Source organism: Streptomyces sp. TRM70350 (assembly GCF_019219825.1).
In the GTDB taxonomy this organism is placed as follows: domain Bacteria; phylum Actinomycetota; class Actinomycetes; order Streptomycetales; family Streptomycetaceae; genus Streptomyces.
Window position 1 is genome coordinate 170,506 of record NZ_JAHUXH010000011.1, and the last position, 51,683, is coordinate 222,188.

General features: G+C 71.2%; 51 protein-coding genes, 3 tRNA genes and 2 pseudogenes (1 of these 56 running past the window's edge). 29 read left to right on the forward strand and 27 right to left on the reverse strand.

From position 1 onward, the window contains the following. Positions 1 to 1,457, reverse strand: the 5' portion of a protein-coding gene (locus KWI83_RS38780; protein ID WP_308122110.1) for a hypothetical protein. Its footprint begins 268 nt before the window's first position; 1,457 of the gene's 1,725 nt are visible here — the first part of the coding sequence; its start codon is at positions 1,455 to 1,457; the stop codon falls past the left edge of the window. A 120-nt stretch (positions 1,458 to 1,577) separates the two neighbouring features. Here KWI83_RS38780 and KWI83_RS19350 point away from each other — a divergent pair, with 120 nt between their 5' ends. Then, on the forward strand, positions 1,578 to 2,786 hold the full coding sequence (locus KWI83_RS19350) for an ROK family protein (protein WP_218515607.1): 1,209 nt from the start codon (positions 1,578 to 1,580) through the stop codon (positions 2,784 to 2,786). 416 nt (positions 2,787 to 3,202) lie between these two features. Continuing rightward, entirely contained in the window at positions 3,203 to 5,950 is a 2,748-nt protein-coding gene (gene ppdK / locus KWI83_RS19355; RefSeq protein WP_218515608.1) for a pyruvate, phosphate dikinase, read from the forward strand. Between the two features lie 120 nt (positions 5,951 to 6,070). Here the strand turns inward: ppdK and KWI83_RS19360 are convergent, their stop codons facing one another. The 4 genes from KWI83_RS19360 to KWI83_RS19375 form a co-directional block, all read right to left on the reverse strand. Then, positions 6,071 to 6,973 carry a UTP--glucose-1-phosphate uridylyltransferase gene (locus tag KWI83_RS19360; RefSeq protein WP_218515609.1) on the reverse strand — a complete coding sequence of 301 codons (903 nt, stop codon included), beginning with the start codon at positions 6,971 to 6,973 and terminating at the stop codon, positions 6,071 to 6,073. Positions 6,974 to 7,571: 598 nt separating this feature from the next. Beyond that, a complete protein-coding gene (locus tag KWI83_RS19365) occupies positions 7,572 to 7,970 on the reverse strand; it encodes a hypothetical protein (protein ID WP_218515610.1) in 399 nt (132 codons plus the stop codon). Between the two features lie 78 nt (positions 7,971 to 8,048). Then, positions 8,049 to 8,576 carry a DUF6415 family natural product biosynthesis protein gene (locus KWI83_RS19370; protein WP_218515611.1) on the reverse strand — a complete coding sequence of 176 codons (528 nt, stop codon included), beginning with the start codon at positions 8,574 to 8,576 and terminating at the stop codon, positions 8,049 to 8,051. After that, complete coding sequence (locus KWI83_RS19375) at positions 8,573 to 8,797, reverse strand: hypothetical protein (RefSeq protein WP_218515612.1); 225 nt, start codon at positions 8,795 to 8,797, stop codon at positions 8,573 to 8,575. Before KWI83_RS19375 ends, KWI83_RS19370 begins: the two co-directional genes overlap by 4 nt. A gap of 656 nt (positions 8,798 to 9,453) precedes the next feature. Here KWI83_RS19375 and KWI83_RS19380 point away from each other — a divergent pair. The 5 genes and pseudogenes from KWI83_RS19380 to KWI83_RS19400 all read left to right on the forward strand — a co-directional run bounded on the left by KWI83_RS19380 (position 9,454) and on the right by KWI83_RS19400 (position 13,686). Continuing rightward, the gene (locus KWI83_RS19380; RefSeq protein ID WP_256362502.1) at positions 9,454 to 10,782 is read left to right on the forward strand and encodes a hypothetical protein; all 1,329 of its coding nucleotides are present in this window, start codon (positions 9,454 to 9,456) and stop codon (positions 10,780 to 10,782) included. A gap of 23 nt (positions 10,783 to 10,805) precedes the next feature. Beyond that, the gene (locus KWI83_RS19385) at positions 10,806 to 11,360 is read left to right on the forward strand and encodes a GNAT family N-acetyltransferase (protein ID WP_218515613.1); all 555 of its coding nucleotides are present in this window, start codon (positions 10,806 to 10,808) and stop codon (positions 11,358 to 11,360) included. A 133-nt stretch (positions 11,361 to 11,493) separates the two neighbouring features. Next, positions 11,494 to 12,104 (forward strand): annotated as a pseudogene (locus KWI83_RS19390) (alkaline phosphatase PhoX); the annotation flags it as partial. A gap of 176 nt (positions 12,105 to 12,280) precedes the next feature. Beyond that, positions 12,281 to 13,225, forward strand: coding sequence for an SMP-30/gluconolactonase/LRE family protein (locus KWI83_RS19395; RefSeq protein ID WP_218515614.1), 945 nt, complete (start codon positions 12,281 to 12,283; stop codon positions 13,223 to 13,225). Between the two features lie 44 nt (positions 13,226 to 13,269). Then, positions 13,270 to 13,686: a TIGR03668 family PPOX class F420-dependent oxidoreductase gene (locus tag KWI83_RS19400; protein WP_218515615.1), complete on the forward strand. Its 417-nt coding sequence runs from the start codon at positions 13,270 to 13,272 to the stop codon at positions 13,684 to 13,686. A gap of 23 nt (positions 13,687 to 13,709) precedes the next feature. On the opposite strand, the gene KWI83_RS19405 is transcribed toward KWI83_RS19400, so the two are convergent. Beyond that, entirely contained in the window at positions 13,710 to 14,633 is a 924-nt protein-coding gene (locus KWI83_RS19405; RefSeq protein ID WP_218515616.1) for a hypothetical protein, read from the reverse strand. A 171-nt stretch (positions 14,634 to 14,804) separates the two neighbouring features. Between KWI83_RS19405 and KWI83_RS19410 the strand changes: the two genes are divergently transcribed. Both KWI83_RS19410 and KWI83_RS19415 read left to right on the forward strand, forming a co-directional pair. Next, complete coding sequence (locus KWI83_RS19410; RefSeq protein WP_218515617.1) at positions 14,805 to 15,272, forward strand: excalibur calcium-binding domain-containing protein; 468 nt, start codon at positions 14,805 to 14,807, stop codon at positions 15,270 to 15,272. Between the two features lie 77 nt (positions 15,273 to 15,349). Then, positions 15,350 to 15,550, forward strand: coding sequence for a DUF1737 domain-containing protein (locus KWI83_RS19415; RefSeq protein WP_218515618.1), 201 nt, complete (start codon positions 15,350 to 15,352; stop codon positions 15,548 to 15,550). A gap of 38 nt (positions 15,551 to 15,588) precedes the next feature. Here the strand turns inward: KWI83_RS19415 and nirD are convergent, their stop codons facing one another. The 4 genes from nirD to KWI83_RS19435 all read right to left on the reverse strand — a co-directional run bounded on the left by nirD (position 15,589) and on the right by KWI83_RS19435 (position 20,834). Next, positions 15,589 to 15,939 carry a nitrite reductase small subunit NirD gene (gene nirD / locus KWI83_RS19420; protein ID WP_218515619.1) on the reverse strand — a complete coding sequence of 117 codons (351 nt, stop codon included), beginning with the start codon at positions 15,937 to 15,939 and terminating at the stop codon, positions 15,589 to 15,591. Further along, positions 15,936 to 18,542: a nitrite reductase large subunit NirB gene (gene nirB / locus KWI83_RS19425; protein ID WP_218515620.1), complete on the reverse strand. Its 2,607-nt coding sequence runs from the start codon at positions 18,540 to 18,542 to the stop codon at positions 15,936 to 15,938. Before nirB ends, nirD begins: the two co-directional genes overlap by 4 nt. Continuing rightward, positions 18,543 to 19,763, reverse strand: a complete 1,221-nt coding sequence (locus tag KWI83_RS19430) for an NAD(P)/FAD-dependent oxidoreductase (protein WP_218515621.1) — start codon at positions 19,761 to 19,763, stop codon at positions 18,543 to 18,545. A 171-nt stretch (positions 19,764 to 19,934) separates the two neighbouring features. Beyond that, a complete protein-coding gene (locus KWI83_RS19435; protein WP_218515622.1) occupies positions 19,935 to 20,834 on the reverse strand; it encodes an NAD(P)-dependent oxidoreductase in 900 nt (299 codons plus the stop codon). A 107-nt stretch (positions 20,835 to 20,941) separates the two neighbouring features. Between KWI83_RS19435 and KWI83_RS19440 the strand changes: the two genes are divergently transcribed. After that, complete coding sequence (locus KWI83_RS19440; protein ID WP_218515623.1) at positions 20,942 to 21,325, forward strand: helix-turn-helix domain-containing protein; 384 nt, start codon at positions 20,942 to 20,944, stop codon at positions 21,323 to 21,325. 1 nt (position 21,326) lies between these two features. Here KWI83_RS19440 and KWI83_RS19445 read toward each other — a convergent pair whose 3' ends face one another. The 3 genes from KWI83_RS19445 to KWI83_RS19455 all read right to left on the reverse strand — a co-directional run bounded on the left by KWI83_RS19445 (position 21,327) and on the right by KWI83_RS19455 (position 24,809). Continuing rightward, positions 21,327 to 21,956, reverse strand: a complete 630-nt coding sequence (locus KWI83_RS19445) for a class F sortase (protein WP_218515624.1) — start codon at positions 21,954 to 21,956, stop codon at positions 21,327 to 21,329. A 115-nt stretch (positions 21,957 to 22,071) separates the two neighbouring features. Next, complete coding sequence (locus tag KWI83_RS19450; protein WP_218515625.1) at positions 22,072 to 22,593, reverse strand: hypothetical protein; 522 nt, start codon at positions 22,591 to 22,593, stop codon at positions 22,072 to 22,074. A 575-nt stretch (positions 22,594 to 23,168) separates the two neighbouring features. Then, positions 23,169 to 24,809 carry a M4 family metallopeptidase gene (locus KWI83_RS19455; protein ID WP_218515626.1) on the reverse strand — a complete coding sequence of 547 codons (1,641 nt, stop codon included), beginning with the start codon at positions 24,807 to 24,809 and terminating at the stop codon, positions 23,169 to 23,171. A 123-nt stretch (positions 24,810 to 24,932) separates the two neighbouring features. On the opposite strand from KWI83_RS19455, the gene KWI83_RS19460 reads away from it, so the two are divergent. Next, positions 24,933 to 25,346: a gamma-glutamylcyclotransferase family protein gene (locus tag KWI83_RS19460; RefSeq protein ID WP_218515627.1), complete on the forward strand. Its 414-nt coding sequence runs from the start codon at positions 24,933 to 24,935 to the stop codon at positions 25,344 to 25,346. Positions 25,347 to 25,358: 12 nt separating this feature from the next. On the opposite strand, the gene KWI83_RS19465 is transcribed toward KWI83_RS19460, so the two are convergent. Beyond that, the gene (locus KWI83_RS19465) at positions 25,359 to 27,965 is read right to left on the reverse strand and encodes a molybdopterin oxidoreductase family protein (RefSeq protein WP_218515628.1); all 2,607 of its coding nucleotides are present in this window, start codon (positions 27,963 to 27,965) and stop codon (positions 25,359 to 25,361) included. A 128-nt stretch (positions 27,966 to 28,093) separates the two neighbouring features. Then, positions 28,094 to 28,777, reverse strand: coding sequence for a vancomycin high temperature exclusion protein (locus KWI83_RS19470; protein ID WP_218515629.1), 684 nt, complete (start codon positions 28,775 to 28,777; stop codon positions 28,094 to 28,096). A 223-nt stretch (positions 28,778 to 29,000) separates the two neighbouring features. On the opposite strand from KWI83_RS19470, the gene KWI83_RS19475 reads away from it, so the two are divergent. From KWI83_RS19475 to dnaG, 4 genes are all read left to right on the forward strand, one after another. After that, positions 29,001 to 29,783, forward strand: coding sequence for a sirohydrochlorin chelatase (locus KWI83_RS19475; protein WP_218515630.1), 783 nt, complete (start codon positions 29,001 to 29,003; stop codon positions 29,781 to 29,783). Positions 29,784 to 29,897: 114 nt separating this feature from the next. Then, on the forward strand, positions 29,898 to 31,193 hold the full coding sequence (locus tag KWI83_RS19480) for a deoxyguanosinetriphosphate triphosphohydrolase (RefSeq protein ID WP_218515631.1): 1,296 nt from the start codon (positions 29,898 to 29,900) through the stop codon (positions 31,191 to 31,193). Between the two features lie 157 nt (positions 31,194 to 31,350). Further along, a complete protein-coding gene (locus tag KWI83_RS19485; protein WP_218515632.1) occupies positions 31,351 to 32,616 on the forward strand; it encodes an NAD(P)/FAD-dependent oxidoreductase in 1,266 nt (421 codons plus the stop codon). Positions 32,617 to 32,654: 38 nt separating this feature from the next. Next, a complete protein-coding gene (gene dnaG / locus KWI83_RS19490) occupies positions 32,655 to 34,559 on the forward strand; it encodes a DNA primase (RefSeq protein ID WP_218515633.1) in 1,905 nt (634 codons plus the stop codon). Between the two features lie 19 nt (positions 34,560 to 34,578). On the opposite strand, the gene KWI83_RS19495 is transcribed toward dnaG, so the two are convergent. After that, complete coding sequence (locus KWI83_RS19495) at positions 34,579 to 34,920, reverse strand: hypothetical protein (protein ID WP_218515634.1); 342 nt, start codon at positions 34,918 to 34,920, stop codon at positions 34,579 to 34,581. 157 nt (positions 34,921 to 35,077) lie between these two features. Here KWI83_RS19495 and KWI83_RS19500 point away from each other — a divergent pair, with 157 nt between their 5' ends. Beyond that, a complete protein-coding gene (locus KWI83_RS19500; RefSeq protein ID WP_218515635.1) occupies positions 35,078 to 36,379 on the forward strand; it encodes an RNA polymerase sigma factor in 1,302 nt (433 codons plus the stop codon). Between the two features lie 33 nt (positions 36,380 to 36,412). Here KWI83_RS19500 and KWI83_RS19505 read toward each other — a convergent pair whose 3' ends face one another. The 4 genes from KWI83_RS19505 to KWI83_RS19520 all read right to left on the reverse strand — a co-directional run bounded on the left by KWI83_RS19505 (position 36,413) and on the right by KWI83_RS19520 (position 41,997). Further along, a complete protein-coding gene (locus KWI83_RS19505) occupies positions 36,413 to 38,341 on the reverse strand; it encodes an ABC transporter ATP-binding protein (protein ID WP_218515636.1) in 1,929 nt (642 codons plus the stop codon). Next, complete coding sequence (locus KWI83_RS19510; protein WP_218515637.1) at positions 38,341 to 40,074, reverse strand: ABC transporter ATP-binding protein; 1,734 nt, start codon at positions 40,072 to 40,074, stop codon at positions 38,341 to 38,343. Before KWI83_RS19510 ends, KWI83_RS19505 begins: the two co-directional genes overlap by 1 nt. Positions 40,075 to 40,176: 102 nt before the next feature. Beyond that, complete coding sequence (locus KWI83_RS19515) at positions 40,177 to 41,631, reverse strand: FGGY family carbohydrate kinase (RefSeq protein WP_218515638.1); 1,455 nt, start codon at positions 41,629 to 41,631, stop codon at positions 40,177 to 40,179. Between the two features lie 60 nt (positions 41,632 to 41,691). Then, the gene (locus KWI83_RS19520) at positions 41,692 to 41,997 is read right to left on the reverse strand and encodes a YtxH domain-containing protein (protein ID WP_218515639.1); all 306 of its coding nucleotides are present in this window, start codon (positions 41,995 to 41,997) and stop codon (positions 41,692 to 41,694) included. Between the two features lie 158 nt (positions 41,998 to 42,155). Here KWI83_RS19520 and KWI83_RS19525 point away from each other — a divergent pair. The 5 genes from KWI83_RS19525 (at position 42,156) to KWI83_RS19545 (ending at position 43,370) form a co-directional block, all read left to right on the forward strand. Continuing rightward, a tRNA-Asn gene (locus KWI83_RS19525) sits at positions 42,156 to 42,228 on the forward strand. A 5-nt stretch (positions 42,229 to 42,233) separates the two neighbouring features. After that, positions 42,234 to 42,306 (forward strand) — tRNA-Asn (locus KWI83_RS19530). 201 nt (positions 42,307 to 42,507) lie between these two features. Continuing rightward, positions 42,508 to 42,584, forward strand: a tRNA-Ile gene (locus KWI83_RS19535). A gap of 208 nt (positions 42,585 to 42,792) precedes the next feature. Beyond that, positions 42,793 to 42,984, forward strand: a complete 192-nt coding sequence (locus tag KWI83_RS19540; protein WP_256362504.1) for a hypothetical protein — start codon at positions 42,793 to 42,795, stop codon at positions 42,982 to 42,984. Further along, positions 42,972 to 43,370 (forward strand): PIN domain-containing protein, encoded by a 399-nt coding sequence (locus KWI83_RS19545; RefSeq protein ID WP_218515640.1) that lies wholly within the window; start codon positions 42,972 to 42,974, stop codon positions 43,368 to 43,370. The genes KWI83_RS19540 and KWI83_RS19545 overlap by 13 nt, the downstream gene beginning before the upstream one ends. 118 nt (positions 43,371 to 43,488) lie before the next feature. Here the strand turns inward: KWI83_RS19545 and KWI83_RS19550 are convergent, their stop codons facing one another. Further along, positions 43,489 to 43,959, reverse strand: coding sequence for a type II toxin-antitoxin system VapC family toxin (locus KWI83_RS19550; protein WP_218515641.1), 471 nt, complete (start codon positions 43,957 to 43,959; stop codon positions 43,489 to 43,491). Then, complete coding sequence (locus KWI83_RS19555) at positions 43,949 to 44,218, reverse strand: type II toxin-antitoxin system Phd/YefM family antitoxin (RefSeq protein ID WP_218515642.1); 270 nt, start codon at positions 44,216 to 44,218, stop codon at positions 43,949 to 43,951. Before KWI83_RS19555 ends, KWI83_RS19550 begins: the two co-directional genes overlap by 11 nt. Positions 44,219 to 44,822: 604 nt before the next feature. Between KWI83_RS19555 and crcB (KWI83_RS19560) the strand changes: the two genes are divergently transcribed. The 3 genes from crcB (KWI83_RS19560) to crcB (KWI83_RS19570) are packed head-to-tail and all read left to right on the forward strand — an operon-like array spanning position 44,823 to position 46,029. Further along, complete coding sequence (crcB, locus tag KWI83_RS19560; RefSeq protein WP_218515643.1) at positions 44,823 to 45,311, forward strand: fluoride efflux transporter CrcB; 489 nt, start codon at positions 44,823 to 44,825, stop codon at positions 45,309 to 45,311. Then, positions 45,311 to 45,658 (forward strand): DUF190 domain-containing protein, encoded by a 348-nt coding sequence (locus tag KWI83_RS19565; protein WP_218515644.1) that lies wholly within the window; start codon positions 45,311 to 45,313, stop codon positions 45,656 to 45,658. The genes crcB (KWI83_RS19560) and KWI83_RS19565 overlap by 1 nt, the downstream gene beginning before the upstream one ends. Further along, positions 45,655 to 46,029, forward strand: a complete 375-nt coding sequence (gene crcB / locus KWI83_RS19570) for a fluoride efflux transporter CrcB (protein WP_218515645.1) — start codon at positions 45,655 to 45,657, stop codon at positions 46,027 to 46,029. Before KWI83_RS19565 ends, crcB (KWI83_RS19570) begins: the two co-directional genes overlap by 4 nt. A gap of 102 nt (positions 46,030 to 46,131) precedes the next feature. Here crcB (KWI83_RS19570) and KWI83_RS19575 read toward each other — a convergent pair whose 3' ends face one another. Then, the gene (locus KWI83_RS19575) at positions 46,132 to 46,833 is read right to left on the reverse strand and encodes a low molecular weight phosphatase family protein (protein WP_218515646.1); all 702 of its coding nucleotides are present in this window, start codon (positions 46,831 to 46,833) and stop codon (positions 46,132 to 46,134) included. 99 nt (positions 46,834 to 46,932) lie between these two features. Between KWI83_RS19575 and KWI83_RS19580 the strand changes: the two genes are divergently transcribed. Next, entirely contained in the window at positions 46,933 to 47,325 is a 393-nt protein-coding gene (locus KWI83_RS19580) for a helix-turn-helix transcriptional regulator (RefSeq protein ID WP_218515647.1), read from the forward strand. 16 nt (positions 47,326 to 47,341) lie between these two features. Here the strand turns inward: KWI83_RS19580 and KWI83_RS38785 are convergent, their stop codons facing one another. The 4 genes and pseudogenes from KWI83_RS38785 to KWI83_RS19595 form a co-directional block, all read right to left on the reverse strand. Continuing rightward, complete coding sequence (locus KWI83_RS38785) at positions 47,342 to 47,746, reverse strand: hypothetical protein (protein WP_308122111.1); 405 nt, start codon at positions 47,744 to 47,746, stop codon at positions 47,342 to 47,344. Beyond that, complete coding sequence (locus tag KWI83_RS38790) at positions 47,743 to 48,123, reverse strand: FAD-dependent oxidoreductase (protein WP_308122113.1); 381 nt, start codon at positions 48,121 to 48,123, stop codon at positions 47,743 to 47,745. Before KWI83_RS38790 ends, KWI83_RS38785 begins: the two co-directional genes overlap by 4 nt. Before the next feature lie 49 nt (positions 48,124 to 48,172). Next, a pseudogene (locus KWI83_RS19590) lies at positions 48,173 to 48,561 on the reverse strand (NAD(P)/FAD-dependent oxidoreductase); the annotation flags it as partial. After that, positions 48,558 to 48,971, reverse strand: a complete 414-nt coding sequence (locus KWI83_RS19595; protein ID WP_218515648.1) for an arsenate reductase ArsC — start codon at positions 48,969 to 48,971, stop codon at positions 48,558 to 48,560. The gene KWI83_RS19595 and the pseudogene KWI83_RS19590, both read right to left, overlap by 4 nt. A 114-nt stretch (positions 48,972 to 49,085) precedes the next feature. Here KWI83_RS19595 and KWI83_RS19600 point away from each other — a divergent pair, with 114 nt between their 5' ends. From KWI83_RS19600 to KWI83_RS19615, 4 genes are all read left to right on the forward strand, one after another. Then, the gene (locus KWI83_RS19600; protein WP_218515649.1) at positions 49,086 to 49,394 is read left to right on the forward strand and encodes a helix-turn-helix transcriptional regulator; all 309 of its coding nucleotides are present in this window, start codon (positions 49,086 to 49,088) and stop codon (positions 49,392 to 49,394) included. After that, positions 49,391 to 50,500: an ACR3 family arsenite efflux transporter gene (arsB, locus tag KWI83_RS19605; protein ID WP_218515650.1), complete on the forward strand. Its 1,110-nt coding sequence runs from the start codon at positions 49,391 to 49,393 to the stop codon at positions 50,498 to 50,500. The genes KWI83_RS19600 and arsB overlap by 4 nt, the downstream gene beginning before the upstream one ends. After that, entirely contained in the window at positions 50,500 to 50,637 is a 138-nt protein-coding gene (locus KWI83_RS19610; protein WP_218515651.1) for a hypothetical protein, read from the forward strand. Before arsB ends, KWI83_RS19610 begins: the two co-directional genes overlap by 1 nt. Next, on the forward strand, positions 50,637 to 51,683 hold a 1,047-nt coding region (locus KWI83_RS19615), incomplete at its 3' end, for an ArsO family NAD(P)H-dependent flavin-containing monooxygenase (protein WP_218515652.1). The genes KWI83_RS19610 and KWI83_RS19615, both read left to right, overlap by 1 nt.

The following is a 51,683-nucleotide window of genomic DNA, read 5'->3' on the forward strand; positions in this document are numbered from 1 at the left end:
TCGAAGGCCTCACCGAGCAGGTCGTAACTGGGCACGAGACGAGCCCCGAAGTGCGGCCCGTCAAGCGTGCGCACGAGGGCGGCGGCGATGTCGCGGGGGAGGGTGGGGAGGAGGAGCGGGACGAGGCCGGAGACGCTGCGTTCGGGGATGAGGGGCGCGGCCGGTGAGCGGTGCTCTGTTGGGTGAGCGGTGCTCCGGAGGCCGCCTGGGGCTGTGGCGTGAGCACTGCTTGGTGGGCGGTGCTCTGCGGGGTGAGCGGTGCTTTCGGGGCGGTGCTCACTGGCGCGAGCGATGCTTTGCGGGGAGCGGTGCTCTGCGGTGCGAGCGCTGCTCGCGGTGCGTCGCTCCTCATCAGGGGCGCTGCTGGCGGAGCGTCGCTCCACATCAGGAGCGCTGCTCGCGGAGCCACGCTGCACCCCAGGAGCGCTGCTCGCGGGGCGCCGCTCCCCATCGAGAACGCCGCTCTCGCCTCGCCCACCCCCCACGTCCCGGCAGAAGAACATCCCCGCCCCCGCATCCCACAACCGCTCGATCAGCACCCCCGTCAGCCGCTCCGCCCGCGCGTGCCGGGCCGTGCCCGTTGCGCCCAGTTCCCTCGCGATCCGGGCCAGCGCGTGCTCCGAGGCGATCAGCAGCGCGTTGAACGCCGGGTCCTCCACGGCGAAGTCGCTCACTCCGGCGCCCCGTCCCCCACCCGGCCCATCCCGGTACCCCCGCTCCCGGTAGTCCGTCGCCAGCCGCACATACCGCCCGTAGTCCAGGTCCGTCGGCCGGTCCTCGGGTGCGCCGTGGGCGAGGTCGGCGCGGCGGAAGGAGCGGGCCGGGGCCGGGGTGACGCGGGCGAGCGGGGCGTCCCAGCAGGGGCTGTTGTCCATGCCCTGCTCCCAGGGGTGCACCACCGAGGCGAGCCCCGCGCCGCCCAGGTCGCGCTGGTGCAGCAGGTAGCGGTGCCAGGCCGCCAGCCGCGGGTACACCCCGGCGAGAAAGCCGCGCGCCCGCGACAGCCCCGGATCGGCGCAGTGCACCAGCCACGCCGCCAGCGCGTGCACCGGTGGCTGCACGATGCCGGAGGTCTGTACGGTGCGCGGGGCGCCCGCAGCGCGCCCCGCGGTCGAGGAGCGCCAGAAGTCGGGGCTCGGGAAGTACGCGTCCAGCGGCACGGAGGGGTTGAAGACGATGTGCGGGATCCGCCCGTCGCCCCACTGCGCGGCCAGCAGCGTCTCCAGCTCCGTCTGCGCCCGTAACGGCGACACGTGCCGCAGCCCGATCGCGATGAACCCCGAGTCCCAGGACCACTGGTGCGGATACAGCCCGCGCGAAGGCACGGTCGACGTTCCGGTCCAGTTGTCCGCCAGCACCCGCTCGGCCCTGAGGTGCGGTGACTGCGCCTCAGTGCCGGGATCGTATGCGATCGAGCGCTGTGCCGGGCGGTCGGTGACGCGGGCGGTGCGATCCACTCGGGGCTCCCCGAAAGACGCCGGTTGGGCCGGTTCGGCCTCGGCTACCGTAGAGTTACGTCTATTTAACACGCAAAACCCACTATGTAATGCAGGGTTGGGAAACACAAGGGGGTGCGCATGTCCGGACGCCACACGACCCAGGCCAGCGCCGGCGAGCTGCTCGAACTCGTGCGCAGCGGCCGCGCCACCACCCGTGGCGCACTCCAGCAGGTCACCGGCCTGTCCCGGGCCACCGTCGGCCAGCGCCTGGACCGCCTCTTCCGCGCGGGCTGGCTGCGCGAGGGCGCCGGCGGCCCGGTGGACTCCCCGCTCGGCGGCCGCCCTGCCATCACCCTGGAGTTCGACGACGAGCACGCGGTCGTCCTCGCCGCCGACCTCGACACCCGCCACGCCCGCGTGGCCGTCCTCTCCCTGACCGGCGAGATCCTCGCCGAACACGGCGGCACGCTGGTCATCGAGGACGGCCCGGAGCAGGTACTCGGCGAACTCGGCCGCTGGTTCGCGGAGTTGCTGCAGAAGTCCGGCCACGGCGCCGAAGAGGTCTGCGGCATCGGCCTCGCGGTCCCCGGCCCGGTCGACACCGACACCGGCCGGGTGGTGCAGCCGCCGATCATGCCGGGCTGGGACGGCTACGACATACGCGGCCGCCTGGCCAGGTCGTTCACCGACCACACGGGTGCCGCGCCGGTCCCCGTCCTGGTCGACAACGACGCGAACCTCATGGCGTACGGCGAACAGCGCACCGGCCACCCCGACTGCTCGGCGTTCGTCCTCGTCAAGGTCTCCACCGGCATCGGCGCGGGCGTCGTCGTCGACGGCTCGGTCTACCGGGGCATCGACGGCGGCGCCGGGGACATCGGCCACATCCGGGTGCCGGAGGGCGCCGACGCGCTGTGCCGGTGTGGTTCGTACGGCTGTCTGGCCGCCGTCGCCAGCGGGGGTGCCGTGGCCCGGCGGCTGGCCGAGGCCGGGGTGCCGGCGGCGTCCGGCTCGGACGTGCGGGAGCTGCTGGCGGCCGGGCATCCGGAGGCCGTGGGCCTGGCACGGGAGGCCGGGCGCCGGGTCGGGGACGTACTGGCGACGGTCGTCACCCTGCTGAACCCCGGTGTCCTGATGATCGCGGGGGATTTGGCCGGAACCCCCTTCCTGACCGGCGTGCGGGAACTGCTGTACCAGCGGGCACTGCCGCGCTCCACGGCCCGGCTGGACGTCGTGACCTCGCGGCTGGGGGACCGGGCGGGGCTGGTGGGGGCGGGTGCGCTGGTCGTGGAGCACCTGTACGCGCCGGAGCGGGTGGAGGAGCGGCTGCGGGCGCTGGGGGTGTGACGGGCGCGTTTCCGTCTCCCTGCGACGTCCGCATGACGTCCGCATGGTGAAATCCCGCTGGCTGTGGCAGCGTGATTCTCGCCACCCTTGATAAGGGTTGCGCTCAGATGAGCGGATCTTGGGCGACTGCACTTCTCCAAGGGGTGGCACTCAGTGCCACCTTATGATCGTTCATCGATCGAAATCAGACGTGCTGGATACCGCTCATACGAGCACAATGCCTGGCCTGTCGGCGAGGCTGCGTTCAAGAAGTGAAAACATCGGCCCGTCACCGCTTACCAAGCTTTGACTTTCAATCCGGTGGCGGACAACTGGTTACAGGCTCATGTCGCACAAGTAGACGTACCCAGGCGCCTTCGATCTGGGTATGTTCCTCGCCGTCAGGGCAGCCACCGCGTCCTCGAGGAGTCGAGACCGTGTCGGAAAACAAAGATCCCCAGGTAGCCGAATCCGGCAAGAGTGTTGAGGGCGTGAAGTTCGTTTACGACTTCACCGAGGGCAACAAGGACCTCAAGGACCTCCTCGGCGGCAAGGGCGCGAACCTCGCCGAGATGACCAACCTGGGCCTTCCCGTCCCTCCGGGCTTCACCATCACCACCGAGGCCTGCAAGGTCTACCTCGACAGTGGCGAGGAGCCCGCGGCACTGCGTGACGAGGTGAGTGCGCACCTCGACGCGCTGGAGCAGAAGATGGGCAAGAAGCTCGGTCAGGCCGACAACCCCCTCCTCGTGTCGGTCCGCTCGGGTGCCAAGTTCTCCATGCCCGGCATGATGGACACCGTCCTCAACATCGGTCTCTCCGACAAGTCCGTGCAGGGCCTGGCCAAGCAGGCCGGCGACGAGCGGTTCGCCTGGGACTCGTACCGCCGCCTCATCCAGATGTTCGGCAAGACCGTCCTCGGCGTCGACGGCGACCTCTTCGAGGAGGCGCTGGAGAAGGCCAAGGAGGCCAAGAAGGTCGCGGTCGACACCGAGCTGGAGGCCGCGGACCTGAAGAAGCTCGTCACCGCCTTCAAGAAGATCGTCAAGAAGGAGGCGGGCCGCGACTTCCCGCAGGACCCGCGCGAGCAGATGGACCTCGCCATCAAGGCGGTCTTCGACTCCTGGAACGGCGACCGGGCCAAGCTCTACCGCCGCCAGGAGCGCATCCCGCACGACCTCGGCACGGCCGTCAACGTCTGCTCGATGGTCTTCGGCAACCTGGGCCCGGACTCCGGGACTGGTGTGGCGTTCACCAGGGACCCCGCCAGCGGCCACCAGGGCGTCTACGGCGACTACCTGCAGAACGCCCAGGGCGAGGACGTCGTGGCGGGCATCCGCAACACGGTCCCGCTCGCGGAGCTGGAACGGATCGACAAGAAGTCGTACGACCAGCTGATGCAGATCATGGAGACGCTGGAGAACCACTACAAGGACCTGTGCGACATCGAGTTCACGATCGAGCGCGGTCAGCTGTGGATGCTCCAGACCCGCGTGGGCAAGCGCACCGCGGGTGCCGCCTTCCGCATCGCCACGCAGCTGGTGGACCAGGGCCTGATCGACGAGGCCGAGGCCCTGCAGCGCGTCACCGGCGCCCAGCTCGCCCAGCTGATGTTCCCCCGTTTCGACGAGAGCGCCAAGGTCGAGCAGGTCGGCCGGGGCATCGCGGCGTCGCCGGGCGCGGCGGTCGGCAAGGCGGTCTTCGACTCGTACACCGCGGTGAAGTGGTCCCGTTCGGGCGAGAAGGTCATCCTGATCCGCCGCGAGACGAACCCCGACGACCTGGACGGCATGATCGCGGCGGAGGGCATCCTCACCTCGCGCGGCGGCAAGACCTCCCACGCGGCCGTCGTGGCCCGCGGCATGGGCAAGACCTGCGTCTGCGGCGCGGAGGAGCTGGAGGTCGACACCAAGCGCCGCCGGATGACGGTGCCGGGCGGGCACGTCGTCGAGGAGGGCGACCTCATCTCCATCGACGGCTCGACGGGCAAGGTCTACCTGGGCGAGGTCCCGGTGGTCCCCTCCCCGGTCGTCGAGTACTTCGAGGGCCGGATGCACGCGGGCGCCGACGACGCCGACGAGCTGGTCGAGGCCGTCCACCGCATCATGGCGTTCGCGGACCGCAAGCGCAGGCTGCGCGTGCGCGCCAACGCGGACAACGCCGAGGACGCGCTGCGGGCCCGCCGCTTCGGCGCGCAGGGCATCGGCCTGTGCCGCACGGAGCACATGTTCCTCGGCGACCGCCGCGAGCTGGTGGAGCGGCTCATCCTCGCGGACACGGAGGCGGAGCGCGAGGAGTCCCTGAAGGAGCTCCTCCCGCTGCAGAAGCAGGACTTCGTCGAACTCTTCGAGGCGATGGACGGCCTCCCGGTCACCGTCCGTCTCCTGGACCCCCCGCTGCACGAGTTCCTCCCCGACATCACGGAGCTGTCGGTCCGCGTGGCGCTGGCGGAGTCCCGCCAGGAGCCGCACGAGAACGAACTGCGCCTGCTCCAGGCGGTCCACCGCCTGCACGAGCAGAACCCGATGCTGGGCCTGCGGGGCGTCCGGCTGGGCCTGGTCATCCCCGGTCTGTTCACGATGCAGGTACGGGCCATCGCCGAGGCCGCGGCCGAGCGCAAGGCGGCGAAGGGCGACCCGCGCGCCGAGATCATGATCCCGCTGGTCGGCACGGTGCAGGAGCTGGAGATCGTCCGCGAGGAGGCCGACCAGGTCGTCGCCGAGGTCGAGGCGGCGACGGGCACCGAGCTGAAGCTGGCGATCGGCACGATGATCGAACTCCCGCGCGCCGCGCTGACCGCCGGTCAGATCGCGGAGGCGGCGGAGTTCTTCAGCTTCGGCACGAACGACCTCACGCAGACGGTGTGGGGCTTCAGCCGGGACGACGTGGAGGCCTCGTTCTTCACGGCGTACCTGGAGAAGGGCATCTTCGGCGTCTCCCCGTTCGAGACGATCGACAAGGACGGCGTGGGCTCGCTGGTCGCCGCGGCGGCGAAGGCGGGCCGGGAGACCCGCCCCGACCTGAAGCTCGGTGTCTGCGGCGAGCACGGCGGAGACCCGGAGTCCGTCCACTTCTTCCACGAGGTGGGGCTGGACTACGTCTCCTGCTCGCCGTTCCGGATCCCGGTGGCGCGACTGGAGGCGGGCCGGGCGGCGTCGCAGTCGGCGGGGAGCGACCACCGCTGACCTGACCACAGGGTCCAAGGACCCCGGAACCGCCGTTGATCCCCGACCTTCACGATCCGGCGGCGGTTCCGGATCACGAGGAGAGGGCGGCACTCTGTGCGGGGTGCCGCCCTCTTCGTCCTACTCGGCGGGCTGATCGAGTTCCGAGGCGAGCCGGCGCAGATGCGGGCCGTACTCCGGGTCGGCCAGGGCGGCGGCGAACTGGGCGGTGAGGTAGGCGAGCGGGTTGCCGGTGTCGTACCAACGTCCCTGGATGACCTGCCCGTACACGGCCCGGCTGCCGGCGTAGGCGTTGATCGCGTCGGTCAGGTAGATCTCGCCGGTCTGGTGCTCGTACCAGCGCTTGGTCTGCTCGCGCAGCTCGTCGACGATGCCCGGGGTGATGACGTACCCGCCGATGGCCGCGTAGGCGGAGGGCGCGTCCTGCGGCTTGGGCTTCTCCACCAGGCCGGTGATGCGCAGCAGGCCGTCGCCGAGGTCCTCCTTGACGACGGGTACGCCGTACCGCTGGGAGTCGGCCGGGTCCATCGGCATCAGCGCGAGGACCGGGCAGCTGGTGGCCTCGTAGGCCCGGATCAGCTGCTGGGCGCGCGGCACCTCGGCGACGAACACGTCGTCCGGCCACAGTACGAGCATCGGCTCGTCACCGAAGTTGCGGGCGGCGTTGAGGACGGGGGTGCCGTTGCCGTACGGGCCGTGCTGGTCGAGGTAGGTGATGTGCCCGAGCCGGGACAGCTCGCCGACCTCCTCCACGGCGTCCGCGTACGCCGCCTTGCCGTCGGCGCGCAGCTGCGCGACGAGCGCGGGGTTGGGCCGGAAGTGGTCCTGGATGAGGCCCTTCCCGCCCGAGACGACGATGGTGATGTCGGTGATGCCGGAGGCCACGAGCTCCCGGACGGTGTGCTCGACGACGGGTTTGTCACCGACGGGCAGCATCTCCTTCGGCGTGGCCTTGGTCAGCGGAAGAAGCCTGGAACCGAGGCCGGCGGCGGGAATGACTGCCCTGCGGATGGTCGTGGCCATGGAGCCCCCCTGAGGTGAGGTCGGTGTCGCGGACGTGGATGTCGACGTGGTGGCGGTGAGTGTGCCATCCGGACGTGTACCGGCGAGGGACTGACCATGCCGGTGGTGTGGAGGAGCGGGGTCCTTCGCGCGGCCATTGATTCACCCGACCCACTACCCGCAAGCCGCCGTGCCGACGCGGCGTGCCTGCGAGGCGCGGGCGCGCCGCTCACCACAGGCCCACCGGCCAACGAGCCCCGGCGCATCCCACGTAGGGCCCCGCTCCTCTCCGTCCTCGCGGCCTGCCGGAGAAGGCCCCGCCCCTCCGCCACGGGGGATGCGGACGAGCGGAGCCGGTCAGAGGTGGTTACTGCGCGGGCTGGCCGCTACCGGGGCACATCTCCCGTCATCCCGGCGCCTGGTGTGGGGCGCTCACCCCGGGTTTGCGCTGCCGTAGGTGCCGCGGACGGGGCACGAGGCCGAGCACCGGCTCGGGTCGAAGCGGCCGCCGGGGTTGTGCGTGCATCCCATATCGAGCTCCTCACATCGTCGTGGTGGTGCTGACTGGTGGTGCTGTGCTGCTCCCTGCGCGGCCGGGGCCCCGGCTGGCGGGGAGGGTTCAGAGCTTCCGCACGTACGCCTTGGCGCCGTTGTGGAAGTACACGGTCAGACCTTGGCGGCTGTCGCCGTCGCGGACCGACCAGCGGTCGATGCGGGCGACCTCCGGGGACTCGGCCTTGCCGATGGCGGCGGCGAGCCAACCCTCGGGGTTGTCGCCGGGCACTGCCTCCGTCCACGCCGCGGGTGCGCCTTCCACGGGCTGCTCCCCGTGGTCGTGGCGTTCGCTGTCGGCGAGCTGGCCCACGATCTGCCAGCGGGCCTCGCCCTCGGCCGTGGTGACCGCGATTCCGTACGGGTGCTTGGTGTCCCCTGCGTCCGCCAGGGTCTGCACCTGGACCGTTCCCTGGGTGTTCTTGAGGGTGTCGAGGGCGAAGGCCTGGAACCGTTCTGGACGCATGTGGGTCATTCCTCCCTTGGCGGGCCGCGCCAGTCCAGGAGCGCCGCGTGCGCGACATGCCGGTGGCCTTTGGGCCCTTTACGCGGGGGCAGGCGTCCCGGCAGCAGTGGGGTTTCGGCGAAGGTGGTTCCAGTGGTCGCCGAGCCGTCGGCCGCGCTCGCAGTGGCTGTCGTCGGTCCGGCAGACCCGGCATCGCGTCCCGTGGATGGCCCAGCGGCGGAAGGCCAGCTGGGCGGGGCTCCAGTGGTCGCCCGTCACCGGTCCGCTGTTGAAGGCCTCGTAGTGGCGGCACAGGGCGTGGACCGAGCGGGCGAGCCCCTGGGCGTGCGCGATTCCGGCGGGCAGGCTGCGGCCGGGCTCGACGCCCAGGAGGTGCCGCGCCTCACCGATGCAGGCGGACGCCGCGACCCGGATCCCGGCGTCCGCCGGGGCGGCCAGCGTGGCGGTCTCGACCTCGGGGACGGCGAGCATGAGGTGCCCGCGCAGCTGGAGCGTGAGCGCCTCCAGCTCCTCGTGGCTGGGCGGTTCGGCGTCGTCCGCGAGCAGCCGGTGCGCGGTGGCGCGCATGGTCTGGATGTCGATCGGGAGGGAGGGGTTCACGGTCATGGCAGTTCACCCCTGGACCGGGCGTTGGCGGCCGCGACGGCAGCGCTGAGACCGTCAGAGACGGTGACCGGCTTCAGGGTCTCCGGCTTGGCATCCCACTCCACGCCACCGCCGAGGGGCCGCAGTTGTACGTACGGGCCCTCGAAGCCCATCACCCTGCCGACCTTCCTGGTGGCGGTGTCCTCGACGGTCTCGTGCAGCTTGGGCTTGTACGCCGTCATCGCCACTGCGCCTCCCCGGCCGGTGCCGCGAGCGCCGGCACGCATTCCTCTGGGGCCAGTACGTAGACGCGCACCAGGGCGCCTGCCTCCGGCTCCAGGGCGGCGGGCGCGGCGGCCGGCCACAGGTGCGGGGCCCTGCGTCGGCGCGCCCCGGCAAGGATCGCAGCCCACATCTCCGGCGACGGGCGACCCGTCGAGTCCGGCATGACCGTGGGAACGGCGGTAGTGCGGGCGTGCCTGCCGGGCGTACGCCGCCCGAGTAGGCGACCTCTCAGCCGTGCGAGGGCACGTGGTACACATGGCATTGTCGACGCTCCTCAGTAGCGTTGGCCGCGCCCTGGGGCCGTCGCGAGCGGTCGCCAGGGTCCGATCTGTTCACGGCCATCTCTGTCTCATCCTGTGCGTGCCCGACTGGGCACTCTCCGTGAATGCCCTATGAGAGTGGCAACGCGCCCAGTCACACCTCCACCCCCACATCCGCCTCGGGTTTCCATTGGGCCGTGGTGATGAGCAGCGGCCTTCCACCGCGTTTCCACCGGACTTGTACCGACTGCGCCAACTACTGCTTGTATGGAGCAGGTTGGGGCCGCGGCGTTCTATCGTCGTGACGCAGTGACAAAGTGCGGACCCGGGGCAGAGGGGGCGCCATGACCACGTTGTTCCGTCACCTGGTCGACCAGCGGGAATGGAAAGACCCCAGGGCGTTCCTCCCTCGCTTCCGGGAGGCCGCACAGCGGCTGGCCGACACCGACCAGGACCCCGACCTGGCCACCTGCACACCAGCATCCAGCACCTTCGAGGCCTGGTACTACAACCAGCGCAAGCCGAACCGCGATGCCAGGCGCGTCCTCGTCGCCATGTTCGGCCACAGCTTCGAACGGCTCTGGGGGCCCACGCAGGACGCTTTGCCCGACTCCACCGACACGTCACTCCTGGACGACCGCGCTACACCCGGCGCGGAACTGCGCAACATGAGAAGGGGTGCTGACATGGCAGCACGACGCGCGCGGGACTTCGCGATGGGAGCCGAACGAGGCCAACTCGGCGCAGAAACCATCGGCTTCCTGCAAGACGAGGTACGACGGATCGCAGAGAGGTACCCGCGGGTCCCGCTGTCGGGCATCTTCGACGACCTCGCCGCCGCACAGGACGAGGTGTTCCGGCACATCGAGGGCGGCCGGTCGAAGCCCTCGCAACTGCGGCAGCTGCACATCATGGCCACCCTGCTGTCATGGTTCATGGCCAAGGCCAGTCATGACATGGGAGATCCGCACTCGGCGATGATGCAGGCACGCGCCGCCGGTGTGTGCGCTCAGCAGGCGGAGCACTCTGGGCTCATCGCGTTGACCGACGGGCTGAAGTCCCTGATCACATACTGGTCGGGCAGCGCGGACGACGCCCTCTACTACGCGCGCAAGGGAGCCACTGAGCATCCCGATCTGCACGGCACGGTGGGTGTGTGGCTTCCGAGCCTGGAGGCGAGGGCTGCGGCACTCCTCGGGGACGAGGAGAGGGCGCGCGCGGCGATCGAGCGGGCCGAGCAGAAGCGTGATCGCGTGTCTTCGGACGACCTCGACGAGTTTGGTGGGCTGTTGACCTTCCCCGCTCAGAAGCAGCTGTACTACACCGTGGAGTCGCACGTTCTGCTCGGCCACGGGGATGCACGCACCACGGCGCAGGCGGAGAAGGCTGCACAACTGTTCAGCGACCCCGACGCGCCGCACTGGGCATTCGGGGACCAGGCAGGTGCGCAGTGCAATCTCGCACTGATCCGGCTTCACGCCGGCGACCTGGACGGTGCGGCCGATGCCATCCGGCCCGTTCTGGATCTGCCGGCCGGCCAGCGCAACCGGGGCATCGTCGTCTCTGCGCAGCGCGTCCAAGCAGCGCTTGCCCGCGAACCCATCCGTACGGCCATCCTCGCCCGCGAGCTGCGTGAGGAAATCGCCCTCTATCCGCCCAGCAGGCCCGCGCTCACGCGGTGAACACCGCCAGTAGAGTCCGGGACATGTATCCGGTCCATCGCCTCGGCCAGCGCCTGGAACTCCGCGAGCTCCAGGCGGACGACGCCGACGCCGTGTTCGCCATCTACGGCAGTGAGGCAGCGACCGAGCACCTGTCGTTCGAACCGCGCACGCTCGACGAAGTCAGGCAGATCGTGACCCGGTCCATCGAGACGGCGAAGGCGACGCCGCGGTCCGAGTACGCGCTCGCCGTCGTCGAACGCAGCACACGCGCGCTCATCGGCTTCGGCCGACTGGCCCTGGACCCCCACCAGCCCGGCGGAGCCACGATGGGTTTCGCACTGCGACCCGTCTCCTGGGGCCACGGCTACGGAGTCGAGACCGTACGGCTGCTGCTCGCACTGGGCTTCGAGGAACTCGGTCTGCACCGCATCTGGGGTGCGCGGTCGCCGGTCAACGAGGCGTCCGCAAAGGCGATGACCCGTGCCGGGATGATCGAGGAAGGTCGGATCCGTGAACACGTCCGCAAGGGCGGCGCGTGGCGTGACTCCGTCGTCCACGCGATCCTTGACCGGGAGTGGACTGCTCAGGGCAAGTGACGCCCCCCCCAAGAGGCCCCGAGCCGCCCCACCCTGTTGCGGCATGCGCACGACATGTCCACTGCGTTCCCCCAGGGTCCCTGACCGCACGACCCCCGCCGTCGACCGGCGGCGGGGGCGGTCACGGCACCTCTTGGAGGGAGAGCGGAACGTCGTCCTCCTGCGTGCGGCCGTCCTCGGCGGCTCTGCGGCCGCCCTGGGCGGAAGCCTGTGGCGCGGCGCCGCGTACGCGGCCCCCGCTCAGCCGGGCACGGGCCCCTACGGGGGGCCCTCCGTTCCCCCGACGCCAACGGCATCCGACTCTCCAGCGGCTTCACCAGCCGGGTGATCGCCCGTTCCGGGCAGAGGGTCTCCGGCACCTCGTACACCTGGCACAACGCCCCCGACGGCGGCGCCTGCTACGCCGACGATGGGGGTACCTCCCGCTCGAGCGAAGCCGAGAGTGGGGGAGGCTGGATCTATGTCTCCAACTCGGAGATCAACCCCTCCGGCGGCGCGAGCGCGATCAAGTTCTCGTCGACCGGCACGATCACGTCGGCGTACCGCATCCTCTCCGGCCCTCGCACCAACTGCGCGGGCGGCAAGACCCCGTGGAACACCTGGCTGTCCTGCGAGGAGGTGTCCCTCGGCTACGTCTACGAGACCGACCCGTGGGGCGTGAAGGCGGCGGTACGCCGTGACGCCATGGGCCGCTTCAAGCACGAGGCTGCCGCCGCCGACCCGGTCCGCAAGGTGATCTACCTTCCGTATCGGGCTGGTTTGAGATGTCGGTGGGACACGAGGACGCTTGAAGGCAGCGGCCCACCGAGTCGCTGTCGAGTTCCTGTCGAGTTCGCCGAGCCGGTCGAGCCCGCCGGGAACGTGGCGTTTCATCGAGTCCCACCGACCCTTCATGCCCCACCCTTCACGGAGGCACGAACATGACTCGGAACCACCCCCAGCCGTCCCGGCGCGCCGTGCTCGGCGGTGCGGCCGTCGCCGCGCTCACGGTGGCCGCCGGCACCGGCACGGCACAGGCCGGTACGAAGACCACCTGGCCGACGGAGTTCCCGCTCCCCGACGGCTTCCTCCCCGAGGGCATCACCATCGGCAGCAGGCCGTACGCCTACATGGGCTCCCGCGCCAACGGCGCCATCCTCCGCACGGACCTGCGCACGGGCGAGTACGAAACCGTCCACCCCGGCGCGACCGGCACGGCGTCGATCGGCCTGAAGCTGGACCGCGACGGCCTGCTGTACGTGGCCGGGGGCGGCGGCGGAACCGCTCGCGTGATCAGTTCCCGCACGGGACGCCTGATACGGACGTACCAACTGACCGCCGCCTCCGGTCAGTTCGTCAACGACGTCATCCTGACGGGCGACCGCGCCTGGTTCACGGACTCCCGCGCGGCGATCCTCTACGGCGTCCCGCGCGACGGCGACGGCAGGGTCCGCGCCCTGCCCCTCACGGGCGACTGGACCCAGACCCCCGACGTCATCAACGCCAACGGCATCGTGGCGACCCCCGACGGCCGGGGCCTGATCGTCGTGAAAAGCAACCCGGGCGAGCTGTACCACGTATCCCTCAAGACCGGCACCGCCACCAAGATCACCCTCAGGGGCGCGGGCTCGGTCGTGAACGGCGACGGCCTGGTCCGCATCGGCCGCACCCTGTACGTCGTCCAGAACCGCCTCAACCTGATCAGCGTCTGGACCCTGTCCCGCGACCTGCGCACGGCCACCCTGACCCGCACGATCACCGACCCCCGCTTCGACGTCCCCTCCACCGCCGCCCGCTACGGCAACCGCCTCTACCTGGTCAACGCCCGCTTCACCAGCCCGCAGACGCCGGAGACGACGTTCAACGGGGTGGCGGTTCCGCTCTGACGCACCGCGTGCTGACGGGGGCGGCACCTCACTACGGTGGACGTATGAAGCTGCCGCCCCTCGACGCCAGGCAACGTTTCGTCACCTCGCCCGTCGCCCGGCTGGCGACAGCCGACGCGCAGGGCGTGCCCCACGCCGTACCAGTGACCTTCGCCGTCCTCGACGACGTCCTGTACTTCGCCGTGGACCACAAGCCGAAGAGCACCTGGGACCTGCGGCGGTTGCGGAACATCCGGGAGAACCCCTCGGTGGCGGTGCTGGTCGACCACTACGACGAGGACTGGTCGGCACTGTGGTGGGCCCGTGCCGACGGTCGGGGGGAAGTCCTGGAGGACGGGGAGGAACGCCGCCACGCCGTCGAGCTGCTGTGCGGCAAGTACGGGCAGTACAAGGACGCCCCTCCTCAGGGGCCCGCGGTCGCCGTTCGGGTCGACCGGTGGAGCGGCTGGGCGTTCGCATAGCCTGCGATGTGCTCGTCGGGCACTCATCGCCGCATCGGCAGTTCCCGCAGCCCGTCCAGCTCACGGTCGGTCGCCGGTCGGAGCGTCGACAGGATGTGCCGGGCCGCGGTCAGATCGTTGTCGGTGCCTTGCAAGGTCACGGTGTAGGTCAGGCGGTCACGGCGTAGCCGCAGTTCTTGGTGCTGGTAGCCGCCTTCGTAGGTGACCAGCTGTCGGCCTCCACCGTCGTCCGTGCAGCGGATCGGTTCGCCGAAGGGGACGGGGCAGCCGCGGGCGTCGGCGCGCCGGGTGTCGTGTCCCACGCGTGCCACGGCCAGGTGCAGTCCGTCCGAGTGCGGCCGCTCGTAGTCGGCGCCGAAGCCGTCCTCGCTCGCGCCCAGGACGCGCAGGGCGTAACCCGGCGGCGGGTCGCCGACCCGTAGCAGGGCGCGGTCCACGTCGTTGGCGGTGAGCCATGCGTCGAGGGTGGGGGGCCGCGTGGCGTCCCAGGCGGCGTACGATCCGCCGACGGCGAGGGCGGCCGCCGCGCCGAGAGCGCCCAGCCTGACGCCGGTGTCCGGGAGGAAGAGCGCGGCGGCGAGGGCGTAGCAGGTGCCTCCGGCCGGGTAGAGCAGAAGACCGTTCTCCAGGCGGTTGACCTGGAAGTTCACCACGGCGACCCCGAACGCGCCGGTCGTGCCGAGCGCGTGGACGCTCACTGCCCAGGCCCACACCCCGCGCCTGCGGCGCGTGAGCGGCACGATCGTGCGGGCGGCGGTTCCGAGCCACGCGAGCGCGGCCACCGCCGGGGCGGCCACGCCGACGACGGCGACGATGAGCGGGGCCGTTCCACCGGCGAAGAGGGCGACGAGCACCGCCTGCAACTGCACGCCGGTCAGGGCGCACCCGAACAGCCAGACGACCGCCAGATGGGCGATTGCGGGCCCTGCTTGCTTCGTCTGCGTCATTCTCGTGATCACGCCGGATAGGCGGAGAGCGGTTCCTCGGCCGAAGCGAACACCGCCACACCGTCCGCACCGCCCACGCACACCAGGGTCACAGAATGGCCACATCGCCCTTGTGTCGTGCGGCCCGGGCATTACGTTCATCCCCTCACGTAACGCCTCTTGGGGGACGACATGACCAACCCGTACATCCCACCGCCACCGCCACCGCCATCGCCCGCCGTTCGCCCCGCCCCCAGGTGGGCCCGCAAACGGTACGTACTCCCCGCGCTCGGCCTGGCCTTCTTCCTCGGCATCGGCGCGGGCGCGGGCAGCGGCGACGGAGAGAAGTCGACCGACGCGAAACCGCGGGCCGCCCGACCCACCCCGACGGAAACGGTCACCGCGACAGCGACGGTGACGCAGACTCCGGAGGCCGACCCGGCCCCCACGGTGACCGTCACGAAGACGGTCACCGCGACCGAGACGGTCACCGCCGAACACGCAGCCGGAACCGGCTCCGACGACTCGTCCGACACCGACGTCTACTACGCCAACTGCAGCGAGGCCCGCGCAGCCGGCGCCGCGCCCATCCTCCGCGGCGAACCCGGCTACGCCTCGCACTTGGACCGTGATGACGACGGCGTGGCCTGTGACGCTTGAGGCGGTCCCTGCAACGTGGAGATCCGCAACTGAGTCCGGGGTCCCACATCCGGAGGCGGCCTGAGATCCTTTCTTCCATGAGCACACCACCGGACGGATTGCCCCTCTACCGAGTCCTGACCGGCCCGGACGACGCCGCGTTCTGCCGGCGGGTGAGCGAGGCGATCGGACTTGGCTACGAGCTGCACGCAGGTCCTTCTGTCACCTTCAACGGCGAGAACGTCATCGTCGCCCAGGCGCTGATCTGGCCGGTACGACGGGAACGGGCGTCGGAATAGGGTCGACGACTCACCCAGCCCGACGCCCCGTTGACGGATCAGGCCGCCCGTACCTCGTACGTCGTCACCCGCACCGACTCGTCGTCCAGGCACTGGCCGGACAGCAGGTCGAAGCGCTGCTTGAGCAGGGGTGAGGCGACGAACGGGCGGCCCTGGTGGGTGCCGGTGAGGCCCCGGGAGAGGACCGCGGCGCCGGTGAAGGGGTCGCGGTTGTCGATGGCGTACAGCCGGCCCTTGCGGTCGCGGAAGACGGCCACCTGGTTGTCGTCCGGCAGCAGCGCCGCCACCCCGCGGCCGGGGAGCAGCAGGTGCAGGTCGCAGACCGTGAACCAGCCGTCGCGCAGCTGGAGTTGGACCTTCAGGTCGGTCGTCTCGGGTGCCAGGGTCATCGCTGGGCGGTTCCTTCCAGGACATCTGCCGTGTTCTCGGTGGGACGCGTGCCGATCGACAGCAGCGGCAGGTCGGGCTTGATCTGGTCGCGTTCGGGGATGAAGCCGACGACCGGGTCGGGGGTGTCGGGCGCGTTCACGAAGGAGACGAAGCGGGCCAGCTTCTCCGGGTCGTTGATCGTTTCCGACCACTCGTCGCGGTAGTGCGCGACGTGGGCGGCCATCAGCCGCTCCAGCTCCTCGCAGATGCCGAGCGAGTCGTGCACCACCACGTCCCGTACGTGGTCCAGGCCGCCGGGGATGCGCTCCAGCCAGGTCGACGTGCGCTCCAGGCGGTCGGCCGTGCGGATGTAGAACATCAGGAAGCGGTCGATCAGGCGGATCAGTTCGGCGTCCGACAGGTCCTGCGCCAGCAGGTCCGCGTGGCGGGGGGTGGCGCCGCCGTTGCCGGCGACGTACAGGTTCCAGCCGTTCGACGTGGCGATCACGCCGAAGTCCTTCGACTGGGCCTCCGCGCACTCGCGGGCGCAGCCCGAGACCGCCGACTTGAGCTTGTGCGGGGAGCGCAGGCCCCGGTAGCGCAGCTCCAGGTCGATCGCCATCCGGACCGAGTCCTGCACGCCGTAGCGGCACCAGGTCTGGCCCACGCAGGACTTCACGGTGCGCAGGGACTTGCCGTACGCGTGCCCGGACTCGAAGCCCGCGTCCACCAGGCGTGCCCAGATCAGCGGCAGTTGCTCGACACGGGCGCCGAACATGTCGATCCGCTGGCCGCCGGTGATCTTCGTGTAGAGGCCGAAGTCACGGGCGATCTCACCGATCACGATCAGTTTCTCCGGGGCGATCTCACCGCCGGGGATCCGAGGGACGACGGAGTACGAGCCGTTCTTCTGGAGGTTGGCCAGGAAGTGGTCGTTGGTGTCCTGCAGGGATGCCTGCTCGCCGTCCAGGACGTAGCCGTTCGCGCCGATCGCCGGGGCGAGGGAGGCGATGATCGAGGCCACCGTCGGCTTGCAGACCTCGCAGCCGTCGCCGCCCCGGGCGCCCTCACGGCCGTAGCGGTCCAGCAGGTCCTGGTACGACGTGATGCGCAGGGCCAGGACGATCTCGTACAGCTCCTCGCGGGTCTGCCCGAAGCAGCCGCACAGGCCCTTGTCGACCTCGACGCCGCTCGCCTCCAGCTCGGCCGTGACCAGCTGGCCGAGCACCTTGACGCAACTGCCGCACGTCGTACCGGCCTTGGTGCACTTCTTCACCTCGGGCACGGTGGTGCACTTGTGCTCGGTGACCGCGCCGCGGATCGTGCCCTTGCGGACGTTGTTGCAGGAGCAGATGATCGCGTCGTCCGGCAGGGCGGTCGGGCCGAGCTGGGCGGACTCCCCGGCGCCGGCCGGCAGCACCAGCGACTCGGGCGAGACCGGCGGGACCGAGCCGGTGAAGGCCTTCAGCGTGCCGTACGCCTCCGCGTCGCCCACCAGGATGCCGCCGAGCAGCGTGCCGTCGCGGCCGATGACCAGCTTCTTGTACAGGCCGCTGCGGGAGTCGGAGTAGACGACGTCCAGGCAGTCCTCGGCGGTGCCGTGCGCGTCGCCGAAGGACGCCACGTCGACGCCGAGCAGCTTCAGCTTGGTGGACAGGTCGGCGCCGACGAAGGACGCCTCGTCGGCCGCGATCGTCGCCGCCGCCGTCTCGGCCTGCTCGTAACCCGGGGCCACCAGGCCGTACACCCGGCCGTCCGCCGCCTGCGCGCACTCGCCGATCGCGAAGACGTGCGGGTCGGAGACCGTACGGCACTGCTCGTCGACGGTGATGCCGCCGCGCTCGCCGACGGTCAGGCCGCAGTCCCGGGCGAGCTGGTCGCGGGGGCGGACACCGGCGGAGAAGACCACCATGTCGGTGGCGAGTTCGGAGCCGTCGGACAGCTTCATGCCGGTGACGGCACCATCGGCGTCCGTCACGATCTCCTGCGTGCCCACGCCCGTGTGGACGCTCAGGCCCATGCCCTCGATGGTGCGCAGCAGCGCCGCGCCGCCGCCCTCGTCGACCTGCACCGGCATCAGGCGCGGCGCGAACTCCACGATGTGCGTCTCGACGCCCAGGCCCTTCAGCGCACCGGCGGCCTCCAGGCCCAGCAGACCACCGCCGACCACGGCACCGGTCGTGGCCTTCGTCTTCGCGTACTCCTCGATGGCGAGCAGGTCCTCGATGGTGCGGTAGACGAAGCAGCCGGTGGCGTCCTTGTTCGGGACCGGCGGCACGAACGGGTACGAGCCGGTGGCGAGGACGAGGATGTCGTAGTCGAAGACCTGACCGGACCTGGCGGTGACCGTCCGGGCCTCCCGGTCGACGGAGACCGCCGGGTCGCCGACGTACAGCTCGATGCCGTGGCCCTTGATGAACTCCATGTCGGTCATCGACAGGTCCTCGGGCGTCTTGCCCGAGAAGTACGAGGTGAGCGCTACACGGTCGTACGCCGGACGCGGCTCCTCGCACAGCACGACCACGCGGTGCGTGGCGGTCAGGCCGCGCTCGGCGAGCGCTTCGAGGAAGCGCTGGCCGACCATGCCGTGGCCGACGAGCACGATCGTGGGGGTGGCGGTCATTCAGGAGCCTCCATCGTTGGTGAGCAGGTGGAGCAGGGGGCCGTCGTCGGGGAGCGGCTCTGCTCCCTCCCAGGCGCGGGCGAGCGCGCCGACGGTGCCGAGTTCGCCGACGAGGACCCCGCCGACCAGGCGGTCGTCGCGGACGACGACCTTGCGGTACGTGCCCCGGGTGGCGTCGGCGAGCTGCACGACGTCGTCGCCGGGGCGGGGTTCCGTCTCGCCGAACGCGGCGAGGTCGAAGGGGGCCTGACCGGCGAGGGTGAGGCGGGTGAGGGCGCGGGTGCCGGTGTAGCGGGCGGTGGTGCTGCCGGCCAGCAGCTCGGCGAGGGTGTCGGCCTGGTCGAGCGCCGGGGTGGCGAGGCCGTAGAGGTTGCCGTCGTGCTGGGCGCAGTCGCCGATCGCGTAGATGTGCGGGTCGGAGGTGCGCAGCTGGTCGTCGACGAGGACGCCCTTGTGGACCGTGAGCCCGGCCGCCTCGGCGAGCTTCGCGCGGGGGCGGACGCCGCAGGCCAGGACCACGAGGTCGGCGTCGAGGGCGTAGCCGTCGGCCATCTCGACCGAGCGGACCGCGCCGCCGACGACCCGTACGTCCCTCACCCGGCACTCGGTGTGCACCTCGACGCCGAGGTCGGTCAGGTGGCGTTTGACCAGCTTGGACGCGGCCGGGTCGAGCTGGCGCTCCATGAGCCGCTCGGACTGCTGGGCGAGCACGACCTGCGCGCCGCGCATGGCGAGCGCGCGGGCGGCGGAGACCCCGAGCAGGCCGCCGCCGATGACGACGGCGCGCACGCCGGGGCGTACCGCCTTGGACAGGCCCAGGCAGTCGTCCATGGTGCGGAAGGCGTGGACGCCCTCGGGCAGCACATGGTCGGGAGTGAACAGACCGCGCAGGGGCGGCAGCACCGGGTTGGAGCCGGTGGCCAGGACCAGCGTGTCGTATGCGATCACCGAGCCGTCCCCGCACGCCACGGTCCGCGCGGCGCGGTCGATCCCGGTCACCTGGGCGCGGATCAGCTCCGCGGGGGCCGAAAGGCCCGGCAGGGAGATCACGTCCGGGTGGTAACGGCCGGCCAGCACCTCGGCGAGCAGGACCCGGTTGTACGGGCGGTGCTCCTCCTCGCCGACGATCAGCGCGGGCGTGCCGAGCTCACCGAGCCGCCGGGCGAGCCGTACGCCCGCGAGCCCGGCGCCGATCACCACCACACGCGTATTCGAGGTCATGTATCGCAGCGTGCGGTGTGGGTGTTACCCGACCGCATCACGTCTGTTTCCCGCGAGGAACGCTGCCCTCAGCGGGGGTGGGGGGTGAGTGTGAGGGTTGCGGGGGTGGGGCTGGGGGTGCTGTGAGGAGCCGTCGCAGTGAACGCGTCAGCACGTCTGACCGTGAACGTGTCAGCCGGCCCTGACCGCGAGCAGCTCGACCACCCCCGTGGTGTCCTCGTCCCCGTGCCCCGCGGCGAGGCGGCGCTCCATCAGGTCCATGAACGGCGTGAGCAACTCCGTGCTGACGCCCTGTTCCTCGGCGGTGCGCAGCAGGGTGGCGTTGCCGGCCACCTGCATGGCGAGATGGGAGACGACGTCCTTGGTGTAGTCGCCGGACTCCAGCCGGTCGGCGGTCTCCAGCGCGGCCGGCGCCATCGCGGTCAGCCAGGACACCAGCAGCGGCGCGAACTCCTTCGGCGCGATGTCCTCCCCGCGGATCAGCGCGAAGGCGTGCGTCATGCCCGCGAACATGCCGTACATCGCGCTGAGCAGGGCCACGTCGTGCAGTGCGGCGAAGCCGGGGTCCGTGCCGACGTAGCGGGTACCGGCCGGGACGGCGAGGGTCGCCCGGTGCTCCTCGAACATCTCCGGCGAGCCGCTGTACAGCACATACGCCCCCGACGCCGGGTCGCCGATCATCGGCGGTACGGCCATGACGCCCGCGTCCAGGAACCGGGCACCCCGCGTCCCGGCCCAGGCGGCGCGGGCGCGGCCCTGGCCCGGCGTGCCGGTGGTGAGGTTGACCAGGTCGCGGCCGGACAGGTCGGCGTCGGACAGGGCCTCGCCGACCGACGCGTCGTCCAGCAGGCAGGCGATCACCAGCCGGTTGGCGGCCACCGCCTCGGCCGCGCTCCCGGTGACGACGGCACCCTCGGCGGCGAGGGGCTCGGTGCGGGCGGGGGTGCGGTTCCAGACGGTGACGGGGTGGCCGGCCGCGAGCCAGGCGCGGGCGAGGGCGGTGCCCATGGCGCCGGTGCCGAGGAGGGTGAGCGGGGTCGGGGAAGTAGGGGAAGAGGCGCTGTCAGTCATGGCGTTTAGCCTCGTAGAGGAGGAGTGACCTGCTCAAGTACGTACTTGCGAGTGGGTGGTTACTCCGGGGGAAGCGTGCAGGCAGCGGGAAGGCGGGGTGGCTGGGCATGACGGTGGGACGACGGCCGGGGGCGTACTTCTGCGGAATCGACGCGGCGATGGACGTGGTCGGCGGGAAGTGGAAGGTGCTCATCCTCTGGGCGCTGCATGAGCGGCCGCACCGCTTCGGCGAGCTGCGCCGGGAGCTGCCCGGGGTGACGGAGAAGGTGCTCGCGGCGCAGCTGCGGGAGCTGGAGGCGGACGGGATCGTGCACCGGGAGGTGTACGAGGAGGTGCCGCCGAGAGTGGAGTACTCACTGACACCGCGCGGGCTGACCCTGAACGAGGCCCTGGAGCCGCTGGGGGCGTGGGGGAAGGCGAACGTTCTCGCGGTGTCCGTACGAGCGGAGTCCGTACCGGCGGAGTCCGTACCGGCGGAGCCCATGGGGTGAGTCATGCGCTCCCCGTCAGATGGGCGAACACGACGACGTTCCCCTGGTAGCCGGTGCCGCGCGAGTAACCGCCGCCGCAGGTGATCACCCGCAGCTCGGGCCGGGACGCCGCGCCGTAGACCTTCTTGTCGGGGAAGTTCTTGGCGTCGTACACCTCGATCGCGTCGACCCGGAAGCGGGCCACGCTGCCGTCGCGCCGGTCCACCTCGATGGTGCTGCCGCGTTTCAGGGCGCCGAGGCGGTAGAAGACGGCGGGGCCGTCGGCGTTGTCGACGTGCCCGGCGACGATGGCGGTGCCGGTCTCACCGGGCGTGGTTCCCGCCTCGTACCAGCCGGCGAGGTTCTTCTCCGCGGCGGGCGGCACGTCGAGGCTGCCGGTGCGGGTCAGGCCGAGGCCCATCAGGGGTGCGTTCACGCCGATCGAGGGGATGCGGATGCGGTCCGGCGGGGACCGTGGCAGACCGGGCGCCACCGACTGCCGCAGGGCCGGTCCGGTGTGCGCCTCGGCGGTCGACGGCTGCGGCGGGGCGGGCGCTTCACGCCCGCTGGTCAGCAGCCCCACGCCGGTGCACAGGGCGACGACGGTGACGCCGGCTATCGCGGCGTCGCCGGTGTTGCCGAACCTGCCCATGTCAGCCTCCCAGCCCCGACCGATCGACCCGTGCCCCCTCCGGGCCGCGAGGGGCGTCGGACCCGGAGGGGGCGGGGACTTGCGGTACCGGCGGACGGACAGCGGAGGGTGTCCGTCAGATCCCGTCGCCTCTCGCCCGGCGATGCAGGAGCCAGGTACCGCCCGCGGCGGCGACGGCGAGAGCCGCCACGCCGGCCGCGGTCTTCACGGGGTCGGGGCCCAGGGCGCCGCCGACCCCCGTATTCACACTTCCTCTGGGGTGCACATAACCCCGTGCCGACTCCAGCACGACCATCAGGTCGCCCTGGACCCGCGGGCCGCCGGCGGTGCACTTCGCGACGATCTCGTACGTCCCCGGCTGCGCGCTCGGCGGCACCCGGAACCGCCCGATCGCCTCGCCCTCGTGCGCGCTGGGCGAGAGCATGAAGCGCCCGGCCCCCACCGCGGTGGCGTCACCCTCCGCCGTACCGCCGTCCCCGCAGGCGGCGGTGTTCACGGTGACGTCGCCGCCCGGCACCGCGGTGGACGGGAACACCTCCAGGCGTCCGCCTTCCGCGCCGTACACGGGCACGGCGAGCGACCCCGCGGTGGCCACGGCGAGGGCGGTACCGATCAGCGGACGGGTGGTACGTCGCATCGATGCTCCTCACGAGCTCTCCGGCGGACCACGGCCCGCGACACGCCCATGTGCCGCCGTCGGTCGTGCCCTTGCACTTCCGAGGTAAAGCGCACGACGACGACCCCGCTCTCTGAAGGCCCGTCAGATTTGGCGTGAACGGCTGCCCCCAGGCCACCCGGGCCCTCACCCTCGCCCCCGTTTGTGCAGGTCAGCGCCTTACGAGGGGCAGTCCGGGGAAAAGAACCCGAAGGGCGCAGGGGGGAGGTGTGAACGGGTGACCGCCCCCGGAGGACGCGCGTCTCGCCGGGCGGCGGAGCGGCGGCCGTGACAGAGAGTGAGCGAAGCCCCCGGCGCCTGCGCGGTTTCCGGGCTTGAGCCGCCGCGCCGCCGCCCGGACCAGGTCCGTCCTCGCGGCCAGCAGGGCGAAGCGGCCCTTCGGGCCGGGCGTCGCCGACTTCGCGTACGAAGGCGGGCCGCCCACCGCCACTTCGCCGACGGCAGGTCCCTGGCCAGGGCGGGGAGCGGCACCGACCCGCGCCCGAGCCGGAGCTCACCGGTCCAGGGGCCGACGGCGAGGCCGGTGAGAACCTGGCTCAGCCCACGTTCACCGCACTCCAGGCCGCCCCCACAGCCGCGTACTCCGCACTCCCCTCGCCGTACAGATCCCGCGCCGCGTTCAGCGTCGCCGTCCGCGCCCCCGCGTAATCCGTGGACGACGTCATGTACACCGTCAGCGCCCGGTACCAGATCGCGCCCAGCTTGTCCCGGCCGATCCCCGTCACCGTCGAGCCGTCGCAGGTGGGGGAGTCGTGGACCACCCCGTTGATGGTCTTCCTGCCGCTGCCCTCGGCCAGCAGGTACGCGAAGTGGTTGCCGATGCCGGAGGAGTAGTGGACGTCCAGGGTGCCCGCGGTGGCGCTCCAGCAGTCGGCCGAGAGGCCGTCGCGCGACGGGCGGTCCATGTACCGCAGCGCGTCCCGCCCGAAGCCCGCCCGGACGATCTTCTCGCCGATCAGCCAGTCGCCCTTGTCGGAGGCGTTGCCCGCGTGGAACTCCACCAGCGTCCCGAAGACGTCGGAGGTGGCCTCGTTCAGCCCGCCGGACTCGCCCGCGTACGTCAGCGCGGCCGTCTTGGAGGTCACGCCGTGGGCCATCTCGTGGCCGGTGACGTCGAGGGACACCAGCGGCCCGAGGTTGGTGCCGTCCCCGTCGCCGTACGTCATGCAGAAGCAGGTGTCGTCCCAGAAGGCGTTGTTGTACCGGGTGCCGTAGTGCACGCGGCTGTACGAGCCCTTGCCGTCGCCCGCGATGCCGTTGCGTCCGTGGACGTCACGGAAGTAGTCCCAGGTGACGTCGGATCCGTACTGCGCGTCCACCGCCGCCGACGCGCGGTCCGTCGTCGTGCCGTCGCCCCAGTGGTTGTCCGCGTCCGTGAACACGGTCGAGGGGGCGCGCACGACACAGAGCGTGCCGAGGAAACACAGGTCGGACCGGTTCGCGGCGTCCCCGGTGTACGTGCCGCCGCGCGTCGGGTCCGTCAGCTGGTACGACGATCCCGTCGCCGTCGTCTCCAACGGCACCGTCCCGCCGTACAGCGACCGCCCGTCACCCGACGCCGAGTGCAGCGCGTCCCAGGCGTCGATCTGGGCGCCGGTCCGGGCGTCCGTCAGCACCGTGCGGGCGACCGGGTTGCCCTGCTCGTCCAGCGCCACCGCGTTGGTCCGCCACGCCAGCTTCGGCGTGCCGTGCAGGGCGTCGACGACCAGCTCCGGCTTGGCCGTCAGCCGCTTCAGCGCCTCGCCGAGGTGCGTGGCGCGCAGGGCGCCCGCGGCGCGGTCGGCGGCCTTCGGGGCGGACAGGAGGGGTGTGACGGTGGGCAGGGAGAGGGTGGCGCGGGTCGCCCGGCTGGCACCCCGGTAGGTGCCGTCCGGCGCCAGGTGGACGACGAAGTCGCCGCCCAGGACGGGGAGTTGGCGGTAGGTGCGGTCGTAGCGGACGTGCTGGGTGCCGTCCTGGTCGACGATCACGTCGCGGACCTTCGTGCCCTGGGCGGCGGTGAGGCCGAGGGCGTCGGCCTGCTGTGCGAGCGCCGCGGCCGCGTTCTCGATCGCCTGGGCCCGGGTGGGCCGGTCGGCCGCTTCGGCGGCGGTGGGGGAGAGGGCGGCGGCCAGCAGGGCGGCGGTGGCGGCGGTGACGGCGAGACGGGAACCTCGCGCGTGCCGTATACGACTCATCGGTCTCCTCGGGAAGGCGCCTGAGTGGGGGGCGGCGCGGACGTTCACCGAGGTTTACGCGATCATGACATGTCATGTCCATAGAGGTCTGGAGAGGGTGTGTGAGGGGTGAGAATCGTTTCTGTGACCCTCCCGTTCTTCGTCTACGGCACCCTCCGCCCCGGGGAGCCCCACCACGACGCCCTGCTGCGCGGCCGCACGCACATTGAGGAACCGGCCCGCCTCACGGGCGCGGTGCTGTACGACGGCCCCGGCTACCCGTACGCCGTGGAGGAACCCGGCTCAGTGGTGACCGGCGACCTGATCACGCCGTTGCCGGAGGCCTACGACGAACTCCTCACCGCCCTCGACCGGTTGGAGGAGTACACCCCGGGAAACGCCCGCAACCTCTACGAGCGCGTCGCCCGCGAGGTCGTCCGGGACGCCGACGGAGCGGCGCTGCGGGCGTGGGTGTACGTGGCCGCGCCCGCCGTCGCCGCCCGGCTGCGGGCGCGGGGCAAGCTCATCGAGGGCGGGGACTGGCGGGCGCGGGACTGAGTCGGCCGGTGCCTACGCCTCCACGACCGCTTCCACGGCCTCCACCGTTTCCACGGCTTCAACGGCTTCCACCCGCACCGCACACGCCTTGAACTCCGGCATCCGGGAGGTCGGGTCCAGCGCCGGGTTGGTGAGGGTGTTGGCACGGCCCTCGCCCGGCCAGTGGAACGGCATGAAGACGGTGTCCGGGCGGATGGACGTGGTGATCCGGGCCGGTGCCACCGCACGGCCCCGCCGGGACACGACCGCCACCGGGTCGCCCTCGGCCGCGCCGAGCCGCTCCGCCAGCCTCGGGTGCAGCTCCACGAAGGGGCCGGGCGCGGCGGCGTTCAGCTCGTCGACGCGGCGGGTCTGGGCACCGGACTGGTACTGGGCCACCACCCGGCCGGTGGTCAGCAGCACCGGGTACTCGGCGTCGGGTTCCTCGGCGACGGCCCGGTGCGAGACGGGCACGAAGCGGGCACGGCCGTCGTCGGTGGCGAAACGGTCGAGGAAGAGGCGGGGGGTGCCGGGGTGGACGCCCGGAGCGTCGACGTCCTGCGCGGGGTCGTCCGGGCGGCGCACGTCGAGCACGGAGCCCTCGACGCCGCCGACGCCCACGCTCCGGGAGCCGTCGACACCTTCGGAGCCCGCGCCTGCGGGGGTGCCGGTGCCCTCCGTGTCGGTGCCCGCGTGGCCCTTGGCGCCCTTGATGCCCGCGCCCGCGGAACTGTGGGCGCCGTCCGCGCCCGCGCCCTTGGCGCCGTACAGGCCGTCCGCGCCCGCGCCCGCGTGGCCCTTGGCGCCCTCGATGCCCGCGCCCGCGGAACTGTGGGCGCCCTCCCCGCCCGCGCCCTTGGCGCCGTCCGCGCCGTCCGCCCCGCCCCAGCCCGCACCCGCGTCGCCGTCGGCGCCTGCAAGGCCCGCGCCCCTGGCACCGTCGGCGCCCTCCCCGTCCGCGTTCCCGGCCCCGGCGTCCCGGAAGCCATCGGCGTTCGTGCAGGCCGTGTCCACCGTGCCCTCCGGCTTCTCCGGCGGCGTCGGGCACGGCCAGAACACCCCGTTCTCCTCCGCAAGCCGTCGATAGGTGATGCCGGAGTAGTCCGCCGGTCCGCCCGCACTGGCCCGGCGCAGTTCCTCGAAGACCTCCTCGGGGTCGGTCGGGAAGCCCTTCTCCACGCCGAGCCGGGCGGCCAGTTCGTGCATGACCTCCAGGTCGCTGCGGACGCCCTCCGGCGGGGTGATCGCCTGCCGCCGCAGCAGCACCCGGCCCTCCAGGTTGGTCGTCGTGCCGGTCTCCTCCGCCCACTGCGTCACCGGCAGCACGACGTCCGCGAGGGCCGCCGTCTCGGACAGCACCACATCGCACACGGCCAGAAACTCAAGGGACTTGATGCGCTCCTCCACGTGCGCGGCGCGCGGCGCCGACACCACCGGGTTGGAGCCCATCAGCAGCAGCGACTTGATGTCCGTACCCAGCGCGTCCAGCAGCTCGTACGCGCTGCGGCCGGGCCCCGGCAGGCTGTCCGGGTCGACGCCCCACACCTCGGCCACATGCCGCCGCGCCGCCGGGTCGTTCAGCTTGCGGTAGCCGGGCAACTGGTCGGCCTTCTGGCCGTGTTCGCGCCCGCCCTGCCCGTTGCCCTGCCCGGTCAGACAGCCGTACCCGGACAGCGGCCGCCCCGCCCGTCCCGTCGCCAGGCACAGGTTGATCCACGCGCCCACCGTGTCCGTGCCCTTGGACTGCTGCTCCGGCCCGCGCGCGGTGAGCACCATCGCGGCCTCCGGCTCGCAGAACAGCCGTACGGCTTCGCGCAGTTGGGGAACGGACACGCCGGTGATCCGCTCCACGTACTCCGGCCAGTGCGCCATCGCCGCGGCGCGCGCGTCCTCCCAGCCGGTCGTCCGCTCCCGGATGTACTCCTCGTCGGTCCGGCCCTCGGCGACGACCAGATGCAGCAGCCCCAGCGCGAGCGCGAGGTCGGTCCCGGGCCGGGGCGCGAGGTGCAGGTCGGCCTGCTCGGCGGTTTTGGTGCGGCGCGGGTCGATGACGATCAGCGTGCCGCCGTTGTCCTTCAGCTCGGTCAGGTACCGCAGCGCGGGCGGCATGGTCTCCGCGAGGTTCGACCCGACCAGGATCACGCACCCGGTCTTCGGGATGTCCTCCAGCGGGAAGGGCAGCCCCCGGTCCAGCCCGAAGGCCTTGATCCCGGCCGCCGCGGCCGACGACATGCAAAAGCGCCCGTTGTAGTCGATCTGGGAGGTGCCCAGCACGACCCGCGCGAACTTGCCGAGCGTGTACGCCTTCTCGTTCGTCAGCCCGCCCCCGCCGAACACACCCAGCGCGTCCGGCCCGTGCGCCGACCGGATCGAGGCCAGCCCCTCGGCGATCCGGTCGAGGGCCTCGTCCCACCTCGCGGGCACCAGAACGCCCCCCTCACGCACCAGCGGCGAGGTCAGGCGGACGCTCGACGCCAGGACCGCCGGCGCCGTACGGCCCTTGCCGCACAGCGCGCCCCGGTTCACCGGGAAGTCCGCGCGCTCGGTCACCTCGACCGTCCCGTCCGGGGCGGGCGTGAGATTCATCCCGCACTGCAGGGCGCAGTACGGGCAGTGCGTGGGCGTCGCGGAGGTTTCCATGCACTTCAGCGTGCGTCGGCCGTGTTACGTGCCGGGACGGCTCTTTGTTACACGGGCGCGACGGTGATCTCCCCGCCCGGCCCGGGCCGCCGTGAGGCACCCGGCGACAGGATTCCCGTCCGAGCCCGTCACACCTCCCCGCCCGCCGCCAGCGCCCGCTCCACACCCGGCTCCCGCGGCCCGAGGAACCGCGGATCGGGCTTGAAGGCGACGTCCAGAGCGCCCTTTCCCGCCGCGAGGATCTCCCGGACACCCCCGTAGTACCAGGTCGCGTCGTGCCGCTCGTCCACCCCTACGCCGTACGACGTGACCCCGGCCGCCTCGCACAACGCGACCGCGCGCCGGATGTGGAAGCCCTGACTGATCAGCACGGCCTCGTCGACGCCGAAGATCTTGCGGGCCCGCACACAGGAGTCCCAGGTGTCGAACCCCGCGTAGTCGCTGACGATCCGGGCGTCCGGGACGCCGTGCCGGGTGAGATACGCCCGCATGGCGTCCGGCTCGTCGTAGTCCTCGCGGCTGTTGTCGCCGGTGACCAGCACCACCTTCACCCGCCCCGCGCGATACAGCTCGGCCGCCGCGTCGAGACGGTGGGCGAGATACGGCGACGGCTCGCCGTTCCACAGCCCCGCACCGAAGACCACCGCCACGTCGGTACGGGGCGCGTCGGCGGTCGTGTGCAGCCGGTCGTCCGTGCTGACGTACATCCACGTCGACGGCGACAACGCGAGCACGCACCCCGCGAGCAGCGCCTGCACCAGCCGTCGCTGCCCGGTCCTTGTGCGCGGCAGACGCGGTCGGCGGATCTTCATGAAGACGCCCTCCCGATCAGCTCCGACACGCCGGCGACACATCGGTTTCGACACAAAGAGACGCCCCGCAAGGCCCCCGGGTTGCGTGACCGCCATCACGTCGACCACCGAAACCCCAGGTCACCCCACCTCACACACCCCCGGCACCGCACGGTGAACCTGATGAAAACACCCGTGACGCCCGCGCAACGGGTCGGCAACGTCGTCGCGCAACGATCGGTTCATGACGGCGTTGCTCCCGCTTCACAACGAGTCCGACCACCGCCCCGGCTCCCCGGCGCTGGTCCTGGTGGCCCATGGCAGCCGCGATCCCCGCACCCTCGCCACGGTCCACACCCTCCTCGACCGGATCCGCGAGCTGCGCCCCGGCCTGCGTGTGCACCTCGGCCACATCGAGCTGAACGAGCCCCTGCTGCCCGCCACCCTCGCCGCCCTCGGCGACGAGGAGGCGATCCTCGTACCGCTCCTGCTCAGCCGCGGCTACCACATCAAGCAGGACATCCCCGAGATGGCCGCCGCGGCCCGGGCCCACACCCGCGTGGCCGCCCCGCTGGGCCCGCACCCTCTCCTGGTGGAGACCCTGTACACACGGCTGGTCGAGTCCGGCTGGCGCAGGCCCACCACCGAGTCCGAACGCCGCTCGACCGCCGTCATCCTCGCGGCCGCGGGCTCCCGAGACCCCGACGCGTCGATCGACACGGGCCACACGGCGACCCTCCTCTCCACCCGCCTGGGCGTCCCGGTCCTCCCCGCCTACGCCTCGGCCGCGACCCCCACGGTCCCGGAGGCGGTACGCATCCTCAGGTCCGACGGCCGCCACAACATCTCCCTGGCGTCGTACTTCACGGCCCCGGGCCGCTTCGCCACGGAGTCCGCGGAGGCAGCACCGGGCACAGCGGCGGCCCCCCTGGGCGCCCACCCCTTGATGGCCCGCCTGGTCCTCACCCGCTACGAGGAGGCAAGGTCAACAAGCCCGACGGGGCGCTTGGAACTGGCGTCGGCCTGACCAACCCAGCGGCGCGGGGAACTGCGCGACCAGCCCTCGACCACCCGCACCCGCCCCCCAACATGGCAGGCACACGCATACGCGATCCCCACCCCCTGCGCTTACTGTCGAGTCATGGAAGGCGCACCCCACCCCCACGAGAACCACATCCCACCCCCCGGCTACGACCCGACGTCAGTCGAACGCTGGGCCGCCGAAAAGGACAAACGCCCCGGCCGCACCGCCTTCCAACGCGACCGAGCCCGCATCCTCCACTCCGCCGCCCTGAGAAGGCTCGCCGGCAAGACCCAGGTGGTCACCCCCGGAGGGACCGGCGCGGCCTGGGACCCCAGCCCCCGCACCCGCCTCACCCACTCCCTCGAATGCGCCCAGGTCGGCCGCGAACTCGGCGCGGCCCTCGGCTGCGACCCCGACCTCGTCGAAGCCGCCTGTCTCTCCCACGACCTCGGCCACCCGCCCTTCGGCCACAACGGCGAACAGGCCCTCAACGAATTCGCCGAGGACTGCGGCGGCTTCGAGGGCAACGCCCAGTCCCTGCGCCTCCTCACCCGCATCGAGCCCAAACGCTTCACCCCCGAGGGCTCCGTCGGCCTCAACCTCACCCGCGCCACCCTCGACGCCGCCACCAAGTACCCCTGGCCGCGCGGCGCCCACCCCACCGACCCGGCCTCCCCCAAGTTCGGCGTCTACGACGACGACCGCCCGGTGTTCGACTGGGCCCGCAAGGACGCCCCCGGCACCCGCACCTGCTTCGAGGCCCAGGTCATGGACTGGTCGGACGACGTGGCCTACTCGGTGCACGACGTCGAGGACGGCCTGCACGCCGGCCACATCGACCCCAACTGCCTGCACGCGGAGCCGGAACGGCAGGCGGTGTTCGAGGTCGCCATCGGCCGGTACGTCCCCGCCGACACCGACCCCGCCGAACTCGCCGCCGCCCTCGACCGGCTCCTCGACCAGGAGTGGTGGCCGCACGGCTACGACGGCACGGCCGTCGCCCAGGCCCGCCTCAAGGACGCCACCAGCCAGCTCATCGGCCGCTTCTGCCTGGCGGCCGAGGGCGCCACCCGGGAGGCGTACGGCGGCGGCCGGCTCACCCGATACGCCGCCGAACTGGTCGTACCGCGCGAGACCCGCATGGAGTGCGCGGTGCTGAAGGCGGTCGCCGACCGGTACGTCATGCAGCGCGCCGAACAGGCCCGGCTCCGCGCCGACCAGCGGGTCGTCGTCGCCGAACTGGCCGAGGCGCTCACCGCGCGCGCCCCGGACGGGCTGGATCCGCAGTTCCGCGCACTGTTCGACCGGGCCCCCGACGACCGGGCCCGCAAACGGGTGATCGTCGACCAGATCGCGTCCCTGACGGACGCCTCGGCGCGGTCGCTTCACGTGCGGCTGACAGGGCACCTGTGAGACTGGCGCGACGCGGGTGACCCCATAACGGGCCGAAGGTGACCCTGCGTGGCCTGATCGGGGCACTCCCTCTTCCCGCATCACGCTCCGTGCGGGACGCTCGCATATGGCGGGACGTTGAACTCGCACGGGCGGCACGTTTACGAGGAGGCATCAAGTGGTCGACGCGGATCAGACGTTCGTCATCGTCGGAGGGGGACTCGCCGGCGCGAAGGCGGCCGAGACGCTGCGGGCGGAGGGCTTCAACGGCCGGGTCATACTGATCTGCGACGAACGCGACCACCCGTACGAACGCCCGCCGCTGTCGAAGGGCTATCTGCTCGGCAAGGAGGAGCGCGACAGCGTCTTCGTGCACGAACCCGCCTGGTACGCGCAGAACGACATCGAGCTGCACCTCGGCCAGACCGTCGACGCGATCGACCGTACGGCGAAGACGGTCCGCTTCGGCGAGGACGGCACGGTCGTCCGCTACGACAAACTGCTGCTGGCCACCGGTGCCGAGCCCCGCCGCCTGGACATCCCCGGCACCGACCTGGCCGGCGTGCACCACCTGCGCCGCCTCGCACACGCCGAGCGCCTCAAGGGCGTCCTGGCCTCGCTCGGCCGGGACAACGGACACATCGTGATCGCCGGCGCGGGCTGGATCGGCCTGGAGGTCGCGGCGGCGGCGCGGGAGTACGGCGCGGAGGTCACCGTCGTCGAGCCGGAGCCGACCCCGCTGCACGGTGTGCTCGGCCCCGAGCTGGGCGCCCTCTTCGCCGAGCTGCACCGCGACCACGGCGTCCGCTTCCGCTTCGGGGTCCGGCTGACGGAGATCGTCGGCCAGGACGGCGTGGTGCTGGCCGCCCGCACGGACGACGGCGAGGAGCACCCCGCCCACGACGTCCTCGCCGCGATCGGCGCCGCCCCCCGCGTCGCCCTCGCGGAGGCGGCGGGCCTGGAGATCGCGGACCGGGCGTACGGCGGCGGCGTCGCCGTCGACGAGCAGCTGCGCACCTCCGACCCCGACATCCACGCCGCCGGTGACGTGGCCGCCTTCCCGCACGCCCTCTTCGGCACCCGCCTCCGCGTCGAACACTGGGCGAACGCGCTGAACGGCGGCCCGGCGGCGGCGAAGGCGATGCTCGGGCAGCAGGTGACGTACGACCGCGTGCCCTACTTCTTCTCCGACCAGTACGACCTGGGGATGGAGTACTCGGGGTGGGCGCCGCCGGGGTCGTACGACCAGGTGGTGCTGCGCGGGGACGCCGGGAAGCGGGAGTTCATCGCGTTCTGGCTGAAGGAGGGCCGGGTGCTGGCCGGGATGAACGTGAACGTGTGGGATGTCACAGAGCCGATCCAGAACCTGATCCGCTCACAGGCACAGGTGGACACGGAGATGCTCGCAGACCCGCACGTACCGCTCGGAAACCTCATCCCGTAGCCGTCAGGACCGTCGGCACGCCCCCGTAGAATTCACGCGTGGCAGGACGGATCAACGACGAGGACGTGAAGGCGGTACGGGACGCGGTCCCGATCGACGCCGTGGTGTCCGAGTACCTCCAGCTGCGAGGCGCGGGCGGCGGCAACCTCAAGGGGCTGTGCCCGTTCCACGACGAGAAGTCGCCGTCCTTCCAGGTCAGCCCGAGCAAGGGACTCTTCCACTGCTTCGGCTGCCAGGAGGGCGGCGACACCATCACGTTCGTGATGAAGGTCGACCACCTCTCCTTCTCGGAGGCGGTCGAGCGCCTCGCCGCCCAGGCCGGTATCACCCTGCGCTACGAGGAGGGCGGCTACAACCCCGCCCATCAGCGCGGCGAACGGATCCGCCTGGTCGAGGCCCACAAGATCGCCGCCGAGTGGTACGCCGAGCAGCTCGCCACCAGCCCCGAGGCGGAGACCGGCCGGGTCTTCCTGGCCGAACGCGGCTTCGACCAGTCGGCCGCGGTCCACTTCGGCGTCGGCTACAGCCCGCAGGGCTGGGACCACCTCACCCGCTACCTGCGCGGCAAGGGCTTCACCGACAAGGAACTGATCCTCTCCGGCCTCTCCCAGGAGGGCCGCCGGGGTCCCATCGACCGTTTCCGGGGGCGGCTCATGTGGCCCATCCGGGACATCGCCGGGGACGTCGTCGGCTTCGGCGCCCGCAAGCTGTACGAGGCGGACAACGGCCCGAAGTACCTCAACACCCCCGACACGGCGATCTACAGGAAGTCCCAGGTCCTCTACGGCATCGACCTGGCGAAGCAGCACATCGCCAAGACCAGCCGGGCCGTCGTCGTCGAGGGCTACACGGACGTCATGGCCTGCCACCTGGCCGGAGTGACCACCGCGATCGCCACCTGCGGCACGGCCTTCGGCGGCGACCACATCAAGATCCTCCGCCGCCTGCTGATGGACAACGGCAGCGCACGAGTCATCTTCACCTTCGACGGCGACGCGGCCGGTCAGAAGGCGGCGCTGCGGGCCTTCGAGGACGACCAGAAGTTCGCCGCCGAGACGTACATCGCGATCGCGCCGGACGGCATGGACCCCTGCGACCTGCGCCTGGTGAAGGGCGACGAGGCGGTCGCCGACCTGGTCGAACCCCGCACGCCGCTCTTCGAGTTCGCCCTCCGCCAGATCGTCGGCCGCTACGACCTGGACACCCCCGCGGGACGCGCCGCCGCGCTGGACGAGGCGGCCCCGATCGTGGCCCGCATCAAGAACAGCGGCGCCCAGCACGAGGTCGCCGTCCAGCTCGCCGGCATGCTCGGCATCCTGGACACGCAGTTCGTGGTCAAGCGGGTGGCGCAGCTGGCCCGTTGGGCACGCGAGCGGGGCGGCAAGGGCGGCCCGGTGACGCCGACGCGACCGCGGCAGTCGTACGACACCCCGACCGCGCCCGTGCACTCGGGCCCGGCGCTGAACCTGCGCAACCCCGTCTACGCCACCGAACGCGAACTGCTCAAGCTCGCCCTGCAGCGCCCGGAGCTGGTCTCCCCGGCGTTCGACGCGTACGGAGTCGACGAGTTCACGGCCCCGCCCTACGCCGCCGTACGCCAGGCGATCCTGGACGCGGGCGGCGCGGAGTACGGCGTACAGGACCCGCAGGAGTACCTGATCAGGGTCCGCGAGGCGGCCCCGGACGACACGGTCCGCGCGATGGTGACGGAACTGGCAGTCGAGGCGATCATGCGGCGTACGGTCGACGAGGCGTACGCGGGAGAGCAACTGGTCTGGGTCCGCCGCCGTGCCGTCGACCGCCGCATCCAGGACGTCCAGAGCACCCTGACCCGCCTCGGCACGAACGGCGATCCGGCCCAACTGGCGGCGGTGCAGAACGAGTTGTGGGTCTTGCAGCAGTACGGGCAGGCGTTGCGGGAGCGGGGCGCGGCCGCCTTGTGATTGCGGCCGCGCGGAGTGGCTAGTCCGCCTGCGGCTGCTCGGGGGGCGTGATGCCGAGGTGGTCCATGATCGCCCCGACCTGCCGCATCAAGGCGACCTGCCCGGATACCAGAGCACCAAGCAACTTGCCGTGCTCGGCGAGCGTCTTGGTGTGTGCCTTCAGAATCTCGCCGTGCTCCAGCTGAGTGTCCCGCAAGGCCCGGATCACCTGAATGTCGGTCCGCCGCTGCACTTGGAGCGCGGCCACGTCGCTGTCGGAGCCCACAGCCAGGTTGCGCGTCGTGGTGTGCTCCTCCACGACTCGACTCATCTGCGCCTCCAGCGCTTCCAGGCGCCGCCGCAGCTCCTCGATCTCGCTCATGCCTTCCATCCTGCCCTGGCTCAGCGGGGCCCAAGTGTCCCCGGCCGTCAATCGGATCGTCAAACGACCTGAGTAACCAGGCAGTCACGGACCGGACTCAAAAAGTCACCGCACGCCCCTCGTGGCGGAGATGTGTCTTACCCCACACTGGGTTGCGGTGCCTGAGTCCTCGGAGCGCGGCCGATCCGTCCCCCACGGGTCCCTCATCCCCGCGGTTCCGCTCATCGCGTACGGGACGGACAGCGGCGAGGCCGCCGACTCCGCCCCCCGAGCAGCGCTGCCGTACGCCTCAGCAGCGATCACCCTGGAGGTCGCCCCCGTGCAGACCCAGACCCTCATTCAGACCGACATCCGTACGGACGGCGCGGAGCCGGACGCGGAGGCCGACGTGCTGGTGGCCGTGCCGCCGCAGAGCCGGGGCCCGCTCCACCCGGAGACGGAGACCCTGGCCGAACCGCCGAGCGAACCGCCGACGGAACCGCCCGCGGACGCCGTCGAAGCCCCCGAGCCGGTCGAACCGCCCGTCCCCGGCCGTGTCGACACCGGCGGCCCCTCGTCGGACCTGTTCCGCCAGTATCTGCGCGAGATCGGCCGCATCCCGCTGCTCACCGCCGCCGAGGAGGTCGAACTGGCCCGCCGCGTCGAGGCCGGCCTGTTCGCCGAGGAGAAGCTGAGCAACACCCCCGACCTGGACAGCCAGCTCGCCCTGGACCTGGACCGGTTGGTCGTCATGGGCCGGGTGGCCAAGCGCCGGCTGATCGAGGCGAACCTGCGACTCGTCGTCTCCGTCGCCAAGCGGTACGTCGGCCGCGGCCTGACCATGCTCGACCTGGTCCAGGAGGGAAACCTCGGCCTCATCCGCGCGGTGGAGAAGTTCGACTACGCCCGCGGCTACAAGTTCTCCACGTACGCCACCTGGTGGATCCGCCAGGCCATGTCCCGCGCCCTCGCCGACCAGGCCCGCACCATCCGCGTCCCGGTCCACGTCGTCGAGCTCATCAACCGCGTCGTCCGCGTCCAGCGCCGCATGCTCCAGGAGCGCGGCTACGAACCGACTCCCGAGGAGGTCGCCGCCCACCTCGACCTCCCGCCCGAGCGCGTCGGCGAGGTCCTCCGCCTCGCCCAGGAGCCGGTCTCCCTGCACGCCCCGGTCGGCGAGGAGGACGACGTGGCCCTCGGCGACCTGATAGAGGACGGCGACGCCACCTCGCCCGTCGAGTCGGCGGCGTTCCTGCTGCTCAAGGAGCACCTTGAGGCCGTGCTGTCGACGCTGGGGGAGCGGGAGCGGAAGGTCGTACAGCTGCGGTACGGCCTGGCGGACGGCCGCCCGCGCACGCTGGAGGAGATCGGCCGCATCTTCGGCGTGACGCGGGAGCGGATACGGCAGATCGAGTCCAAGACCCTCAACAAGCTGCGCGACCACGCCTTCGCGGACCAGCTCAGGGGCTACCTGGACTGACCGGGGGCCACCACTCAGCGGCCCCCGCCCGCGCTAGTCGACCTCGGCCACCGCCTGTGCGAACTGCGCCTTGTACAGCCGCGCATAGGCGCCGTCCGCGGTCAGCAGCTCGGCGTGCGCGCCCTGTTCGACGATCTGCCCGTTCTCCATCACGAGGATCGTGTCGGCGTCCCGGATGGTGGACAGCCGGTGGGCGATGACGAAGGACGTGCGTCCGTGCGCCAGTTTCGCCATCGCCTTCTGGATCAGCACCTCGGTGCGGGTGTCGACCGACGACGTCGCCTCGTCCAGCACCAGGATCACCGGGTCGGACAGGAAGGCCCGCGCGATGGTGACGAGCTGCTTCTCACCGGCGCTGACCCCCGTGCCCTCGTCGTCGATCACGGTGTCGTAGCCGTCGGGCAGCGTACGGATGAACCGGTCCGCGTGCGCGGCCCGCGCCGCCTCCTCGATCTCCCCGCGGGTGACCTTCCGCGCGGCCCCGTACGCGATGTTCTCGGCGATCGTCCCGCCGAACAGCCAGGTGTCCTGCAGCACCATCCCGATCCCGGACCGCAGTTCGTCGCGGGACATCGTCGCGATGTCGACCCCGTCGAGCGTGATCCGCCCGCCGGACACCTCGTAGAACCGCATCAGCAGATTGACCAGCGTGGTCTTCCCGGCGCCCGTCGGCCCGACGATCGCCACCGTCTGCCCCGGTTCCACCGTCAGCGACAGATTCTCGATGAGCGGCTTCTCCGGGTCGTACCGGAAGGACACCCCCTCCAGCGCCACCCGCCCGCGCAGCTCCTCCGGCCGCACCCCCGGCACCGGATCCGCCGACTGCTCCTCCGCGTCCAGGAGTTCGAAGATCCGCTCGGCGGAGGCGACCCCGGACTGCACCAGGTTCGCCATCGACGCGATCTGCGTCAGCGGCATCGAGAACTGCCGCGAGTACTGGATGAAGGCCTGCACGTCACCGATGGACAGCGAACCCGAGGCGACCCTCAGCCCGCCGACCACCGCGACGAGCACATAGTTCAGGTTTGACACGAACATCATCAGCGGCTGCATGATCCCGCTGTTGAACTGCGCCCGGAACCCCGCCTCGTACAGCGCCTCGTTCTGCTCGGCGAACTGCCGCGCCGACTCCTCCTGCCGCCCGAACACCTTCACCAGCGTGTGCCCGGTGTACATCTCCTCGACGTGCGCGTTCAGCTTGCCCGTCGTGCGCCACTGCTGCACGAAGTGCGGCTGCGACCGCTTGCCGACGTACGTCGCCACATACAGCGACAGCGGCACCGTCACCAGCGCGACGAGCGCCAGGATCCAGGACACCCAGAACATCATCGCCAGCACACCGATGATGGTCAGCAGCGAGTTGATCAGCTGGCCCATCGACTGCTGGAGCGTCTGACCGATGTTGTCGATGTCGTTCGTCGCCCGGGACAGCACCTCACCGCGCTGCCGCCTGTCGAAGTACGACAGCGGCAGCCGCGACAGCTTCGTCTGCACGTCCTCGCGCATCCGGTACATCGTCCGGTTGACGGCCCGGTTCACCAGCCGCGTCGCCACCGCCATCAGCAGCCCGGCGACCACGAACACGACGAGGGCGAACAGCAGTACGTTCCCCACCGCGCCGAAGTCGATGCCCTGACCCGGCGTGAAGTCCGTACCGCGGAGCATGTCGGCGATCTCCCCGTCGCCGCGCTCCCGCATGGCGTCGAGGACCTGCTCCTTGCTCTGCCCGGCCTGCATCTCCCGCCCGACGATCCCCGCGAAGACCAGGTCGGTGGCGTGCCCCAGGATCTTCGGGCCGATCACGGACAGCCCCACGCTCACCACCACGCACACCAGCAGCGCGCAGATGGTCAGCCGCTCCGGCCGGAACCGGCCGACGAGCCGCCCGCCGGACACCTTGAAGTCCATCGAGCGATGGTCGGGGCCGGTCCCCGCCATCATCCGCCCCAGGGGACCGGCCATCAGGCAGCCTCCGCTTCCGTCAGCTGGGAGAGCACGATCTCCCGGTAGGTCTCGTTGTCCGCCATCAGCTCGTGGTGCCGGCCGGTGCCGATCACCCGGCCCGCGTCGAGGACGACGATCCGGTCGGCGTCCCGGATGGTCGCCACCCGCTGGGCGACGATCACGACGGTCGCCTCGGCGGTCTCCTCGGCCAGCGCCGCCCGCAGCGCCGCGTCGGTCGCGTAGTCGAGGGCGGAGAAGGAGTCGTCGAAGAGGTAGATCTCGGGCCGCTGCACCAGCGTCCGCGCGATCGCGAGCCGCTGCCGCTGACCGCCGGAGACGTTGGTGCCTCCTTGCGCGATCGGCGCGTCCAGCCCGCCCTCCAGCCGCTCCACGAAGGGCTTGGCCTGCGCCACCTCAAGCGCGTGCCACAGCTCCTCGTCGGTCGCGTCCGGGTTGCCGTACCGAAGGTTGGTGGCGACCGTGCCCGCGAAGAGGTACGGCTTCTGCGGCACCAGTCCGACGGTCCTGGCCAGCAGCTGGGGGTCGATCGTCCGGACGTCCACCCCGTCGACCAGCACCTCCCCGTCCGTGGCGTCGAACAGCCGCGGCACCAGCCCCAGCAGCGTGGACTTGCCGCTGCCGGTCGAGCCGATCACGGCGGTCGTCTCACCGGGCCGCGCGAGAAGGTCGATGCCCTTCAGCACCGGCTCCTCGGCCCCCGGGTAGCGGAACCCGGCCGCACGGATCTCCAGATGCCCGTGCCGGCGCAGTTCCCGGACGGGACCGACCGGCGGGAGCACGCTCGACGACGTCTGCAGCACGTCCTGGATCCGCTCGGCGCACACCTCCGCGCGCGGCACCATCATGAACATGAAGGTGGCCATCATCACGGCCATCACGATCTGCATCAGATAGGCGAGATACGCCGTCAGGTCGCCGATCTGCATCCCGCCGCCGTCGATCCGGTGCGCGCCGAACCACACCACCGCGATCGACGACAGGTTCACCACCGTCATCACGATGGGGAACATCAGCGCGAGCAGCTTGCCGGTGCCCAGCGACACCTCGGTCAGCTCGGCGTTCGCCGTCCGGAACCGGTGCTGCTCGTACTCGTCCCGGACGAAGGCGCGGATCACCCGGTTGCCGGTGATCTGCTCGCGCAGCACCCGGTTCACCGTGTCCAGGCGTTCCTGCATGGACCGGAACAGCGGCCGCAGCCGCCGTACGATCAAGGTCACGGAGATGCCCAGCACGGGCACCACGCCGACCAGCACCCCGGACAGCGGCACGTCCAGGCCGAGCGCCAGCACGATGCCGCCGACGCACATGATCGGCGCCGACACCATCAGCGTGAACGTCATCAGGGCCAGCATCTGGATCTGCTGGACGTCGTTCGTGGTCCGCGTGATCAGCGAGGGCGCGCCGAAGTGGCCGACCTCACGCGCGGAGAACGACTGCACCCGGTCGAAGACGGCCGCCCGCACATCCCGGCCGATCGCCGCGGCGGTGCGGGCGCCGTAGTACACGGCACCGATGTTGCACACCACCTGAGCCAGCGAGATGCCGATCATCAGGGCACCGAAGGACAGGATGTAACCGGTGTCACCGTTGACGACACCGTTGTCGATGATGTCGGCGTTCACCGTGGGCAGGTAGAGGGTCGCGCAGGTCTGCAGGAACTGCAGCAGCACGAGTAAAGCGATGGGTCTTTGGTACGGCCTGAGGTAGGTCCGCAGAAGTTGTATGAGCACACTGGTCTCTCGGAGTCGGCGGGAGGAGCCGGTTGGTTGCCCCTGGCCCCTATCGTCGAACACTCCACCCGCGTTACCTCAACCGATTAACCCAACCAGGCCCTACGGCCGGAACGCCCCCGGGTGGGTCTGCTCCCGCACGGACACGAACTGCTGCCGCACCGCCTGCCCCACCGCCAGGGCTTCGCCGGGTTCGAGTACCTGCGCGGCCGCCCCCTGCCAGGCCGGTGGGGTACGCGGATCGAGGGTGCCCTGCGACACCCCGAGCGCCCAGGCCGCCTGCCGGGCGGCACCGATCGCCGCGTAGTCCGCGGGCTGCGGTACGACGACCTGCGCCCCGAACAGCGAGGGCGCCGAGGCCTGCACGGCCGGCAGCTCGGCCGCCGCCCCCAGCAGGAAGATCCGCCGCACCTCGACCCCGCGCCCGCGCAGCACGTCGAGCGCGTCCGCGAGCCCGCAGAGCATGCCCTCGAAGGCCGCCCGCGCCAGATGCTCCGCCTTCATCGACTCCCGCCGCAGCCCCGTCAGCGTCCCCGCGGTGTGCGGCAGCGCGGGCGTCCGCTCACCCTCCAGATACGGCAGCAGTACGAGGCCGTGGGAGCCCGGCGTCGACTTCATCGCCAGGTCGGACAGGCTCTCCAGGTCGGGCAGCCCGAGCAGCTCGGCGGTGCCGCGCAGGGTGCGCACGGCGTTGAGGGTGGTGACGACCGGCAGGTGCATGCCGGTGGCGTCGGCGAGGGCGGTGATCATCCCGGTGCCGTCCTGCAGCGCCTCGGGGTGCACGGCCATCACGGATCCGGAGGCGCCCAGGGAGACGACCGCGTCGCCGAGTCCCAGGCCCAGACCGAAGGCGGCGGCCATGGTCTCGCCGGTCCCGGCGGAGATGAGCAGCCCCTCCGGCGTCGTACCGGCCGCGTCGGACGGCCCGATCACCTCGGGAAGCATGACCTGGTGACCGAGCGCCAGCTCGACCAGGTCGGGACGGTAGGCGCCGGTGGCGGCGGACCAGTATCCGGTCCCCGAGGCGCCGCCCCGGTCGGTGGTCCGCCGGACCGGACGGCCCAGCAGCTGCCACACCAGCCAGTCGTGCGCCTGCATCAGCACGGCGACCCGCGCCGCGTTCTCGGGTTCGTTCTTGGCGAGCCAGCGCAGCTTGGTCACCGGCTGGGCGGCCTGCGGCACACAGCCCACGGCCTGTGCCCACGCCTCACGCCCGCCGAGCGCGTCGACCAGATCGGCCGCCGCGACCTGCGCCCGTTTGTCCCCGCCGACCAGCGCGGGCCGTACGGTGCCGCCCTGCGCGTCGAGCGGCACGACGGCGTTCTGCTGCGCGGACACCCCGATGGCCTGCACACCTTCCAGCAGCCCACCGCCGGCCGCCTCGCCCAGGGACAGCAGCCAGGCCTGCGGGTCGACGTCACTGGGGCGACCGCCGCCCTCGGGGGTCTCCACCGGGTGCGGGGCATGGCCCTGCCTGAGTACGGCTCCCGTGTCCGCGTCACAGACGACGATGCGAGTGAAATCGGGCGAACTGTCCAGCCCGGCGACTATCCCCATGGATCAGATTCTGCCGTAGCGCTGCGCGGGCTCGGGCCGTGGGCGTTGTGGTGCCCCTGGCTATGTGTTGCTGGTGCCCCAGTCGTCCTCCGGGGTGCCGTTGATGTTGCGTTCGCGCAGGGAGCGGACGCGGTGGGCGACCGAGTCGGGCACCCGGTCGCCGACCTTCGAGCTCACCGTGTGGTAGGCCCGGCCGGCGAACTGGCGACCCTGCGTGGCGGCCGTCTCGGCGGTGTTGCGGACGGCGGGGTTCTGCGCGACCTGACGCGCGGTCTTCTTCAGCTGTTCGTAGCGCTCGCGTCCGGCTCGTGTGCCCAGCACGTAACCCAGAGCGAGTCCGACGACGAATGTGAGCCGGTAACGCATGGTGGCCACCCTTCCCTTGCGTAAGTCCTCTGGCGCGGCCTGGAGCCGGGGGGAACCGATTGGCGGAGCACCCCCCTGCTTGCGCTAATGTATGTGTCGCAGCGAGCACGCGCCCTCTGGCGAATACCCAGGTGGGTGCGTTCGATGCAACGAGGCATTCCTCCGTAGCTCAATTGGCAGAGCAGCCGGCTGTTAACCGGCAGGTTACTGGTTCGAGTCCAGTCGGGGGAGCTCGGTCCTCCGTAGCTCAATTGGCAGAGCAGCCGGCTGTTAACCGGCAGGTTACTGGTTCGAGTCCAGTCGGGGGAGCAGCCTGAACGAGGACCCCGCCGGGGTCCTTTTTCATGTCCGGTTCCACGTCCGGTTTCATGTCCGGCGGAACCGCTGGGGCTGCGACGGAGTCCTCAAGGTCATGAACGCCGTGGGAAGCCGACCATCCGGAGCAGGAGATCGTATGAGCGGCTATGCTGCGGCAGACGGCGCGCACAAATGTGCGCGACACGCCGCTATGGGGCGGTAGCTCAGCCGGTTAGAGCAGCGGACTCATAATCCGTCGGCCGTGGGTTCGAGTCCCACCCGCCCCACCAGCAACGTTTCATGACCTGCGGAAACGTCTCTTCAGTGCCTCTGAGTCACCTACTCGGTTCGATCGGGGAGAATCCGCTGCTCACTCGTGCTGTCTGAGGTGTCACTGCGGGCGTCCGGACGCCCCTGTCAAGGCTCGCTGCGGCGATTCAGGACAAGCTCGGTTGCTGCTGGTCACGCAGTGAAGCCGAGAAGCAAGATCCAGGGGACATGCAGGGGACGCGAGGAAATGGAGCGGCCGGGGGCAAACGTCTGGCCGTGCTCGGCCCGGCGCCCAAAGCCGCCGGCCGCGCGGTGAAGGATGCGCTCCTGCCCTACGTCGACTCCCTCGACGACGCCTTCGAGGGCGATGTGATGGCCACCCGTGATCTGCTGACCCTGGACGATCCGTGGAACGACTGATCCTGGACACCGGCGTATTGATCGCGGTCGAGCGCCGGCAAGTCGTTCTCGACCGTGTACTCGCGGACGATGACGACCCGGTGATCGCCGCCATCACGGCCGCGAAGTTGCTCCAGGGCGTCGAACTGGCCGACGACACCAACCGGCTCGCCCGCCAGTCATTCGTAGACGCCGTCCTCGCCACGATTCCGGTCGAGGAGTACACCGTGGACATCGCGCGGGCTCATGCGCGGCTACTCGCCCACGTACGCAGGGTCGGCCAGCCCAGAGGAGCCCACGATCTGATCATCGCGGCAACCGCCCTGACCACCGCACGCACAGTGGTCACCTACGACAAGCGAGCGCGCTTCGACGATCTCCCCGGTGTTCGTGTACGTCGGTTGTGACGGGCCCGGGCGATGGGCTGTTGGCAAGTGCGCCCCCAGTCTCGGCCGCTGGCCTGCGAGAGCGGCGTTTCCCGGTCGTAGTTGTCGGAGTGAACGCCCGGCCCCATCCCGTCTGCCTCTACCTGTCGTGGAGCACGTTCGGTCGGGTGACGGGGACGACGGTGAGGAGGTCGTCCAGGCCCTTGAAGTCGTCGGGGTTGGGGGTGAACAGAGGGAGATCTTCGGCGATGGCGATCGAGGCGATCATCAGGTCGGCGATGCAGCGGGGTTGGCGGCCGGTGCTGATGACGGCGGCGCAGACGCGGCCGTAGATGCGGGCGGCTTCGGCGTCGAAGGGGATGGGGTCGAACTCGTTCTCCGCTCGCTGGAGGATGTCGGTGCGTCGGGCGCGATCGGCGTGTTCGTCGTAGTCGTCCTGTTCGGCGTTGCTGCGCACCTGGTGGGGTCCGGCGGAGAGTTCGGCGAGGGTGATGGCGGTGATGGCCATCTCGGCGGGGAGTTCGTCGGGGTTGATCCACTTGCGCAGGATCATGATGCTGGTGTCGAGAAGGCCCTGCTGGTGCTCGACGGGCTGGTGCTCACCGGGCATAGGGGTTGTCCATGCCCTGCTCAGCGGTGGCGTCCTGGTCGGCGCGGAAGGCGTCCAGGGAGATGTCGGGGGCGCTGCGGGACATGGCGGCGAACTCGCCGCGGGGGACGAAGCGTCGTCGGCGGCGCAGGGGGATGAGCTCGCCGATGCGGTGGCCGTCGCGGGTGACGGTGAAGGACTGGCCGTTCTGGACCGCGTCCATGATCTCTTTGGACTTGGTGCGCAGGTCGCGCTGGGTGATCTCGGGCTGGGCAGGCATGTGTCCACAATGGACGTGGCGTGCCACCCTGTGCTACTTGGTGGCACGCGCGGCATCGTGTCAGCGGCGGTGGGTGCGCTGGGGATCTCGTGGGGTGGTGTTGGCGAAGGGGGTGAACCAGGCCGCGGGGCGCAGGTCGCCCATACCGAGGTGCTGGTTGATCGCCTCGTCGGGGTCTTCGATGCCGCCAAGGCCGGATGCCGGGCGCGGCGTCGTACAGCATCAGGATGTCACCGTCCTGGAAGAGCAGGTCGGAGCAGCCGCCCCAGTCATGGTCGTCGCGGTGCCCGGGCAGGGTGAAATGCCGGGGTGTCGCTGTGCACGCTGACCCCGAGGATGAACTGCCCGGCCCGGTTGGCCGGGGTTCCCGATCCCCGCGCCGCCGGTCGCCGCCCCCGCCCGACCGGCCGCGTCCACGGGACAGACGCCGGGCGCGCCGCAAACCGGCGTGGGCGTTACGCTGGGATCGGCTGTGGCCCAGGGTCGCAGCGCGGCGGTGGGGCTCGCCGTACCCGAACCGTGGCATCGATGCCGCCAACAGTCCCTACTTGCGATGGCGTGTGCCCGCGTGCGCGGGCCCCGGGCGAGTAGGAGGCGTACGTTCATGACAGCCCCGAATCCAAGAGTGGTGGGTGAGACCACGGATCCCGACGTCGATCTGCACGTCCCGGCCCAGCGGCAGCAGTCCTGGCGGGCTCAGGGGCCGATCGTGGCGGCGGTGTCGCTCGGCGGTGGCATCGGGGCCGCTGCTCGCTATGGGGCCGGGCAACTGTGGCCGGTCGCGGCGGATGGTTTTCCGTGGACCACGCTATGGGTCAACGTGGTCGGCTGTGCGGTCATCGGTGCCTTCATGGTGATCATCACCGATGTGTGGGCGGCACACCGGCTGGTGCGGCCGTTCTTCGGCACCGGCGTGCTCGGCGGCTTCACGACGTTTTCGACGTATGCCGTCGACATCCAGAGGCTGGTGGCCGCGGGTGAGGCGCGCAGCGCCCTGGCGTATCTGGCGGCGACGCTGCTGGCGGCGCTCGCGGCGGTGTGGCTCGCGGTGGCGGCGACGCGCCGCGTTCTGTCCTGGAGGCAGGGATGGTGATGACGGGACTGACAGGCGGTGCCCTGCGGGTGACGATCTTCATCGGGGAGAACGACACCTGGCATCACAGGCCGCTCCACAGCGAGATCGTGCACCGGGCCCACGAGGCCGGGCTCGCTGGCGCGAGCGTGTTCCGGGGTGTCGAGGGCTTCGGCGCCTCGTCGCTGATCCACACCTCGCGGCTGTTGTCGCTGAGCGAGGACCTGCCGGTGGCGATCGTGATCGTGGACACCGAGGAGCGGGTGCGGGCCTTCCTGCCGCAGCTGGACGAGCTGGTGGGGGAGGGACTGGTGATCCTGGACGACTGTGAGGTCATCCGGTATGTCGGCAGGGGGCAGGACGCGTGAACTGGCTGCTCGTGGTCGTCGGCGGGATGGTCGGGGCGCCGCTGCGGTACCTGACCGACCGCGCTGTGCAGAAGCGGTACGACACGGTCTTTCCGTGGGGCACCTTCACTGTCAATGTGGTCGGCAGCCTGATGTTGGGCCTGTTGTCGGGAGCGGCGGTGGCCGGTGCCGCGTCCTCGCACGTGCAGCTGCTGCTCGGCACCGGACTGTGCGGCGCGCTGACGACGTACTCGACGTTCTCGTACGAGACCTTGCGGCTGGCCGAGGAAGGGGCGAAGTTCCTCGCCGCGGCCAACGTCGTCGCCAGCGTGGTGGCGGCGCTGGGGGCGGCGTTCGCCGGTGCGGCCCTCGCCGAGGCGCTGTGGGGGTGAACCCGGCCGCTGACAGGTGGCGGTTCGAACGAGGGTCCACTGGATGCGGTCCCAGGCCAATGGCCTGCACGCGCTGAACGACCCGGCTGTCTGAACCGCCGGTCAGGCCCCGCCGCCGTGACGGCGGCCGGTGGGCTCGCTCAGGGCCGGGCGATCGAGCAGTTCATGGAGCAGGCCGTCGACGCGCACGGCCAGGGCGTCCCGCACCGAACGGGCGCTCTCGATGTCCAGGCCCGCGAGCTCGGGCAGGTCCCAGTCCAGGTAACGGCGGCCGGGGCGGACCGGGCAGGCGTCGCCGCAGCCCAGCGTGACCACCACGTCGGCAGCGGTGACCACCTCGGCGGTCAGCGGCTTGGGGAACTCGTCTCCCACGTCCAGGCCCTGCTCCGCGAGCAGCCGCTCCACCACCGGCGCGATCTCCGTGCCCGGCCGGGATCCCGCGGTCAGCACCCGTACGGCGTCGCCCGCCCGGTGCCGCATCAGCGCGGCGGCCAACTGGGAGCGGCCCGCGTTCTCCGTGCAGACGAACAGCACCTCCGGCACCGGCTTGGGCGACAGCCCGAGGCCGCGGGCCAGGGCGGCCAGCCGCTGGTCGGCGAAACGCTCGATGAGCACCGGCAGATGAGTGTCCACGTGGGCGCGCACTTCGAGCCGACTCGCGCACTCGTCGACGTACTGGGCGACGGTGGCCTTCGAGAACGACCGGCCGTGACGGGCGGAGAGCCGGCGCACGATCCGCTCCAGCACGGACTGCATGTCACGCAGGGGCGGCGTCGCAGGTCCGAACCGGCTCGGATCCTCCATGGCGCACCTCCGTGGGTGACGGGAAGACCTCTTCCCCTTCCCTGGGATAATAGGCGACCATCTATGTATGGAGTAGCCGTCGCACCTTATGGTGAATAGATGGGCGTCACTACAGACGGCGCGGCGCAGGCGGGTCATGATGAGGCGGCGGACGCATGCACGCCGCAACTCGCCTGCCATCTGATCGACCGCGACGAAGCCGAGCGGCTGGCGAGCATGCTCAAGGCCATCGCCGATCCCACCCGGCTGCAGATCCTCCGGCTCATCGAGCGGTCGCCCACCGGTGAGGCGTGCGTGTGCGACCTGACCGAGTGCCTGAACTTCCGGCAGCCCACGGTGAGCCACCACCTGAAGATCATGACCGAGGCCGGTCTGCTGACCCGGGAACGGCGCGGCACCTGGGCCTGGTACGCCGTGGACCACGAGGGGCTGCGCCGGGTGCGCGAAATCCTCGAACCGGCCCCCGCTGCCGCTTCGGGCCAGGCCGCCTGACGGGGCGCTCCCGGCGTCAGGAGTCGCCCAGCATCCTGCGCTGTACGTCGAGGTGGTGCTCGTTCATCCACGCCTGCGCCGCCATCTGGACCGCGTCCCACGGTGAGCCGAGGGGCGGTGTGTAGGAGAGGTCCAGGTCGCTGACGTCGTCCACGTTCATCCCGTGGAAGAGCGCGGTGGCGTAGGCGTCGACGCGCTTGGCGACCTCCGCACCGCGTCGTCCGACCAGCTGGGCGCCCAGCAGACGACCGCTGTCGGTGTCCCCGGTGACGCGGATCGCGATCGGGGTTGCGCCCGGGTAGTACGCCTTGTGGTCGTCGGGGCGGCTGGCGGTGGTGACCGGAGTCCAACCGCGTCCGGCGCCGAGTGCCTCGTACTCGCGCAGACCTGTGCGGGCCGCGACGAGGTCGAAGACCTTCACGACCTGGGTCCCGAGACTGCCCCCGAACCAGCGGTTTCCGCCGAGTGCTCCCCGGCGATCCGTCCCTGCTTGTGCGCGGTGGTGCCCAGGGGCAGCCAGGTCGTGCCCAGCAGCCGGTGGTGAGTGACGACGCAGTCGCCGGCCGCGTACACGTCCGGCAGTGAGGTGCGCATGTACTCGTCGACCTCGATCGCGCCCTTCACGCCCAGCGTGGCACCGGCCGCGGCGGCGAGGCCCGCGTCGGGTCGCACGCCGACGACGACCAGGACGAGATCGGTGTCACACGTGAGGGTCGAGCCGCTCGACTCGGTGGCCTGGACGCGGAGCAGGTCGCCGGAGGGGGCGCGGGTGATCGCGGAGACCTGGGCGCCGGTGATGACGTCGACGCCGTGGGTGTCGAGCTCGGTGCGGACGAGGGCGCCGAGTTCCGGACAGCTCCTCCTCCTTGGGCAGGCCGAGCTTGCGGTAGCCGGAGCCGGTGGCGACGATCACCGCCTTCGCCCGATGCACGGTGCCCGCGGTATCGGTGACTTCCTTGACGGCGCCGGTGAGGTCGACGGAGACGATGTCGTCCTCGACGATCTCGGCGCCGAACCTCTCGGCCTGGGCGCGCATTTGGGCCATCAGGTCCGGGCCGGCGATGCCTTCGGGGAAGCCGGGGAAGTTCTCGACCTCGGTCGTGGTGGTCAGCGAGCCGCCGACGAAGACCGCGCCGCCGAAGACGAGCGGCTTGAGTTCGGCGCGGGCGGTGTAGAGGGCGGCGGTGCAGCCGGCGGGCCGGAGCCCATGACGATGACCTCGCGGATCTCGCTCACGCCTTCGTCTCCGGAGCGATCTCCTCGATCAGGCCCTCGACCAGCTTCTTGATCTCGTCGCGGATCGGGCGCACGGCCTCGACGCCTTGGCCGGCCGGGTCGTCCAGCTGCCAGTCCAGGTACCGCTTGCCGGGGAAGACGGGGCAGGTGTCGCCGCATCCCATGGTGATGCAGACGTCCGACTCCTTCACCGCGTCCACGGTCAGCATCTTCGGAACCTCGGCGGAGATGTCGATGCCGACCTCGCGCATCGCCTCCACGGCGGCCGGGTTCACCTCGGCGCCCGGGTTGGAACCGGCCGAGCGGACCTCGACGCGGTCTCCGGCCAGGTGGGTCAGCCACGCGGCGGCCATCTGGGAGCGGCCGGCGTTGTGGACACAGACGAAGAGCACGGACGGCTTGTCGGACATCAGAGGTCTCTCTTGTCTCGCGACGGGGACGGCAACGGTCCCTCACCAGGAACGAGTACAGATCACATCAGCACCCGGTGGTGTCAGTCACCACTGATGTGAGAGTATCAGCCCATGATGACGTCAGTCGACACTGACCTGATCCGGGTGCTGGCCGACCCGCTCAGGCTCCAGATCGTGACCCTGCTCGCCAAAGAGACGCTGTGCACCACCCACTTGGTGGAGGAGACCGGCGCGAAGCAGACCAACCTCTCCAACCACCTGAGAGTGCTGCGCGAGGCCGGGGTCGTCGAGACGGAGCCGTGCGGCCGGTACACGTACTACAAGCTGCGCCCGGACGTCGTCGCCCAACTCGCCGGTCAGTTCGCCGACCTGGCCGAGTCCGCCCGGACCGCCGCCGACAACAAGAGGGCCTGCCCGTGACCCGCACCGAAGCACCCGCGACCGCCGAGGAGTCCTCGGTCGTCGCGAAGCTGTCGACGCTCGATCGCTTTCTCGCCGTCTGGATCCTGCTCGCCATGGCGGTCGGACTCGGTCTCGGCCGCGCCATCCCGGGTCTGAACGACGCCCTGGCCAAGGTGGAGATCGGCGGCATCTCGCTGCCGATCGCCATCGGCCTGCTGATCATGATGTACCCGGTCCTGGCCAAGGTCCGCTACGACAAGCTCGACGCCGTCACCGGCGACAAGAGGCTCATGGTCTCGTCGTTGGTCATCAACTGGCTGATCGGCCCGGCGGTGATGTTCGCGCTGGCGTGGATCTTCCTGCCGGACCTGCCCGAGTACCGCACCGGCCTGATCATCGTCGGCCTGGCCCGCTGCATCGCCATGGTCATCATCTGGAACGACCTGGCGTGCGGCGACCGGGAGGCCGCAGCCGTCCTGGTGGCGCTGAACTCGGTGTTCCAGGTCCTGGCGTTCGGCGTCCTCGGCTGGTTCTACCTCGACCTGCTGCCCGGCTGGCTGAACCTGGGCGACGGCGAGCATCTCGACATCTCCATGTGGAAGATCGCCCTGAACGTCGTCATCTTCCTCGGCATCCCGCTGCTGGCCGGGTTCCTGACCCGCCGTATCGGTGAGCGGAGGCTGGGGCGGGAGTCGTACGAGACGGGCTTCCTGCCGAAGATCGGCCCGTGGGCGCTGTACGGCCTGCTCTTCACGATCGTCATCCTGTTCGCCCTGCAGGGGAAGACCATCACCTCCCAGCCGCTGGACGTGGCCCGCATCGCCATCCCGCTGCTGATCTACTTCGCGCTGATGTGGTTCGGCACCTTCGCCCTCGGCAAGGTCATCGGCCTCGCCTACGACCGCACCGCCACGCTCGCCTTCACCGCGGCCGGCAACAACTTCGAACTCGCCATCGCGGTGGCCATCGCCACCTTCGGCGTCACCTCCGGCCAGGCCCTGTCGGGTGTCGTCGGCCCGCTGATCGAGGTGCCGGTCCTGGTCGCCCTGGTGTACGTCTCTCTCGCCTGGCGGCGGAAGTTCAGCGCCGGACGGCAGCTGACGGCGGCGCCGCGGGAGAGCTGATGCGGTGCCTGGATTGCTCCGGCATGGGGGCGCGGGTCGCCGCCGTCGGTGTCCGCGCCGTCCACGCCGCCTGCGGCGCCCGCCTCGCGGCGTGCTGCCCGCGGACCGCCCGCACCGCCCGCACCGTCCGCACCTGATGACGGGCGACCAGCACACCCAGGTGGTGATCGTCGGCGGCGGCCAGTCCGGCCTCGCCGCCGGATACCATCTCCGCCGCCTGGGCGTGGACTTCGTCGTCCTCGACGCACAGTCCACGCCCGGCGGGGCGTGGCAGTACGCCTGGGACTCCCTGCACCTGTTCTCCCCGGCCGCCTTCTCCTCCCTGCCGGGGCGGCTGATGCCGCCGCAGCCGGGGCGGGAGTACCCGGACGCCGGGCACGTGGTGGCGTATCTGCGGGACTACGAGAAGCGGTACGAACTGCCGGTGGAGCGGCCCGTGCGGGTCCTCGGCGTGCACCGCGACAGTGAACTCCTGCGCGTGGAGACCGACTCCGGCACCTGGCGCGCCCGTGCCGTGATCAGCGCGACCGGTACCTGGTGGCGGCCCTTCCTGCCCGCCGTCCCCGGACGGGGCGACTTCGGCGGCGAGCAACTCCACACCGTCGCCTACCGGCGGCCGCAGGACTTCACCGGCCGCCGCGTGATCGTGGTCGGCGGCGGCAACTCCGGCGCCCAGATCGCCGCCGACCTCGCCCACGACACGGAGCTGACCTGGGTCACCCAGCGCCCGCCACGTTTCCTCGCCGACGACATCGACGGCCGCGCCCTGTTCGACGCGGCCACCGCCCGCCGACGCGCCCTCGATGAGGGCCGCACGGACACCGGCGGCGTCGCCTCCCTCGGCGACATCGTCGCCGTACCGCCCGTGCGCGAAGCGCGTGACCGCGGCGTGCTCAAGGCGAGCCCGATGTTCACCCGGCTCGTTCCCGGCGGCGTCGAGTGGGCCGACGGCACCCGCGCCCAGGCCGAGGCGATCATCTGGTGCACGGGCTTTCGGCCCGCCCTCTGCCACCTCGCCCCGCTCCGACTCCGGGGCCGACGCGGCCACATCGCCACCTCCGGGACGCGGGCGGTGGACGAACCGCGCCTGCACCTGCTCGGCTACGGGGACTGGACCGGCCCTGCCTCCGCCACGCTCATCGGTGTCGGCCGCCCGGCCAGGGAGGCAGCGCGCGAGATCGCC

Coding starts and splice junctions, on each gene's coding strand:
- KWI83_RS19350 (WP_218515607.1), top strand. CDS start 1,578: ATGTCCGGACGCCACACGACCCAGGCCAGCGCCGGCGAGCTGCTCGAA.
- KWI83_RS19360 (WP_218515609.1), bottom strand. CDS start 6,973: ATGGCCACGACCATCCGCAGGGCAGTCATTCCCGCCGCCGGCCTCGGT.
- KWI83_RS19365 (WP_218515610.1), bottom strand. CDS start 7,970: ATGCGTCCAGAACGGTTCCAGGCCTTCGCCCTCGACACCCTCAAGAAC.
- KWI83_RS19370 (WP_218515611.1), bottom strand. CDS start 8,576: ATGACCGTGAACCCCTCCCTCCCGATCGACATCCAGACCATGCGCGCC.
- KWI83_RS19375 (WP_218515612.1), bottom strand. CDS start 8,797: ATGACGGCGTACAAGCCCAAGCTGCACGAGACCGTCGAGGACACCGCC.
- KWI83_RS19385 (WP_218515613.1), top strand. CDS start 10,806: ATGTATCCGGTCCATCGCCTCGGCCAGCGCCTGGAACTCCGCGAGCTC.
- KWI83_RS19395 (WP_218515614.1), top strand. CDS start 12,281: ATGACTCGGAACCACCCCCAGCCGTCCCGGCGCGCCGTGCTCGGCGGT.
- KWI83_RS19400 (WP_218515615.1), top strand. CDS start 13,270: ATGAAGCTGCCGCCCCTCGACGCCAGGCAACGTTTCGTCACCTCGCCC.
- KWI83_RS19405 (WP_218515616.1), bottom strand. CDS start 14,633: ATGACGCAGACGAAGCAAGCAGGGCCCGCAATCGCCCATCTGGCGGTC.
- KWI83_RS19410 (WP_218515617.1), top strand. CDS start 14,805: ATGACCAACCCGTACATCCCACCGCCACCGCCACCGCCATCGCCCGCC.
- KWI83_RS19415 (WP_218515618.1), top strand. CDS start 15,350: ATGAGCACACCACCGGACGGATTGCCCCTCTACCGAGTCCTGACCGGC.
- nirD (WP_218515619.1), bottom strand. CDS start 15,939: ATGACCCTGGCACCCGAGACGACCGACCTGAAGGTCCAACTCCAGCTG.
- nirB (WP_218515620.1), bottom strand. CDS start 18,542: ATGACCGCCACCCCCACGATCGTGCTCGTCGGCCACGGCATGGTCGGC.
- KWI83_RS19430 (WP_218515621.1), bottom strand. CDS start 19,763: ATGACCTCGAATACGCGTGTGGTGGTGATCGGCGCCGGGCTCGCGGGC.
- KWI83_RS19435 (WP_218515622.1), bottom strand. CDS start 20,834: ATGACTGACAGCGCCTCTTCCCCTACTTCCCCGACCCCGCTCACCCTC.
- KWI83_RS19440 (WP_218515623.1), top strand. CDS start 20,942: ATGACGGTGGGACGACGGCCGGGGGCGTACTTCTGCGGAATCGACGCG.
- KWI83_RS19445 (WP_218515624.1), bottom strand. CDS start 21,956: ATGGGCAGGTTCGGCAACACCGGCGACGCCGCGATAGCCGGCGTCACC.
- KWI83_RS19450 (WP_218515625.1), bottom strand. CDS start 22,593: ATGCGACGTACCACCCGTCCGCTGATCGGTACCGCCCTCGCCGTGGCC.
- KWI83_RS19455 (WP_218515626.1), bottom strand. CDS start 24,809: ATGAGTCGTATACGGCACGCGCGAGGTTCCCGTCTCGCCGTCACCGCC.
- KWI83_RS19465 (WP_218515628.1), bottom strand. CDS start 27,965: ATGGAAACCTCCGCGACGCCCACGCACTGCCCGTACTGCGCCCTGCAG.
- KWI83_RS19470 (WP_218515629.1), bottom strand. CDS start 28,777: ATGAAGATCCGCCGACCGCGTCTGCCGCGCACAAGGACCGGGCAGCGA.
- KWI83_RS19475 (WP_218515630.1), top strand. CDS start 29,001: ATGACGGCGTTGCTCCCGCTTCACAACGAGTCCGACCACCGCCCCGGC.
- KWI83_RS19480 (WP_218515631.1), top strand. CDS start 29,898: ATGGAAGGCGCACCCCACCCCCACGAGAACCACATCCCACCCCCCGGC.
- KWI83_RS19495 (WP_218515634.1), bottom strand. CDS start 34,920: ATGAGCGAGATCGAGGAGCTGCGGCGGCGCCTGGAAGCGCTGGAGGCG.
- KWI83_RS19505 (WP_218515636.1), bottom strand. CDS start 38,341: ATGGCCGGTCCCCTGGGGCGGATGATGGCGGGGACCGGCCCCGACCAT.
- KWI83_RS19515 (WP_218515638.1), bottom strand. CDS start 41,631: ATGGGGATAGTCGCCGGGCTGGACAGTTCGCCCGATTTCACTCGCATC.
- KWI83_RS19520 (WP_218515639.1), bottom strand. CDS start 41,997: ATGCGTTACCGGCTCACATTCGTCGTCGGACTCGCTCTGGGTTACGTG.
- KWI83_RS19540 (WP_256362504.1), top strand. CDS start 42,793: ATGCAGGGGACGCGAGGAAATGGAGCGGCCGGGGGCAAACGTCTGGCC.
- KWI83_RS19550 (WP_218515641.1), bottom strand. CDS start 43,959: ATGCCCGGTGAGCACCAGCCCGTCGAGCACCAGCAGGGCCTTCTCGAC.
- KWI83_RS19555 (WP_218515642.1), bottom strand. CDS start 44,218: ATGCCTGCCCAGCCCGAGATCACCCAGCGCGACCTGCGCACCAAGTCC.
- crcB (WP_218515643.1), top strand. CDS start 44,823: ATGACAGCCCCGAATCCAAGAGTGGTGGGTGAGACCACGGATCCCGAC.
- KWI83_RS19565 (WP_218515644.1), top strand. CDS start 45,311: ATGACGGGACTGACAGGCGGTGCCCTGCGGGTGACGATCTTCATCGGG.
- KWI83_RS19575 (WP_218515646.1), bottom strand. CDS start 46,833: ATGGAGGATCCGAGCCGGTTCGGACCTGCGACGCCGCCCCTGCGTGAC.
- KWI83_RS19580 (WP_218515647.1), top strand. CDS start 46,933: ATGGGCGTCACTACAGACGGCGCGGCGCAGGCGGGTCATGATGAGGCG.
- KWI83_RS19595 (WP_218515648.1), bottom strand. CDS start 48,971: ATGTCCGACAAGCCGTCCGTGCTCTTCGTCTGTGTCCACAACGCCGGC.
- KWI83_RS19600 (WP_218515649.1), top strand. CDS start 49,086: ATGATGACGTCAGTCGACACTGACCTGATCCGGGTGCTGGCCGACCCG.
- KWI83_RS19610 (WP_218515651.1), top strand. CDS start 50,500: ATGCGGTGCCTGGATTGCTCCGGCATGGGGGCGCGGGTCGCCGCCGTC.